47 protein-coding genes and 3 tRNA genes are annotated in these 48,896 nt (G+C 61.1%); 25 read left to right on the top strand and 25 right to left on the bottom strand.

Features of this window, described 5'->3' with window-relative positions:
* Positions 1-456: 456 nt before the first annotated feature.
* The 3 genes from L7A20_RS01880 to L7A20_RS01870 are packed head-to-tail and all read left to right on the top strand — an operon-like array spanning position 457 to position 2,711.
* Positions 457-882, top strand: coding sequence for a hypothetical protein (locus L7A20_RS01880; RefSeq protein ID WP_237222199.1), 426 nt, complete (start codon positions 457-459; stop codon positions 880-882).
* 23 nt (positions 883-905) lie between these two features.
* Positions 906-2,264 carry an RHS repeat-associated core domain-containing protein gene (locus tag L7A20_RS01875; protein WP_237222198.1) on the top strand — a complete coding sequence of 453 codons (1,359 nt, stop codon included), beginning with the start codon at positions 906-908 and terminating at the stop codon, positions 2,262-2,264.
* A 3-nt stretch (positions 2,265-2,267) separates the two neighbouring features.
* On the top strand, positions 2,268-2,711 hold the full coding sequence (locus L7A20_RS01870) for a hypothetical protein (RefSeq protein WP_237222197.1): 444 nt from the start codon (positions 2,268-2,270) through the stop codon (positions 2,709-2,711).
* 105 nt (positions 2,712-2,816) lie between these two features.
* On the opposite strand, the gene L7A20_RS11965 is transcribed toward L7A20_RS01870, so the two are convergent.
* Entirely contained in the window at positions 2,817-2,948 is a 132-nt protein-coding gene (locus L7A20_RS11965) for a hypothetical protein (RefSeq protein ID WP_272879201.1), read from the bottom strand.
* 656 nt (positions 2,949-3,604) lie between these two features.
* Between L7A20_RS11965 and L7A20_RS01860 the strand changes: the two genes are divergently transcribed.
* The 3 genes from L7A20_RS01860 to L7A20_RS01850 all read left to right on the top strand — a co-directional run bounded on the left by L7A20_RS01860 (position 3,605) and on the right by L7A20_RS01850 (position 5,829).
* Positions 3,605-4,051 (top strand): hypothetical protein, encoded by a 447-nt coding sequence (locus L7A20_RS01860; RefSeq protein WP_237199578.1) that lies wholly within the window; start codon positions 3,605-3,607, stop codon positions 4,049-4,051.
* 425 nt (positions 4,052-4,476) lie between these two features.
* Entirely contained in the window at positions 4,477-5,217 is a 741-nt protein-coding gene (locus tag L7A20_RS01855; protein ID WP_237222196.1) for an HAD family hydrolase, read from the top strand.
* A gap of 27 nt (positions 5,218-5,244) precedes the next feature.
* On the top strand, positions 5,245-5,829 hold the full coding sequence (locus L7A20_RS01850; RefSeq protein WP_237222195.1) for a hypothetical protein: 585 nt from the start codon (positions 5,245-5,247) through the stop codon (positions 5,827-5,829).
* Positions 5,830-6,217: 388 nt separating this feature from the next.
* On the opposite strand, the gene L7A20_RS01845 is transcribed toward L7A20_RS01850, so the two are convergent.
* The 4 genes from L7A20_RS01845 to L7A20_RS01830 form a co-directional block, all read right to left on the bottom strand.
* Complete coding sequence (locus L7A20_RS01845) at positions 6,218-6,817, bottom strand: methionine ABC transporter permease (RefSeq protein ID WP_185174719.1); 600 nt, start codon at positions 6,815-6,817, stop codon at positions 6,218-6,220.
* A 59-nt stretch (positions 6,818-6,876) separates the two neighbouring features.
* Positions 6,877-7,929 carry a methionine ABC transporter ATP-binding protein gene (locus L7A20_RS01840; RefSeq protein ID WP_237222194.1) on the bottom strand — a complete coding sequence of 351 codons (1,053 nt, stop codon included), beginning with the start codon at positions 7,927-7,929 and terminating at the stop codon, positions 6,877-6,879.
* Between the two features lie 191 nt (positions 7,930-8,120).
* A complete protein-coding gene (locus L7A20_RS01835; RefSeq protein ID WP_237222193.1) occupies positions 8,121-8,975 on the bottom strand; it encodes a MetQ/NlpA family ABC transporter substrate-binding protein in 855 nt (284 codons plus the stop codon).
* A gap of 232 nt (positions 8,976-9,207) precedes the next feature.
* On the bottom strand, positions 9,208-10,014 hold the full coding sequence (locus tag L7A20_RS01830) for a FadR/GntR family transcriptional regulator (protein ID WP_237222192.1): 807 nt from the start codon (positions 10,012-10,014) through the stop codon (positions 9,208-9,210).
* A 145-nt stretch (positions 10,015-10,159) separates the two neighbouring features.
* Here L7A20_RS01830 and L7A20_RS01825 point away from each other — a divergent pair, with 145 nt between their 5' ends.
* The 7 genes from L7A20_RS01825 to L7A20_RS01795 all read left to right on the top strand — a co-directional run bounded on the left by L7A20_RS01825 (position 10,160) and on the right by L7A20_RS01795 (position 18,562).
* Positions 10,160-11,770 (top strand): ABC transporter substrate-binding protein, encoded by a 1,611-nt coding sequence (locus L7A20_RS01825; RefSeq protein WP_237222191.1) that lies wholly within the window; start codon positions 10,160-10,162, stop codon positions 11,768-11,770.
* Between the two features lie 223 nt (positions 11,771-11,993).
* Positions 11,994-12,947, top strand: coding sequence for an ABC transporter permease (locus L7A20_RS01820; protein ID WP_237222190.1), 954 nt, complete (start codon positions 11,994-11,996; stop codon positions 12,945-12,947).
* Between the two features lie 2 nt (positions 12,948-12,949).
* Positions 12,950-15,043 carry a dipeptide/oligopeptide/nickel ABC transporter permease/ATP-binding protein gene (locus L7A20_RS01815; RefSeq protein ID WP_237222189.1) on the top strand — a complete coding sequence of 698 codons (2,094 nt, stop codon included), beginning with the start codon at positions 12,950-12,952 and terminating at the stop codon, positions 15,041-15,043.
* The gene (locus L7A20_RS01810) at positions 15,040-15,906 is read left to right on the top strand and encodes an ATP-binding cassette domain-containing protein (protein ID WP_237222188.1); all 867 of its coding nucleotides are present in this window, start codon (positions 15,040-15,042) and stop codon (positions 15,904-15,906) included. Before L7A20_RS01815 ends, L7A20_RS01810 begins: the two co-directional genes overlap by 4 nt.
* A 75-nt stretch (positions 15,907-15,981) precedes the next feature.
* The gene (locus L7A20_RS01805) at positions 15,982-16,902 is read left to right on the top strand and encodes a dihydrodipicolinate synthase family protein (protein WP_237222187.1); all 921 of its coding nucleotides are present in this window, start codon (positions 15,982-15,984) and stop codon (positions 16,900-16,902) included.
* Positions 16,903-16,930: 28 nt separating this feature from the next.
* On the top strand, positions 16,931-17,866 hold the full coding sequence (locus L7A20_RS01800) for an ROK family protein (protein WP_237222186.1): 936 nt from the start codon (positions 16,931-16,933) through the stop codon (positions 17,864-17,866).
* Between the two features lie 9 nt (positions 17,867-17,875).
* Positions 17,876-18,562, top strand: a complete 687-nt coding sequence (locus tag L7A20_RS01795) for an N-acetylmannosamine-6-phosphate 2-epimerase (protein ID WP_237222185.1) — start codon at positions 17,876-17,878, stop codon at positions 18,560-18,562.
* A gap of 49 nt (positions 18,563-18,611) precedes the next feature.
* On the opposite strand, the gene nagB is transcribed toward L7A20_RS01795, so the two are convergent.
* Positions 18,612-19,421, bottom strand: a complete 810-nt coding sequence (nagB, locus tag L7A20_RS01790; RefSeq protein ID WP_237222184.1) for a glucosamine-6-phosphate deaminase — start codon at positions 19,419-19,421, stop codon at positions 18,612-18,614.
* 73 nt (positions 19,422-19,494) lie between these two features.
* Here nagB and L7A20_RS01785 point away from each other — a divergent pair, with 73 nt between their 5' ends.
* Complete coding sequence (locus tag L7A20_RS01785) at positions 19,495-20,625, top strand: N-acetylglucosamine-6-phosphate deacetylase (RefSeq protein WP_237222183.1); 1,131 nt, start codon at positions 19,495-19,497, stop codon at positions 20,623-20,625.
* Between the two features lie 210 nt (positions 20,626-20,835).
* Here L7A20_RS01785 and L7A20_RS01780 read toward each other — a convergent pair whose 3' ends face one another.
* Positions 20,836-22,554, bottom strand: a complete 1,719-nt coding sequence (locus L7A20_RS01780) for a long-chain-fatty-acid--CoA ligase (RefSeq protein ID WP_237222182.1) — start codon at positions 22,552-22,554, stop codon at positions 20,836-20,838.
* Between the two features lie 47 nt (positions 22,555-22,601).
* On the opposite strand from L7A20_RS01780, the gene L7A20_RS01775 reads away from it, so the two are divergent.
* The 6 genes from L7A20_RS01775 (at position 22,602) to L7A20_RS01750 (ending at position 27,550) form a co-directional block, all read left to right on the top strand.
* Entirely contained in the window at positions 22,602-22,751 is a 150-nt protein-coding gene (locus tag L7A20_RS01775; RefSeq protein ID WP_237222181.1) for a hypothetical protein, read from the top strand.
* Position 22,752: 1 nt separating this feature from the next.
* On the top strand, positions 22,753-23,394 hold the full coding sequence (locus tag L7A20_RS01770; protein WP_237222180.1) for a sugar O-acetyltransferase: 642 nt from the start codon (positions 22,753-22,755) through the stop codon (positions 23,392-23,394).
* 27 nt (positions 23,395-23,421) lie between these two features.
* Positions 23,422-24,285: a hypothetical protein gene (locus L7A20_RS01765; RefSeq protein WP_237222179.1), complete on the top strand. Its 864-nt coding sequence runs from the start codon at positions 23,422-23,424 to the stop codon at positions 24,283-24,285.
* A 174-nt stretch (positions 24,286-24,459) separates the two neighbouring features.
* On the top strand, positions 24,460-25,173 hold the full coding sequence (locus L7A20_RS01760) for a response regulator transcription factor (RefSeq protein ID WP_237185161.1): 714 nt from the start codon (positions 24,460-24,462) through the stop codon (positions 25,171-25,173).
* Positions 25,174-25,320: 147 nt separating this feature from the next.
* Entirely contained in the window at positions 25,321-26,544 is a 1,224-nt protein-coding gene (locus tag L7A20_RS01755; protein ID WP_237222178.1) for an ATP-binding protein, read from the top strand.
* A complete protein-coding gene (locus L7A20_RS01750; RefSeq protein ID WP_237222177.1) occupies positions 26,522-27,550 on the top strand; it encodes a hypothetical protein in 1,029 nt (342 codons plus the stop codon). The genes L7A20_RS01755 and L7A20_RS01750 overlap by 23 nt, the downstream gene beginning before the upstream one ends.
* Positions 27,551-28,065: 515 nt before the next feature.
* On the opposite strand, the gene L7A20_RS01745 is transcribed toward L7A20_RS01750, so the two are convergent.
* The 4 genes from L7A20_RS01745 to L7A20_RS01730 form a co-directional block, all read right to left on the bottom strand.
* Positions 28,066-29,589 (bottom strand): dihydrolipoamide acetyltransferase family protein, encoded by a 1,524-nt coding sequence (locus L7A20_RS01745; RefSeq protein WP_237222176.1) that lies wholly within the window; start codon positions 29,587-29,589, stop codon positions 28,066-28,068.
* A gap of 17 nt (positions 29,590-29,606) precedes the next feature.
* Positions 29,607-30,608 (bottom strand): alpha-ketoacid dehydrogenase subunit beta, encoded by a 1,002-nt coding sequence (locus tag L7A20_RS01740; RefSeq protein ID WP_237222175.1) that lies wholly within the window; start codon positions 30,606-30,608, stop codon positions 29,607-29,609.
* A gap of 3 nt (positions 30,609-30,611) precedes the next feature.
* A complete protein-coding gene (locus L7A20_RS01735; protein ID WP_237222174.1) occupies positions 30,612-31,787 on the bottom strand; it encodes a thiamine pyrophosphate-dependent enzyme in 1,176 nt (391 codons plus the stop codon).
* 152 nt (positions 31,788-31,939) lie between these two features.
* The gene (locus L7A20_RS01730) at positions 31,940-33,076 is read right to left on the bottom strand and encodes a histidinol-phosphate transaminase (protein WP_237222173.1); all 1,137 of its coding nucleotides are present in this window, start codon (positions 33,074-33,076) and stop codon (positions 31,940-31,942) included.
* 145 nt (positions 33,077-33,221) lie between these two features.
* On the opposite strand from L7A20_RS01730, the gene L7A20_RS01725 reads away from it, so the two are divergent.
* Positions 33,222-33,296, top strand: a tRNA-Thr gene (locus tag L7A20_RS01725).
* Between the two features lie 123 nt (positions 33,297-33,419).
* Here L7A20_RS01725 and L7A20_RS01720 read toward each other — a convergent pair.
* From L7A20_RS01720 to L7A20_RS01705, 4 genes are all read right to left on the bottom strand, one after another.
* A complete protein-coding gene (locus tag L7A20_RS01720; RefSeq protein WP_237199563.1) occupies positions 33,420-33,656 on the bottom strand; it encodes a hypothetical protein in 237 nt (78 codons plus the stop codon).
* A 35-nt stretch (positions 33,657-33,691) separates the two neighbouring features.
* Complete coding sequence (locus tag L7A20_RS01715) at positions 33,692-34,543, bottom strand: HpcH/HpaI aldolase/citrate lyase family protein (RefSeq protein WP_423817412.1); 852 nt, start codon at positions 34,541-34,543, stop codon at positions 33,692-33,694.
* A gap of 98 nt (positions 34,544-34,641) precedes the next feature.
* Positions 34,642-35,388, bottom strand: coding sequence for an ABC transporter ATP-binding protein (locus tag L7A20_RS01710; RefSeq protein WP_237222172.1), 747 nt, complete (start codon positions 35,386-35,388; stop codon positions 34,642-34,644).
* Between the two features lie 19 nt (positions 35,389-35,407).
* Positions 35,408-36,499: an ABC transporter permease gene (locus tag L7A20_RS01705; RefSeq protein ID WP_237222171.1), complete on the bottom strand. Its 1,092-nt coding sequence runs from the start codon at positions 36,497-36,499 to the stop codon at positions 35,408-35,410.
* 215 nt (positions 36,500-36,714) lie between these two features.
* Between L7A20_RS01705 and L7A20_RS01700 the strand changes: the two genes are divergently transcribed.
* Entirely contained in the window at positions 36,715-38,109 is a 1,395-nt protein-coding gene (locus L7A20_RS01700) for a sensor histidine kinase (RefSeq protein WP_237222170.1), read from the top strand.
* The gene (locus L7A20_RS01695; protein WP_272879200.1) at positions 38,106-38,723 is read left to right on the top strand and encodes a response regulator; all 618 of its coding nucleotides are present in this window, start codon (positions 38,106-38,108) and stop codon (positions 38,721-38,723) included. The genes L7A20_RS01700 and L7A20_RS01695 overlap by 4 nt, the downstream gene beginning before the upstream one ends.
* A gap of 7 nt (positions 38,724-38,730) precedes the next feature.
* On the opposite strand, the gene L7A20_RS01690 is transcribed toward L7A20_RS01695, so the two are convergent.
* The 5 genes from L7A20_RS01690 to L7A20_RS01670 all read right to left on the bottom strand — a co-directional run bounded on the left by L7A20_RS01690 (position 38,731) and on the right by L7A20_RS01670 (position 44,290).
* On the bottom strand, positions 38,731-39,897 hold the full coding sequence (locus tag L7A20_RS01690; RefSeq protein WP_237222169.1) for an acyltransferase family protein: 1,167 nt from the start codon (positions 39,895-39,897) through the stop codon (positions 38,731-38,733).
* 147 nt (positions 39,898-40,044) lie between these two features.
* Positions 40,045-40,530, bottom strand: a complete 486-nt coding sequence (locus tag L7A20_RS01685; RefSeq protein WP_237222211.1) for a dehydrogenase — start codon at positions 40,528-40,530, stop codon at positions 40,045-40,047.
* Positions 40,531-40,665: 135 nt separating this feature from the next.
* Positions 40,666-40,854, bottom strand: a complete 189-nt coding sequence (locus L7A20_RS01680) for a YbdD/YjiX family protein (protein WP_185174047.1) — start codon at positions 40,852-40,854, stop codon at positions 40,666-40,668.
* Between the two features lie 9 nt (positions 40,855-40,863).
* Positions 40,864-43,134, bottom strand: a complete 2,271-nt coding sequence (locus L7A20_RS01675) for a carbon starvation CstA family protein (protein ID WP_237207280.1) — start codon at positions 43,132-43,134, stop codon at positions 40,864-40,866.
* 163 nt (positions 43,135-43,297) lie between these two features.
* Positions 43,298-44,290: an NAD(P)H-quinone oxidoreductase gene (locus L7A20_RS01670; protein ID WP_237222168.1), complete on the bottom strand. Its 993-nt coding sequence runs from the start codon at positions 44,288-44,290 to the stop codon at positions 43,298-43,300.
* 169 nt (positions 44,291-44,459) lie between these two features.
* Between L7A20_RS01670 and L7A20_RS01665 the strand changes: the two genes are divergently transcribed.
* Positions 44,460-44,550: transfer RNA gene (locus tag L7A20_RS01665), tRNA-Ser, on the top strand.
* A 108-nt stretch (positions 44,551-44,658) separates the two neighbouring features.
* Here the strand turns inward: L7A20_RS01665 and L7A20_RS01660 are convergent.
* Positions 44,659-45,045 (bottom strand): DUF4190 domain-containing protein, encoded by a 387-nt coding sequence (locus L7A20_RS01660; RefSeq protein WP_237222167.1) that lies wholly within the window; start codon positions 45,043-45,045, stop codon positions 44,659-44,661.
* A 177-nt stretch (positions 45,046-45,222) separates the two neighbouring features.
* Here L7A20_RS01660 and L7A20_RS01655 point away from each other — a divergent pair.
* Positions 45,223-45,314: transfer RNA gene (locus L7A20_RS01655), tRNA-Ser, on the top strand.
* 151 nt (positions 45,315-45,465) lie between these two features.
* Here the strand turns inward: L7A20_RS01655 and L7A20_RS01650 are convergent.
* From L7A20_RS01650 to upp, 4 genes are all read right to left on the bottom strand, one after another.
* The gene (locus L7A20_RS01650; RefSeq protein WP_237222166.1) at positions 45,466-45,993 is read right to left on the bottom strand and encodes a SixA phosphatase family protein; all 528 of its coding nucleotides are present in this window, start codon (positions 45,991-45,993) and stop codon (positions 45,466-45,468) included.
* Between the two features lie 9 nt (positions 45,994-46,002).
* Positions 46,003-46,785 carry an alpha/beta fold hydrolase gene (locus L7A20_RS01645; RefSeq protein ID WP_237222165.1) on the bottom strand — a complete coding sequence of 261 codons (783 nt, stop codon included), beginning with the start codon at positions 46,783-46,785 and terminating at the stop codon, positions 46,003-46,005.
* Between the two features lie 127 nt (positions 46,786-46,912).
* Positions 46,913-47,686: a winged helix-turn-helix domain-containing protein gene (locus L7A20_RS01640; protein WP_237185177.1), complete on the bottom strand. Its 774-nt coding sequence runs from the start codon at positions 47,684-47,686 to the stop codon at positions 46,913-46,915.
* Positions 47,687-48,147: 461 nt separating this feature from the next.
* On the bottom strand, positions 48,148-48,786 hold the full coding sequence (gene upp / locus L7A20_RS01635; protein ID WP_237207283.1) for a uracil phosphoribosyltransferase: 639 nt from the start codon (positions 48,784-48,786) through the stop codon (positions 48,148-48,150).
* Positions 48,787-48,896 lie beyond the last annotated feature (110 nt).

The following is a 48,896-nucleotide window of genomic DNA, read 5'->3' as shown; positions in this document are numbered from 1 at the left end:
CAGCGGCGGTTGCATGCTGGCCTTGGTTATCGGACTCCGCAGGAGGTGGTTGATGATGTTTTAGTTGATATTGTGTGATGTGTTAGTTTTTTGGGTGGTGGGTGTGACCGAAACCCAGTACATATCATTTCAGGAGCATACTGTGGGTGGTTATGTTCGGGCGACGGTTTCTGGTTTGGGGGTTGGGGTGTTGTCGCCGAGGGTAACGCCGTTGAGGCAGAACTACCTATCGGGATCCGCCGTGGAAAATATAGCTGGTTACGGTATTGATAGAGGTGCCGACTATGCTCTAGGTGTATTCAATTATGTCGCTACTCCCCAGGAGAATTCCTTGAATATCACAGATGCCAATAAGGAGGGCCTTAAGAGCATGCTCAGTGGCGTCTCAGGCGGAATTTCTTCTTCGTCTGCGGACGCAATTCGACCCGTCACACCGTTACCTTAATGAGTAGAAAAATGAATATATTTTTTACTGATGAATTAAGCAAAAAAGGAAACAAAAAGCCTAGAAAATGGGTTACTTTTTTCCTACTGATTATTGTTTTCCTCAGTTTTTTATCTATGATTGGCGTTCCTTTGTATAACGCATATAGTCAAAAGAATCCTATTGATAAGCAGTGCACCATCATCTCTGCAGAAGTCTCCAATAACCGCAGTGGTACCGGCGGGTTATCAACTTCCAGTACTAAGTTGAAGATCCGTACGCAGGAGTGCGGAACTGTCTATGTGTCTAAGGTTTTGTCTCCTTCTCCTGCTGGGTCTTGGGATGAGATGGCTGCTGAGTTAGATGGGTATCGGGGTCAGCAGGTGGTGTTGGTGTTTCCTCCTTTTCAGTTACCTGCTGAGGGGGATTATGCACTGGGGTATGGGTATCGTTTGTAGGTTTGTGGGGTGCTGGTGTCTTGTTGGGTACCATTACCCCTTCCTTTTATCCTCATAGCCAGGGACGGCGTCGTCCTGATTGTTTACTAGAACCTTTCTTTGGGGTGACGGTTGCTGGATCTTTGCAGGTTGCTGGTCTGGAGATCCTGGGTGCGCGTGTCTATGACCCGGTAGCTCGTGGGTTTATCTCGGTTGATCCTCTTGCCTCCCCAGCTGGTGCTGGTTGGGGTGCGAATGTGTATGCGTTTGTGGGGAATGCTCCGGTGGGTTTGGTGGATCCGTGGGGTTTGTCTCCGATGACGGCTGGGGAGTTTCGGGAGTACCGGGCTGATGTCCGAGGCCGGGCAGGAGAACGCCTATACCGCCATGCCGAACAATTCCTCAACGACCATGCAGGACTCATCGCAGCAGCAACCATCGTGGCAGGTATAGCCATCATGGCAACCGGCCCCCTCGGATGGCTGGGCATGGCAGCAGTCGGCGGACTATTATCTTTCGGCGCATCAGTTGCAACCCAAAAAATCTTCGGCGGAAAAGTAAGCCTCAAAAAATCTCTGGTTGACGGTGCAGTAGGTTTCGTTAGTGGAGGGCTAGGAAAACTAGCAAGCATGGGAACCTCAGCGCTAGCGTCCTCCAGATTCGCCAGCACCTTCACCAACAGTGCTGCTGTTACTAAAATCGGTTCAGCACTATCGAGCACACGGTCTGGAATCTCAAGTGCATTCGGGGCAGCACGATCTTGGACAGCGCCTGCGGCATCAAGACTTGCGTCCTTTGCCTCACCGGTAACTTCTCGTATCTCATCAGCTGCTGCTCCAGTGCTCTCTAAAGCGCAGCCTGCTGTGCAGGTTGCTGGCCAGTGGGGGAAGAATATAGCTGGGCAGTACACTAGTGCTGGTGTGGTGAGTGAGGCAGTGGAGGGTGCTGTTTCTGGGGCAGTGAATAATGCTGGTGGTTATTGGTTCAATGCTGAAAATGGGTATAAGCCTACGGTTTCTGGTGTTGTGCATGCTGCGGGGACTGGTTTTGGGCTTGGTATGTTAACGCCAGGCGTTGCCGAAGGTACTGTTGTGCTTCGAGGAGCACAAGGTATAGAGAAGGTGGCGATTGACCGGATAACTGATTTTGCAGCTGGTGGTACCAACTATTTGTTATCGCCGAACAATGACAATCAAGAGAAAACTCCATTGAAATTTATTGAAGAGGGATTTAAAAACTCTTTGACGGGTGGTTCTACATCTTCTGGAAAGTATATTGATGCAAGGACAAGTCAAATAATTGATGACACAGTTCCTAACCACCTGGACAGTGTGAGCTTGAGTCGTCGCGATCTTCTAAAAGGAGACATTCCAGGAGTGCCAATAGATCAAGAGAGCCAGTAATCTATGAAAAAAAATAATGAAGAAAATAAAATAATCACTAACCAGCGTCACATCGTGAAGCAGGAGGCTAATCATAGACCTGGCGGTAAATTGTTCACTTTTATTCTTGTTGGGTTTTTGATTATTACAGGCGGGTATTATCTGATTAATTTAAACTTCGATCGCCCTATTGACTGCACTGTCATCAGTGCCACTGGAAGTAATGGCGGGGGAGGTGTAAAAACCTCTGCTTCAACCCCAAGTGTGACAGTTAAGACACAAGAGTGTGGAACTATTGTTTTTGTACGAATGTACAACGATGGTTTTGATACAGCGCAGGATCTAGCCGATGAATTGAATAAGAAAAAGAACGAGAGAGTTCGTTTTTATGTTGGGCCAATCCGCTTGTTCACATGGCCTTATGAAGCTAAAGCTGCTGATCTCGAAGGGTATCCTATCCGGAAGTAAAGGATCCTATCTAGGCTATCTAATGGCATCAGTTACCTAATACAACCCGGCAGCGGCAATGAAGCAAAAGACTCCCGTTAATTCGTAGAGGAAGGCTTAAAGCTATTATTCGATAGACTGAGTAGACGTAATACCTTGTGCGCCTAATGCATCTGGGAATTGAATAAAATCCGTAACAAATTCAAACTTCTCCCCTTGATGATCTTGCAAAAATTCCACAAGTGCAGCCTCATTCATATCTGTATCCCCTGAGTACCGCACGGAGGTAATGACGATAAGGCCGCAATCGCTACTTTCAATGCGGACTGATCTTGATGCGGTCGCCCCTCCATTGCCTCCTGAGCTGTTACGTAGTCGCACTGAGTCTACGGTGCAGACTTAGGTGCCGGGGAAGAATAGATCTAATACGTAGGAGGCACCAAGACCGATGAAGAGAAGTACAGAGCAAGGTGCTAGTACAATGACTGCGACTTTGCGCCATAGCGGAGCGTCCGCCCAAGATATTCGCTGTTGTGACATTGAGTTTCCTACGGCTGAATTAAATATTTTAGGTTGCTTCTTTAAGCGCTTGTACTGGTGAACCGTAAATTTACCCGCCATTGCACCGGATCACCTGTATGGCGCAGTCTTTACTTATGTCCGTACAGATAGCGGGTTCTGCTACACAGCTTTCATTACTGATGTCTTCAGTCGGAAAACTGTAGGCTGGGGTGTTTCCTCGATTTTACATACTCTCGATATGCTTCTGATGGCTCTGAAGCAGGCTCTTTGTGATACTCGGAAGAACAGGTCTAATGTAACCGAGATTGTGTATCACACGGTTCTTGGTGCTGCTGGTGGTATGACGTCGGTGGGGAAGGTTATTGTGGATGAGAGTGTAAGGAGTAATGAAAGTGAATGAGACATCAAAGATGAACGACTCAGGTGCTGAAGAATCCTCGGTGGGTACTGGCAGGGCTAAGACTCTTCGAGGGAGGATTTTTGCTGGTTTTCTTTTCTTATTGCTTGTTGGGCCTATGGTATTTAGTGTCACTTCACTATTATTTGCCACCCCCTTCAACAAAATCTTCAACTACGAAAAAGAATGCACCATTTCAGGGGCAGCTGCGGGATCATCTGGTTCCAAGTCCTCCTCTAGTAGTTATTATATTTATGTTAAAAGCCTTGACTGCGAGGGCATGAGATATTACGGCCCCCGCAATGGACTGAACCATGACGAAGTTGCTGATCGTATTGATCTTTTAGAGGGTCAGACGGTGACAGTGGATGTTGGTTATTGGCAATTCCCTTTTTCAGATACTGACATTGTTGGCATTGAAGGCCTGGATTTGAGTCGTTAAACCTCTACTTGTTCCACTTCTGGCAAGACAATAGGGCGCTGGGGTCTGTGCTTGTTTGTGCGGGCGGGCTCCAGCGTCCTTATTACTTTATACTTAGCTCATACGACAGGAACTTGATTTAGGGCAGAACCCGCAAATCAGCCGAATAAGCGCCGGTAGCACATGGGCTGAATTTAGCGCCCACGAACTCACTAAGAAATTCTTTAATAACAAAAAGATAGCTGAGTCGGTATCCTCTCCAGACGGCCCAGCATTTATCGCAAATGTAGATTGGGACCCAAAGCTGTTCACGCAGCTTTTTCGCCACAAAAATTTGAGGAATTCTTAGAACAGATCCACTCCGAATCCTCCTAGAAAGAGGGGTGCCCCACTCATAATCCACGCCGCAGGTGCTCCCGCCCACCCCGGTATGAGAGCATAGAACCATGTTTGAACTTCACTCAGCCCCCGCGAACTTTGCCCCCGCCTGCGCCGTCTTCGACTGCGACGGCGTCCTGCTCGACTCCGAAACCCTCTGGGGCGAAATCCAGGCCGAAATGTTCAAACACTACCGGGTAGAGCTCACCCCCGAACTCGAAGCCTCCCTCGTCGGCATCTCAGCCGGGGATCTTGCCGACCGTCTCTCGGCCCTCACCCCGCTGGCGTCCGAATTCAACGGCTCCCCCGAAGCCTTCCGCGACAGCGTCTACACCACCATCACCACCACCGAATTCGACATCATCGACCGCGGCGTCACCGCCATCGACGGTGCTCTCAGAGCCATTCAGCTGCTCTCAGCCAAAATTCCCATGGCAGTGGCGTCCAACTCCGGCGGCAAACTGCTGACCAAAAAACTCACCCACTTCGGCTACGCCCCCTACCTGGATACCTGGGTCTCCTTCCACGACGTCAAAGAAGGCAAACCCGCCCCCGACATCTACCTCGAAGCAACCCGCCGCCTGGGCTTTGCCCCCGAGCAGGCCCTCACCGTGGAAGACTCCGTCACCGGCATGACCGCCGCAACCGCAGCTGGCACCAACTGCCTGATTTACCAAGTAGAGCCGGACGCTACCACCCCCACTCCCCTACTGACAGCAGGTATCGGGCGGTTTAGCTCCTTCACCGACCCAGCCTTCCTCGCCCAGCTCGACGCCTGGGTAGGGCACCTGCCCGACCGCGACCGCTAACCCTCACCACCTTCTCAAGGACGAGCAGTGACAGACCCCGAGCAGAACCCGCGCCCCTCCCGCTACGGCCGCCGCCTCGAAGACCTCAGCGACGACGAACGCGCCTACTACCGCGACTTCCTCCCGCCCCAGGCCTTTACCGGGGAGCAGGTGGCGGGGCAGGCGTCCGCCCCGCTAGAGTCAGAGGACGCCGCCCGCCCGGCGCGGACGGGCCCCGACACCCAGCAGGGCAAACGGCCCCGCAGCCGCTGGTACTGGCTACCACACTCCCTCACTATCGTGGCAGTGATTCTGGCAGTGGCTTCTTTTCTGGTGGTGCCTGCCATCTACAGCGACGCAACCCCGGAGCTACGCCGTAACTACGTGATTATGTGGGCTGAGCTTGCCTTCTTCTTCCTGCTTTTTGCGGCCCTGCTGTACGGCATCTTTGCGCTCTCGCGGTTCACCGACCACGATGATGAGGATGACGAGCGGCTCATGCGCCCCACCGATTTTGCTGAGCGTCTCTACGAGCAGGAGCTTGAGCGCGGCTCTGGCCGAAACGGCGGGAACGGGCCGGGGGTGGGAGGGCTCTACGACTCGTCCTGGATTAGCGGCAAGAAAAACGACTAGAGAGCAAAAGGGCCGGCTCCCAGGGGAACCGGCCCTTAGCTACCCCGGTTTTTATGCAAGTACCCCCGTTTTTACCCGGGGTATCTGCACCGAAACTGGGGTATCTAGCAGAAAGAGGGGCTGGCAGGCTGAAGAGGACGCGCGGATGCGCTGGGGGCCGGCTGGCTGGGGCTGGCAGGCATGCGCGGCGTCTACTGGCTCGGGGCTGGCTGTCAGAAGAGGACACACGGATGCGCTGGGAGCCGGCTGGCTGGGGCTGGCAGGCATGCGCGGCGTCTGCTGGCACGGGGCTGGCGTGAATCATGACGAGCCCCCAGGCGAGGAATGAGAGGGTCGCAGACGCAAGCGTGCCTGCCAGCCCCGCTCTCCGCACGTCCTCCGAGCTACCTTATCGGCGCATGACCTTGCGGGCCAGCATGTTGCCCACCAGCTGGATGAGCTGCACCAGAATAATAATGACGGCGACAACCGACCAGGTGATGACTTCGTTGAAGCGCTGGTAGCCGTCCACCAGGGCGACCTTACCCAGGCCGCCACCGCCGATGTAACCGGCCATAGCTGACATGTCGACTACGCCGATGACCAGGAAGGTGTAGCCCAGGATCAGCGGGCCGAGGGCTTCGGGGATCATGACGGTGAAGAGAATACGCATCTTGGAGGCGCCCATGGCACGAGCTGCTTCAATGACGCCGGGGTCGATGGAGACCATGTTCTGCTCGACGATGCGGGCGATGGCGAAGGTTGCGCCGAAGACCATGGCGAAGATTGCGGCGTTGACGCCCAGGCGGGTGCCGACCACCATCTGGGTTAGGGGGCCCAGGGCTGCGAGCAGGATGATGAAGGGGATGGGGCGTACCACGTTGACCACGACGTTCAGCAGGATGTTGACGAAGCGGTTAGCCAGGATGTTGCCCTGGCGGGTGGTGTAGAGCAGCAGACCGAAGATCATGCCTAGGGCACCGGCGACCAGCATGGTCAGTGAGACCATGTAGAGGGTGTCGCCGAGGGCGGGGATAAGTTTGTCGGTGACGAAGGTTGAGTCCACGGTTAGCGTACCTCCTGCACGCGGGTGACGGTCTTGAGCTCAGCGACCACGGCGTCGAGGCTGGTGACATCACCGAGCAGTTCGAGGGTGAGGTTGCCGTAGCTCTTGCCCTGCAGGGTTTCGAGGCCGCCCTGCACGATGTTGAAGGAGACGTTGCGGGAGCCAAGGTAGGAGAGTACCTTGCCGATGCCGTTGTTGCCTTCGGTGATTTCGATGTTGATGAGGTAGCCCTTGTGGCGGGCTTTGAGGTCGGCGGCTTCGTCGCCTACGGGTAGGGACTTGACGGTGGTGCCGACGAAGCGGCGGGCGACCTCGGTTTGGGGGTTGGAGAAGACGTCGTAGACGTTGCCTGATTCGACCACACGGCCATTTTCCATGACGGCGACGCGGTCGGCGATGGTGGAGACGACGTCCATTTCGTGGGTAATGACGATGACGGTGATGCCCAGCTCGGCGTTGACCTTTTTGAGCAGGTCGAGCACTTCAGCGGTGGTTTCGGGGTCCAGGGCGCTGGTGGACTCGTCAGCCAGCAGCAGGGAGGGTGAGGTGGCAAGGGCGCGGGCAATGCCGACGCGCTGTTTCTGACCGCCGGAGAGCTGGTCGGGGTAGTTTTTGGCCTTGTCGGCCAGGCCTACGAAGTCCAGCAGCTCTGCTACGCGTTCGGCGCGCTTGGCCTTGTCCCAGCCTGCGATGATGAGGGGGAATTCGACGTTGCCGGCAACGGTGCGGGAGTTCATGAGGTTGAACTGCTGGAAGATCATGCCGATGTTGGTGCGCACCTGGCGCAGCTGGGATTCGCGTTTACCTGCGATTTCAAAGCCGTCGACGGTGAGTGAGCCGGAGGTGATGGCTTCTAGGCCGTTGATCAGGCGTACCAGGGTTGATTTACCGGCACCGGAGTAGCCGATGATAGCGAAGATTTCACCCTTGTTGATGGTGAGGTCTACGCCGTTGACGGCGGTGACGGTTTTTTTGCCGACCTTAAACTCTTTGGTCACGTTGTTCAGCACGACCATGGGCTGGGGCCCGGTTGGCTGTAGTCGCTGTTCGGTCATGTCTTCTTCTTCGGTTGGGGGCTTGCTGTGGCTGCGGGCGGACGCACCTGCTGGGGTGGGTGCACAAAGCGGCAGCCGCTGCGGGGCTAGAGCTGGGCACCGGACGGGGCCGAAGTGTCTAGCCTACCGCAGGTTGGCTGCCGCTTATGGGGTGCGTGAGCTAGCTCAAGGGTGAGCTTTCACCTAGTGTTTTAGCCGTTGCGCTTCTGCTCTTCGAGGGTTGCCAGGGTGGAGCGCAGTTCGGAGACCTCGGTGGTTACTTCTACTGCGGTGCCCTGGGTGTCTTCCTGTACCACGGCCTGTACTTCTTCGGTGTGGTAGAGCTCTACGATCTTCTTGTAGGTCTCGTTGTCGGCGTTATCGGCGGTGGAGACGAAGAGGTTGACGTAGGGGCGGGCTGACTCGTTAGCGGGGTCGTCCTGGGCCAGGGCGTCCTTGGGGTTCAGGCCGGCGTCCTTGAGGAAGTCGTTGTTGATGACGGAGCCGTCAACGGATTCGAGGGCCAGCACGGTCTGGGCTGCGTCGACGGGGGTGACGGTGACCTTGGAGGCAGCGGTGTCGATGTCGTCAACGGTGGGGCTGGTGGTTTCTGAGGTGAAGGAGACCAGGCCGTTAGCTTCGAGCAGCAGTAGGGCGCGTGCTTCGTTGACGGTGTCGTTGGGGATGGCGATTTCAGCGCCCTGGGGCAGTGCTGAGATGGAGTCGTGCTTGTTGGAGAACAGCGCCATGGGGTAGATAACGGTGGGGCCTACGATCTGCAGGTCGTCGTTAGCTTCTACGTTGTAGTTGGAGAGGTAGGCGATGTGCTGGAACCAGTTGAGGTCGATTTCGCCGGAGCTCAGGGCGGGGTTGGGCTGGGTGTAGTCGGAGAATTCAACGATTTCGATGTTGATTCCCTCTGCCTTTGCGACCTCGACGAGCTTGTCGTTGGAGGGGTCGGTGCCTACTACGCCGATTTTGACGACGTCGTCGCTGGAGGATGAGCCGCAAGCTGCAAGACCGAATGCGAGGGGTACGAGAGCCAGAGTGGCAACAAATTTCTTCACGGCTATGAATCTTTCTGTTGAGAAATAGTGGTGTGTGCGGCCACGGTTCAGCGGCACCGTCTCTAGCGTTGTGTGCTGATGTGGTTTCGGGCGCCCAGGCTAGACGCCTCTTCTATTAGAACACTGTGGCGCCACCGCTCCCCAATGCGGCTTCTTTTTGGGTCATATGTCACGTGTGTGACCGCAACAAAAAGTTACGGCGTCATAAAACGTCATAAAAGGACGGCCGGGTTCAGCTTTCTTTTTCTGCAAGCCAGTTGGCCTGCCAGGAGGTGAGGCGGGCGCGAATACCCACAAAATGTTCACTCATAAGCCGGGTGGCGGCGTCCGCGTCCTTATCTCGAATGGCCTCGTAGAGCTTGCGGTGGGCATCGAGCAGGGTGCAGGTTTGCCCCTCGTCGAGGGGGGCTACCGTATCGAGCACGCCAGAGATGTTGTTGTAGACCTGCCAGAAGACATCGAGCATGCGGGAGAGCAGCTCGTTGCCCAGAGGCTCGAAGATAGCGGCGTGGAAGCGCTGGTCGCATTCGGCCAGCCAGATGCCGTTGTGCACGCTGGCTTCCATATCGTCATAGGCGGCTTTGATTTTGGCCAGCTCGTCGGGGGTAATGACTGGGATGACCGCGCGTAACAAACCGACTTCGAGGGCTTCGCGCACCTCAACCAGCTCCAGGGCCTCCTGGCCGCCGTGGTAGAGGGCTAGTTGGCCCCGGAAACTCAGGGCCCGCGCCATGGAGGTCAGGGCGTTACCGCCCACGAAGGTGCCAAAGCCGTGGCGCACCTCAACGATGCCGAGGGCCTCAAGCACTTTGAGGGCTTCTCGCACGGAATTTCGGCCCACCCCGAGCTCGTCAATGAGCTCTTGTTCGGTGGGCAGGGGGTCGCCCTGGCCCAGCTGGCGCCGGAAGATGAGGGCGATGATGTCGTTTTGCAGCTGCTGCTGGCGTTTTTGGGCCGCGCTCAGTGAGGACGCCGGGGGCGGGAAGGTGGGCAGGGCGGCTTCTGCCGGGGTGCTGGTGAATGAGTCGTGGTGGTTCATACTACTGATTCTTACATCTTCTGCTTGACCAAGTTAGACGTCCGTCACTACTATACAGGATATAGGTAGGACGTCCTACCTCCACTTTAGTTAGACAACCTCCCGCTCCTTCCCGGAGCGCAGCCCCTAAAGGAGTGAGACATCGATGTCACAGCTCACCCGAGTCAAGGAATTTGACACCTCACGTCGCGGCTTCTTCAAGATTGCCGGCGGTATCAGCGCAGCCACCGCCTTTGCCGCCTCCATCGCAGCCTGCGGTAACTCATCAACCACCACCGACTCGTCCGCTAGCGGCAACGCCGCAGGTGCCAACAACGACGGCACCATCACCGCCGCTATCGCCTACGACGTCTCCACCACCTTCGACCCCTCGCAGGCATCAGGCGCAGCCCCCTTCGCCGCCAACATGCACATCTTCGAGGGTCTCTACGGCCTCGACCCCGCTACCCGCGCGCGCTACAACGCCCTGGCAACCGGCGACCCCGAGGTCGTTGACGAGACCACCTACCGCGTCTCCCTGCGCGAAGGCGCTAAGTTCCACGACGGCGCAGCGGTTACTGCCGCAGACGTTGTCTCCACCTTCGAGCTCTACACCTCAGAAGAATCCCTCTTCAGCCAGTTCCTCTACTTCATCGACACCGTCACCGCTGTAGATGACGCCACCGTAGAGTTCAAGCTCAATCAGCCCTTCCCCCTCTTTGCTGACCGCATCGCCCTGGTCAACATCATGCCCGCTTCGGCAACCGATGACATCGAGGCCTTCGGTGCCCACCCCATCGGCTCCGGCCCCTACAAGTTCGTCTCTGCCACCAAGGGCGACCACATCGCCTTCGAGCGTTTCGACGACTACAACGGCCCCCGCCCCGCTCTCGCTAAGAACATGAAGTGGCTGATCCTGGTAGAGTCCTCAGCCCGTGTTACCGCTATGAGCTCCCAGCGCGTCCAGGCCATCGAGTCCGTGCCCTACGACAGCATCCCCGTACTGGAGAACACCAACGGCGTCACCGTTGAATCGGTGCAGTCTTTCGGCCTGCTCTTCATGATGTTCAACTGCGCCAAGGCCCCCTTCGACAAGAAGGAAGTACGCCAGGCCCTCTTCTACGCCATCGACATCGAGAAGGTCATCTCCACCGGCCTGCTGGGCAACGCCACCGCAGCCACCTCCTTCTTGCACAAGGAACACCCCGACTACGCCGAGGCCTCCACCGTCTACACCTACGACAAGGCCAAGGCCCAGCAGCTGCTCAAGGACGCCGGGGTTGAGAACCTCTCCATCACCCTGCGCACCACCGACCATGACTGGGTCAAGCAGTGCTCCCAGCTGGTTCAGGAATCCCTGAAGGACGCCGGTATCGAGGTCAATCTGCAGGACTCCCAGAGCTCCTCCCTCTACTCCGACTACGTCGACACCGGTGACTTCGATGTCGTCTTGGCCCCCGGCGATCCCTCCGTCTTCGGCAACGACCCCGACTTGCTGCTCTCCTGGTGGTACCGCGGTGCCACCTGGCCCGAGAAGCGCTTCCGCTGGTCCACCACCGCCGAATACACCCAGCTGCAGGAGGCCATGGCTGAGGCTGTCTCATCTGAAAGCCCCGATTGGAAGGGCATCTTCGACATCGTGGCAGAGAACGTCCCCCTCTACCCCCTCTTCCACCGCAAGCTGCCTACCGCCTGGTCGGCTGATACCCTCACCGACTTCGCCCCCATTCCCACCACCGGCCTGTCCTTCCAGAACGTAGGCACCACTCAGGCCTAGGTGGTTCCACCGGCCCAGCCTCCCCCAGCTGGATCAGCCGGTAACCCGTGAAAAGGTAACCCCATTTCCACACATCACACCCCCTTTTCACACCCCGCTCGGCACCTGCCCGCCCTCTACTGGGCAGGTGCCGGGCCCCACACAAGACCTCTAACCCCACCGGGGCGCCCATCCACCCCCAAGCTGCCCCGGCCCCGTCCTAAAACTTCAGGGAGCCAGACCCGTGTCAAACTTTCTCAGACTGCTCGGCAGGCGCCTTATCGCCCTGCCCATCATGATTCTGGGCGTCACCATCTTGGTCTTCGTCATCCTGCAATTCACCCCCGGCGACCCAGCAACCATCGCCCTGGGTGAAGGCGCCTCAGAAGAAGCCAAAGAAGCCTACCGAGAATCACGGGGCCTCAACGACCCGCTCATCGTCCAGTACTTCGCCTTCCTCTCCCGGCTTATCCGATTCGACCTGGGCATGACCACTCCGCCGGCTCAGCCCGTTATCGACCAGATCAAGGTAGCCTTCCCCACCACCTTGCAGCTGACCTTCCTGGGCGTGCTCATTGCTGCGGTAGCCTCCTTGATTCTCGGCGTCATCGCCGCCCTCTACCGCGACCGCTGGCCTGATCAGATTATCCGTGTGCTCTCCATGGCCTCCATCGCTACCCCCTCCTTCTGGCTGGGTATTCTGATGATCCAGTACTTCGCCCTCGCCCTGGGCTGGTTCCCCACCGGCGGTTCAGCCCCTCCCGGCAGCGGTTTTGGCACCTGGCTCTCCCACATGTTCCTGCCCGCCGTGGCCCTCGCTATCCCGGTGAGCGCCTCCCTGACCCGCACCGTCCGCACCTCCATGGTTGAAGAACTCGACAAGGACTACGTGCGCACCGCCATCGGCAACGGCGTACCCCGCCGCGAGGTCATCACCAAGAATGTGCTCCGCAACGCCCTCATCACCCCGGTCACCGTGCTCGGCCTGCGTATTGGCTACCTGCTCGGCGGTGCTGTGGTTATCGAAATGATTTTCTCCCTCAACGGCATGGGCAACCTCATCTTCATCGGCATCACCGGTAACGACATCAACCTGGTTCAGGGCGTCGTCCTCACCATCGCCGTCACCTTCGTGCTCGTCAACATCATCGTTGACCTGCTCTACCTACTCATCAACCCCCGTATCAGGAGCGTCTAACCATGCGTAGCGGACTAGCAGAACGCCTCTCAGCGCCAGGCATCCGATTCAGGGCGCTCCCCACCGGCTCCAAAATCGCCCTCAGCTTCCTCGCCATCATCGCCCTGGTCGCGATTTTCGCCCCCTGGCTGGCTCCCCATGACCCGCTGGCCTCCACCGGTGCCCCCATCGGCGCACCCAACTCCGAGTACCTCTTCGGTACCGACCGCCAGGGCCGCGACATCCTCTCCCGTCTGATGTACGGTGCCCGTGCCTCCCTGCAGGTCGGCTTGGGCGCTGTTGCCCTGGCCCTCATCATGGGCGGTATTCTTGGTGCCCTGGCAGCGACCAGCTCCAAGTTCGTCTCCGAGCTGATCATGCGCGTCATGGACGTGCTCATGGCCTTCCCCGGCATTGCCCTAGCAGCCGTCCTGCTGGCTTCCCTGGGTAACTCGGTAGGCACCATTATCTTCACCATCGCCGTGGTCTACACCCCGCAGCTGGCCCGTGTGGTCCGCGCCCAGGTGCTGGCCGCCTGGGACGAAGACTACGTTCGCGCCGAGCGCGTTATGGGAGCCCCCCGCTTCTACATCCTGCTCAAGCACGTTGTACGCAACACCATCGCCCCCGTGCTGGTCTTCGCCACCGTCATGGTCGCCGACGCCATTATCCTCGAAGCATCCCTAAGCTTCCTCTCAGCCGGTGTGCGCCCGCCCAACCCCTCCTGGGGTAACGTCATCGCCGACGGCCGCGCCCTGGTACTGGCAGGCGGCTGGTGGGCTACCACCTTCGCAGGTGCCGTCATTCTGCTGACCGTGCTGGCCCTCAACGTGCTCTCTGAGGGCATGACCGACGCCATGGTCAACCCCAAGCTGCGCCGCAAGGTCAAAATCGATGACTCCTCCGTTATCGCTGGCACCACCGCCGGTGCCCTGACCGCAGCGCCCTCCACCGCCGACGATAAGTCCATCGCGGCCACCTCCCCCGATGCACAGGGGCAGGACGCCACCCCCTGGGGCGGGCCCGTCAAGCACGCTGGCTCCCGCTCGGCAGCCGAAAGGGACGCCGTCGCCGCAGCTAACCTGGCAGGTGTGCTCGAAGAGCTCAAGGGGGCAGAAGCCCGCCGTACCGACCGGCTGCAGGCGGACGCGTCCGCCCGCGTCATCTTGGAAGTCAAGGACCTCTCCATCTACTTCCCCGAACGCTTCGGTGACACCCCGGTCGTCGACCGTGTCTCCTTCACCGTCACCGAGGGCCAGACCATGGGCCTGGTGGGTGAGTCAGGCTCGGGTAAATCCATCACCTCCCTGGCGATCATCGGCCTGCTCGATAAGAAGGCCAAGATTACCGGCTCCGTGCTCTTTGAAGGCCAGGAACTGGTAGGGGCTTCAGAAGCCGAGTTCCAGAAGCTGCGTGGATCCGTGATTTCCATGGTCTACCAGGATGCCCTCAGCTCCCTGAACCCCTCCATGCTCATCAAGGACCAGATGAAGCAGCTGACCCGCCGTGGCGGTCGCAAGAGCCCCGAAGAGCTCCTGCGCCTGGTCAAGCTCGACCCCGAGCGTACCCTGGCCTCCTACCCCCACGAGCTCTCCGGTGGTCAGCGTCAGCGCGTCCTGATCGCCATGGCTCTTTCCCGCTCCCCCAAGCTGGTTATTGCCGATGAGCCCACCACCGCCCTGGACGTTACCGTGCAGGCCGAAGTTATCAAGCTCCTCAACGAACTGCGGGAACAGCTGGGCTTCGCCATGATCTTCGTATCGCACGACCTGGCCCTGGTAGCCCAGGTGGCCCACCGTATCTCGGTCATGTACGCCGGTCAGATTGTAGAGGCAGGCTCCACCAGCCAGCTTCTGACCAACCCCATGCACGAATACACCCGAGGCCTACTCGGCTCCGTGCTCTCCATCGAGTCCGGCTCCGAGCGTCTCTACCAGATTCCCGGCACCGTGCCCTCCCCCTCCGACTTCGCCACCGGCGACCGCTTCGCCCCCCGCTCCCAGCGCCCCGATGCTGACCCCGAGCAGAAGCTGGTCTTCACCCCCGTCCCCGGCGATACCGACCACCACTGGGCCTCCCACCTGGCCCCCGCCACTACTTCACAGGAGACAGCATGAACACCCAGCCTGTGACCCCCGCAGCAGAAAACCTGCTCAACACCACCGGCCGCGCCGCCGTCCGCCGCGTCAGCGAACCCATCATCGAGCTCAAAGACGTGCAGGTACACTACCGGGCCCGCACCGGCGGTATCTTCAAACCCAACATTGTCAAAGCTGTGGACGGGGTGAACCTGGCCATCCGCCGCGGCGAAACCATCGGCCTGGTCGGCGAATCGGGCTGTGGCAAGTCCACCTTGGCCTCCATCATCGTGGGGCTACAAAAGCCCACCGGGGGCGACGTGCTCTTCAAGGGTAAGAGCGCCCTCAAGCGCAACGCCGCCCTGCGCAAGGAGTTCGGTTCGGACGTCTCCATCGTCTTCCAGGACCCCTCCACCGCCCTCAACCCCCGCATGACCGTGCAAGACATCCTCAAGGACCCCCTGGACGTGCACGGCATCGGCGACAAGGCCGGGCGCGACCGCCGCGTCCGCGAGCTCCTGCACCTGGTGGGCCTGCCCGCCTCAGCAGCGGACGCCCTGCCCTCCCAGATCTCTGGCGGCCAGCGCCAGCGCGTCGCCATCGCCCGCGCCCTAGCCCTAGAACCCAAGGTTATTGTGGCGGACGAGCCCACCAGCGCCCTCGACGTCTCGGTGCGCGCCCAGGTGCTCAACCTGCTCTCAGACCTCAAGGAAGAGCTCTTCCTCGGCATGGTCTTCATTTCCCACGACATTCAGACCGTCCGCTACGTCTCTGACCGTATCTGCGTGATGAATAAGGGAAAGATCGTCGAAGAAGGCAGCGCCGAACAGGTCTTCGATACCCCCAGCCAGGATTACACCCGCACCCTGCTCGGGGCAGCTCCCACCCTGCTCCACGTCTAAACCACCCACCCGGGCGGCGCGGCCCCTCACAGTCGAGCCACCGCGCCGCCCCCACCCAACCAAGGAGAACACCCCATGACCGCACCCGCTTTCTCCGGCGTCATCCCGCCCCTGCTCACCCCCCGCACCGCTGACGGTGCCCTCGATATTCCCTCCCTGCGCCGCCTCATCGACCACCTCATCGACGGCGGAGTAGACGGCATCTTCGCCCTGGGCTCCTCATCCGAGGTCCTCTACCTGACCAACGAAGAACGCGAAACCGTGCTCACAACCTGCGTGGACGCCATCGCCGGCCGGGTCCCCCTCATCGTCGGTATCAACGACATGACCACCGCCCGCGTCATCGACGAAGCCAAGCGCCTGCTGGCCATCGGCGGTGAGGCCATCGTCGTTACCAGCCAGTTCTACGCCATCGACAATGCCTTCGAAGAAGAACGCCACTTCCGCGCTATCGCCGACGCTGTCGACGTCCCCGTTTTCGCCTACGACGTACCGGTCCGCACCAAGCAGAAGCTCCCCCTGCCCCTGCTCACCAAGCTAGCCCGCGAGGGCGTCATTGCGGGCGTTAAAGACTCATCCGGTGACGACGTCTCCTTCCGCCAGCTCACCCTCGCTACCCGCGACCTCGACGGCTTCGCCGCTTTCACCGGCCACGAAGTTGTCTGCGACGGCGCCATGCTCTCAGGCGCCGCAGGCCTCGTACCCGGCCTCGGCAACGTCGACCCCGCAGGCTACAAGCGCCTCTACGAGGCAGCCCGCGCAGGCGACTGGGAAACCGCCCGCACCGAACAGGACCGCTTGGCCCGCCTCTTCGACATCGTCTTTGTCGAAACCCCCAGCGTCTCCGGCGGCGCCGCAGGCCTCGGCGCCTTCAAAACCGCCCTGCAGGTCATGGGAGTACTCGACTCCAACACCATGTCCCAGCCCATGGAAACCCTCGGCGACACCGAAACCCAGCGTATCCGCTCTATCGTCGAATCAGTCGGGCTCATCTAGCCCCTCCACCTGAGAAAGGGACGCCCTCATGACCCACCAGCCCGTAGCACTCACCGCAGATCTCGGCGGCACCAAAACCGCCCTCGGCATCATCTCCCCCACCGGCGGCGTCCTGCACCGGGATAAAATCCCCACCCAGGCCCAGGCCGGAGGAACCAAACTCGCCGAGCACACCGCGTCTGCCTTAGCCGACCTCGCCGATCTGGCCCGCAGCCGCGGCTACCAGCCCGTCGGCATCGGTATCGGATCCGCAGGCGTCATCGGTGAAGAAGGGCAGGTCATTACCGCGGCCAACCTCATCCACGACTGGAGTGGCACCCCGCTGGCAGCCATCGTCACCGACCGCACCGGCCTGCAGGCCTATGCCGTCAATGACGTCCACGCCCACGCCCTGGGCGAAGCCTGGCAGGGTGCCACCTCCACCGCCGAAACCAGCCTCATGGTAGCCTTCGGTACCGGCGTTGGCGGCTCCTACATCAGCGGAGGTACCCAGATGAGAGGAGCCCATTCCCTAGCCGGGCACGTGGGCCACTTCTCCTCCCCCTGGGCAGTCGGCATCACCTGCACCTGCGGCGGAACAGGCCATGTAGAAGCCGTTGCCTCCGGCACCGGCATCGTCTCCAGCTACCACCGCCTCGGCGGCGAAAGCCCCGCCGCCAACCTCTTCGACCTCGAACACCTGGCCGATGCAGGTGACCCTATCGCCTGTGACGCCATCGCCCTTGGAGCCCGCACCGCCGGTATCGCCCTCGGGGACCTGGCCACCATCCTCGACCCCCACCTCATCGTCGTCTCCGGGGGTGTCGTTAACCTCGGCAAACGCTGGTGGAACGACATGGCTGCCGCCTACCTCGGCGCCGCCCTGGGGCAGGCTGCCGAAACCACCATCGTCCGCGCCACCCTCGGCTCCGACGCGCCCCTGCTCGGGGCCGCCACCCTCATCCCCGACTTCGTCACCCGCTAGGAAAACACCGTGTTCACTCCCGACCAGCTCACCGACCTCCTCGCAGGCCAGCTCATCGTCTCCGCCCAGGCCTACCCTGGCGAACCCATGCGCGACCCACGAACTACTGGCCAGGTCGCCGCCTCCGCCGTCCTCGGTGGAGCCGCCGCCGTACGCGTGCAAGGCCTAGCAGATATCCAGTTCACCCGCACTGCCGTGGAGGTACCCGTCATCGGGCTCTGGAAGGACGGCCACGACGGCATCTTCATCACCCCCACCCTGCACCACGCCCTCGCCGTTGCCCAGGCAGGAGCCCACATCGTCGCCCTCGACGGTACCCTGCGCGACCGGCCTGATGGTCTGAGCCTGGCTGAGGTTGTGCGCGGGGTTCATGAGGGGTCAAATGCCCTGGTCATGGCAGACTGCGACTCCCTCGATTCTGCTCTTGCCGCGGCAGAGGCCGGTGCCGACTTCATCGGAACCACCCTGGCAGGCTACACCGGTGCCCGCCCCAAAACCAACGGCCCCGACCTCGAACTCCTCGAAGCCATCGCCGCCCGTAACCTGGGCCGCCCCCTCATCGCAGAAGGACGCGTGCACACTCCCGCCCAGGCCCGAGCTGCTCTCGATGCTGGCGCCCACGCCGTCGTCGTCGGCACCGCCATCACCCACCCGATTTCTATTACGGGTTGGTTTAAAGAGGCAATGACTCAATAAATAAAAAAGGCCGGGGCAACATTTACGCCCCGGCCCTTTTTATATATTTTTATGCCCCGATATTTTCTGGCTTTTGGAAAAAGGGAATATTGTTTTGGGCAAAACGGTAATATTCTGCATTTTTAAGCTGGGAGGCCGCTGCCTCGTCGATAACCACGGTGACGTCAGGGTGCAGCTGCAAAATCGAACCGGGGCAAGAGGCAGTCACCGGGCCCTCGGCCATACCAGCAATAGCGGCCGCCTTGTTCTCACCGTCAGCAACCAGCACGATTTTGCGGGCCTCCATGATGGTACCGATGCCCTGAGTAAGGCAGTGAACCGGCACCTTTGAGGTATCACCGTTGAAGAAGCGGGCATTATCTGCCACGGTCTTGGGAGCCAGAGTCTTGATGCGGGTACGAGATGCTAGGGAGGAGCCAGGCTCATTAAAGCCTATATGCCCATTGGCGCCTATACCAAGGATCTGCACGTCAACTCCGCCTTCGTCCTTTATGGCGGCCTCGTAGGCGGCGCACTCAGCCGGAATATCTTCGGCCATACCATTGAGCACATGCACGCGTTCGGAACTCAGACCTACCTTCTGCACCACCTGGTCATCAATGACACTGTGGTAGGACTCCGGGTGGGCAGGGTCAAGCCCCACATACTCATCGAGAGCAAAAGCGCTCACTGCGCTCACATCGAGACCAGCTTGAACCCGGGCAGCAAGATGCTCATAGGTGCTCTCAGGCGATGAACCGGTTGCCACACCCCACACGGTTGAGGTGCCCCGCTGATTATTTCGCTCGGTCACCATAGCAATAAGGGAGGCAGCATAAGCTCCCGCTTGGTCCTTTGAATCACATATAATTATTTCCATAAGAATATAGTACGAAAATATATGTATAAATACCCACCAGCACAAAAATATGACGTATTGATAAGGGGCCCCTATGTCGCGCACTATTCTTTTTCACTCTCTGACCCGACTCACCTCACCGGCCAGCCCCACCGGCTGGGCCCTAGTAGAAGGCGAGCGCCTGCTGGCTGCCGGTGAGGGTGAAACCTGGAAGCAGCAGCTAAGTGCCGACCAGCTAGCCCAGGCTGAGGTGCGCGATGCGGGAGGCTGGCTTCTAGCCCCGGGGTTCACCGATATTCATTGCCACGGCGGGGGCGGCATAGCTTTTGAGGATGCCCCCGATGTAGCTGCCGCCCTGCGCGTGCACGGGCAGGCGGGTACGTCCGCCCTGGTAGCGTCTCTGGTCTCTAACCCCCTGGAGCAGATGCAGGCCACGATGAAGGCCCTGCTCCCCTTGATGGGTCAGCAGGTGCCGGGGCAGGCCACCTTGCACGGGTTTCACGCTGAGGGGCCCTTTATCTCCCCCGCCCACAAGGGTGCCCACGCCCCCGAGACTCTCCGGGTGCCCACGCCCGACGCCCTTGAACAGCTCTGGGAGGCCTCTGAAGGTAGGCTCCTACAGATTACCCTGGCTCCCGAGACCGACCCCGGTCTAGCTACTCTGCGGCGCTGTGTGGAGCTGGGCATCCGGGTTGCTGTAGGGCATACGGACGCCACCTATGAACAAGCCAAGGCCGCTTTCGATGAGGGTGCCTCCCTGCTGACCCACACCTACAACGCCATGCGCCCTCTACACCATCGTCAGCCTGGCCCGGTTGCCGCCGCAGCTGATAGCCCGCACGTGACCCTGGAGCTTATTTGCGATGGGGTTCATGTGTACGGGCCTATGGTGCGGGCAGCCTTCTCGCTTGCCCCCGGTCGGGTAGCCCTGGTGACGGACGCGATGGCTGCCGCCGGGTGCGCAGACGGCCCCTACCGGCTGGGTTCTTTAGCGGTAGAGGTGCAGGATTCCGTTGCCCGAATCAAGGGCACCGAGACAATTGCCGGTAGTACGCTCACCCTGGCGCGGGCAGTGGAGCAGGCTGTTGCTTTCGGGGTTCCCCTAGCAGAAGCAGCCCGGGCTGCCACCAGCGTCCCCGCTGCTGCCCTTGGCCTAGCGCAGACCGCAGACAGCTACGCCCTGCTGGGGCCGGACGGCTCCCTGCAGGGCGTGCTGCGAGGTTAGCTCTTATTATCAGGATAGGCGGAGCAGGCTCGCAGCGCAGCTGCTGGCTGGGATGAAGTGAGCGGGTGCGAGCGCGCGAGCACGCAAGAGCGAACGAAATCCGCCGTCAGGCGGGGCGTGAGGGTCAGGCTTGCGCCTATTCCGCCCGCAGATTTATTTCCTCGCGCGCTCGGAATCTGCTGGGCTCCATCCAGCGCGAGCCTGCATAGCCTAGCTGTATTTGGCTTCGAGACTTTCGCGTACCTTACGGCGCAGGGTCTTGCCCAGCATGGAGCGAGGCAGCTCCTCGACCTCGTAGTAGTTCTTGGGCACCTTGTAGCGGGTCAGGCGCTCGTAGCAGTGCTGTTTGAGCTCTTCGGGGTCGATGGCGTGGCCCTCGGCAGGGATGATTGCTGCGGTAACCTTTTCACCGCCTGAGCCATCGGGCAGGCCGACAACGGCGCAGTCCGCTACCGAGTCGTGCTGCTTGAGCACGTTTTCAACCTCAGTGGGTGAGACGTTGAAGCCGCCGGTGATAATGACTTCCTTGATGCGGTCAACGATTTCGATGAAGTAGTCGTGATCCAAGCGCACAATGTCGCCGGTGCGTAGCCAGCCTCCGGGCAGCAGGGTCTTGCTGGTGTCTTCGCCGCGCTTCCAGTAGCCGCGCATGACCTGGGGGCCGCGTACCAGCAGTTCCCCCTCAGCCCCGTCGGGGACGTCCTGGAGGGTTTCGGGATCAACGACGCGGATATCGGTTGAGGGGAAGGGCACGCCAATAGAACCGGCTCGGCGGGTGGAGTTGAGCGGGTTGCAGGAGACCAGGGGTGAGCATTCAGAGAGGCCGTAGCCCTCTACGAGCAGGCCCCCGGTGGCTTCTTCCCATTCTGCGACGAGTTCGGTGGGCAGGTGCATAGCACCAGAGACCGCATAACGGATACCTTGCAAAGAGACGTTACGCTTCTTAGCTTCTTCAAGCATGCGGCGGTAGACAGGGGGAACTGCGGGCAGAATCGTGGGTGTTGTTTTTTTCATGGCCCGGAAGATCAGGTCCATGTCTACGGTGGGGAAGAGCACCAGGCGTGCCTTACACACTGCCGCGATGGTCTGCCCCAGGGTCATGCCGTAGGCGTGGAAGAGGGGCAGGACGGCGTAGATGACCTCATCGTTGCCGGGCTGGATCCACTCTTCACCCATGCGGCCGTTTGATTCGAGGTTGCGGTGGGTGAGCATGACGCCCTTGGGCAGGCCGGTGGTGCCCGAGGTGTATTGCAGTAGCGCCAGGTCGTAGGCGGTAGGACGGTGGTGGTCGGCGGCCAGGGGCTGGTTCTTCATGAACTGGCGCCAGGGGGTGGTGCCGCGGGCGGTGCCTTCGAGTTTTTCGCGGGATTCCTTGAGCTTGCCGATGGGCAGCTTGAGGGCGGTGCGCATGGTGAAGGGCATTTCTTCAATCATGTTGACCGCGTAGATGTTCTTGGGGCGGATGTCGGCGGGCAGGGAGGTGATGTTGTCGGCGATTTTGTCCCAGACGATGGCGGCCTTTGCCCCGTGGTCTTCGAACATGTGGCGCAGTTCAGCTGAGGTGTAGAGGGGGTTGTGTTCTACAACGACGGCGCCCAGGCGCAGGATCGCGTAGAAGGCCACAATGTGCTGAGGGCAGTTGGGCAGGACGAGGGCAACGCGGTCCCCGTGCTGGATACCGGCCTTGCGGAGGCCTTCAGCGACGCGCAGGATCTGGTCGCCCAGTTCGCCGTAGGTGGTGGTGGCACCGAAGAACTCGAGGGCGATTTTGTGGGGAACGGTGCGGACGGCCTCTGCCATGAGGTGGGAGAGGGAGGTCTCCGGCAGGTCTACGTCGCGTCCTGTGCCTTCGCGGTAGTTCTTGACCCAGGGGCGGTGGGCTAAGGGGAAGTCGGTGTCGGTCTGGGGTGAATTTTCGGCTGACTGCATACACACGATTGTGCCACAGGGGCGGTGGAGCTGACATACTTAGGGGTATGGCTCGACGTAGAAATGACGATATTAGCCCCGAGGAATTCCGGGAGCTCATGCGAGAGATTAACAAGCGCATGATTATTGCCGGTCTCATTGCAATCGGGGTTGGTCTGGCGATTATTGCTCTAATGACCCTGATGTATGGGAGCTAGCATGACGAACTGGGATGAACTGCGCGCCGGTAAGAGCGTCTTTGAACAGATGACGGCGGGCTTTGCCTACCGCCCCGACCAGGAGTGCGCCGATACCCATTACCGGGTGGTGGAGCTGGTTGAGGAGTACACCCGTCTGTACCGGGCCCGCGATAAGCGCAAACAGGAAGTGCTGGCCCAGATTGTGGGGTCGCTTGGTGAGGGGTCGATGATTCGCCCTTCGGTGGCCTTCGATTACGGGGTCAACACCCATATCGGGGCGGGCTGTTTCTTTAACTTTGGTTGCGTTTTTCTGGACGTTGCCCCCATTACCTTTGGCGATGCCGTCCTGGTGGGCCCCAATGTACAGTTCTTGACCCCCACCCACCCGTTGAATCCGGTAGACCGCGAGGCCCTGTGGGAAGGTGGCCTGCCGATTACGGTGGGTCGCAACGTCTGGATTGGCGGCGGGGCTATCCTCTGCCCCGGCGTCACGGTGGGCGAGAATGCCGTGATTGGGGCCGGGGCCGTGGTGACCAAGGATGTTCCGGCCAATGCTGTGGCTGTCGGCAACCCCGCACGGGTCATTAAGTATGTGAATGCCGATGAGCGCCCCGCCGACCCGGCCCACCAGTACAGCCCCCAGGCTCTGGGGCTAGCCTAAGTATTTCCACTACAGAAAGGGGTACCGGTGACCGAGCCGTCCCAGAACCGCCGCGACTTTGATGAGTGGGACGCGGTCTTTGAGGACTCCGACCCCACCCGGGTGCTCGACCCGCGTACCTTCGGGCAGGACGCTGGCAGCAGCCAGGCGCCCACCCCTGCGGACGCCGGGGTCTCGGCTACCCGCTACCAGCGCAGCCCGCAGGCGGGCCAGGAGTACCAGCAGACCGCACCGCCCCAGGCGCAGCCCCAGCCCACGCAGCAGGTTTATTCTGCTGAACCGGCAACTCCTGCCCAGCCCCTGCAGGCGGTACCGGCGTCCGCCCGCCCGGCAGCGAATCTGGGCGCGACGATGCCCGCTGCTGCCCTCAAACGGGTGCAGTTCATCCCGGCTTTCTGCGGTGCGCTGGTTGCCTACGGTTTGGCCACCGGGGGCCTGGCCCTAGCTCGAACTCTCATGGGGCTGCTGGGAGTATCTACCTACAGCGGCCTCACCGAAACGGTTCTGGCGGTCACTGCACCCGCTAGCCGCGCCCAGGCCTTACCCTGGCTCATCACGGTTGCGCTTGTTCTCTCCCTTGCCTTCGGGCTTGGCGGCTACACCGCCTCGCGCATGACGGCCCTAGCCCCCAGCAAGCAGGCTGTGGGCGTCCTGGCTGTTAGCACCCTGGGCGTTCTGCTTGCCACCCTGCTCACCTGGGCAACTGCCCAGCTCACACACCCCCTAGCACCCGCCTACGCCCTCCAGCCGCTCTTGGCCCCCGATTTACCTATCGGTGCCCTGACCGTCCTGGCCACCGGCGTCCTAGCTCTTCTTGCCGCCCTCGCAGGAGCCGGGTTGGGCCTGCGCTACCACCGTGCCCTGACTACCGCGGACGCCCACAGCCGCTAAAACAGTAAGAGCGCGTCACCGCGCCCACAGTTCAGCCCACGAACCACACTTTGCCTGTAAAATATTTTCGTAAGAAAAACACCCCAGTCTGCTCACCGCACCACACCCAGCAACCGCTGAGCAGCCACCGCCCACAGGTGAAGGTTGCGCCAGCACACGAGGTAAGTAGGGATCATGAGCGTAGTACGCGTAGGCATTGTCGATGACCACGAAGTCGTCCGCGAAGGTATGCGAGCAGTCGCAGCAGGCGCCAGCGAAATCGAACTGGTCGCCGCAGCCCCCACCGCAGCCGACCTGCTCGTTGCTCTGGGCCGCAGCCTCTCCGACCCCTCGTCCGCTGACCTGGGCAAGCTCAAGCGCGACTGCGACGTCGTGCTGCTCGACCTCTCCCTGCAAGATAAGTCCCGCCCCTCAGAAAACGTCGATATTCTGCAGCGCGCCGGCATCAAGGTGCTCATCTTCAGCATCGGCGAGAACCCCGGCCTGATTCGTGAAGCCCTCAAAGCGGGGGCCCTGGGCCTGGTGCGCAAGTCAGAACCCCTGGAACACGCCCTGGCAGAAGCCAAGAACATCGCCGAAGGCAAGGCCGTTGTCACCAAGGAACTGGCAGCAGCAATCGACGGTGACCACGAGTTCTCCCGCGCCAACCTCTCACCCCGCGAGCAGGAAACCCTGCGCCTCTACGCATCAGGTTTCGCGCAGGTGCAGGTAGCCCGCCGTATGGGCATCAAGCAGTCCGCTGTTAAGACCAACATCGACCGCATCCGCGAAAAGTACGCCCGCGTCGGCCGCCCCGCCCCCACCAAGATTGACCTGCGTATTCGCGCCATCGAAGACGGCCTGGTCGACTCCATGGAAGACACCTCCACCGCAGACCGCAACCTCTAAGAAGCGAAGACCTAAGGACGCACCCTGTCTACCACCACCGGCGGCGCCTCCCGGGACCTAGCCCACGCGCTACAACCGTCGCGGGCGGACCGCATCCGTTCCTTCTCCTTCAAGTCGCTCTCCCTCACCACCGGGCAGCAGCGACTGATGGGCCCGAGCTCCTTCGGCCTCTACTGCACCCTGGAAATCATCTACTCCCTGGTTGCGGTAGGCCTGCTCTGCCAGTCACTTGCCAATATCTCCGAGATTCGTGGCGGCGATTCCTACTGGTATCTGGCGGTTATCCCCCTGCTGGTGGCCCACGCAGCCCTGCTCATGTTCAACGGCATCCGCAAGGAAGTCTCTGCCAAGGTGGTCAGCTTTATGCTGGTCATCGCCTACGGCTCCTACATCCTGTGGCCCTTCACCGAGGGGGCTGAGAATTCGGCTATCCCCTGGTCCTGGCTCTTTGGCATCTACGCCATGCTGGTACCGGTCTTTGAAGAAAGCCCTCGTGAAAGCATTATTCACAGCGTGGTCTTCCCGGTCCTACTGGTGGCTAGCTCCGTAACAGCCCACCTGCTCACAGGAGCCCCGCTCGATGGCACAGAGCTCCTTATTCGAGTTACCTATTTAGGCTTCTGTTGCGCCCTGCTAGCTGGTCTGGCCCGCTTTGCCCTGAACGCCGTCCGCGAATCAGATAAAACCTACTACGAGACCCTCTCTGCCCAGCTACTGCTCAACCGCTCCCGTGACTACGCCAAGGAGCTGCAGGACTTCGACAAGCTGGTGCACGATAACGTCATGGCAGCCCTGCTCGATGCCAGCCGCAACCCCGGCGAGCTACCCCAGCGTACCCGTCTGCTGGCCCGCCGCGCCATCGGCGTGCTCGAAGAAGAAGCCCTCAAGTCCCAACCCCAGCGTCCCATCACCTTCCAGGCCCTCACCGAGCAGATCGCAGAAGGTGTAGAACCCTGGAACCAGCGCCTGCGGTTTGTCTCAGACTCCATCGAAAAGCACCCCCTGGCCAGCCCGGATTCAACCCTGCCCTACACCGCAGCCCGAGCTTTCACCCACGCTGTGACCGAGGCGGTGTCTAACTCGGCCCGTCACTCGGGCACCCGTACCACCCAGATTTCGATTCGCACCGAAATGCGACGCCCCTTTAACTCCACCCGCGCCGACGAGGTACGCCCCTACATTCTGTGTACCATCTCAGATAAGGGCCAGGGCTTCTCCATGAGCGACATCGACTTCCGCCGCCTGGGCGTGCGCGTATCGATGATTCGATCGATGGAGGACGCCGGTGGTATGGTCACCATTACCTCGGCACCCGAGAAGGGTACCCGCGTCGTCGTCCAGTGGCCCCATGAGGAACCCAATGCTGGCTAAGTACTACCGCTCCCGCATCCTCACCCTCATTCTAGGCACCGTCACCCTGCTGATTCTGGGGTCTTTCTTCTTCTGGTACGACCACTACACCGTCACCCGCGCCCCCCACTGGGCAATTCTGCTGAGTCTCTACGCTCTAGCCGCCCTGCCGGTCTTCCTGCCCACCAAGCGTCTGGCTCTGCCCGACGTCATGATGCCCGTCATCATGGTGCTGGCTCTGAACTCGGTCGATACCACGCTGAGCGCCATCAGCCACTCGATTACCTTCTCTAACCTATCCTGGCCTCTGATGGCCTACACCCTGCTCGCTGCGGGGCTGGTGCTGCGCCGCCATACCTTCTTTGGCTGGCTTTTCTTCTTGGGGTTCATGGCCCTGGTGCTCAGCTGGCACACCAACTATTTCGATACTCGCCTGACCCTCTCTACCGAGTTCGCGATCCCCTTCCTGCTCATGCTGGTGAGCATGATTGTGCCCAAACAGATTGAGCAAGCAGTCTCAAAGACCCGGCAGGCCCGCGGTATGCGCATTATCGCGGACGCCGGGCGAGCCGAAGAGACCGATATGGGCGTTATTGCCACCCAGCGTGTGCAGGAGGTCCGGGCCCTGACCGAGGATATGCTGCACCGTATCGCCTACAACGAGTCGCCGGTGACCCGCACCGAGATGGACGAATTCCGTTTCACCGAGGCCCAGCTGCGCGATACGATTCGCGGCCGCTACATCGTCAATAAGGAGATTCTGGACGCCGCCTGGCTGGCTCGCCAGCGCGGGGTCAAGGTAGATATTCTGGACGAGCGCGGTTCGGCTCTGCCGTCGCGGGTCTCCTTAGCGCTGACCCAGTGCGCGGTTGATCTTTTTGATAACGCCTCTGGCGGTACTATCACAGTGCGTGCCTTCCCGGCCGATGACCAGACCGCCGTGATGCTGGTACACGATGGTAATTCAGAGGATGAAGAACCTAGCGCTATCGAGATTTCGCAGACCGGTGTGATTGAGCGTTTCTAGAGCTTATATAGTCTGGAGATTCCACCTTTGGTGGGGCAGTCTTGTGGGCATTTTGAGGGAAGTAGTCAGGCTACTGCCCACAGCTTACGCCCTAGTGTCGCCCTATATGAGGACATACAACCCCCGATGGGCTCAGCTAAAATTTAAGTAACTTGAGTGCTTCTTGCATCGAGTCGGGGGACTCGGTGTTCTGGCGACGTTGGGGGACTGACCCAGAGATTATCAAGGGAGGTACTTCAAGGGCATAAGGTAACCTACGAGACCTGAACCCATGTGGGCTCAGTGCCCATAGATTCGGATTTCTTGGGGGAGATAATTCGGATTATGCTCCAGGTTTCGTACCTTGGCGTTGTGAGGCTCCCGCCCTAACCGGCGGGAGCCTCACTATGTTCACACTTGTTCCGTTGGTTTTTAACCATCAGGTTGAACTTCCAGCGGGACCAGCGAGGTTACCGTGTGCGGCAAGGCCCGGGCACTCTTTTACAGTGCCCGGGCCTTGTGCTTTCCCAGCGTTTTTACATATCCAGAAGCAGGGCAGGCTCTTCTAGGATCGAAGCCACATCGGCTAAGAACTTAGCGGAGAGATCGCCATCAAGTACCCGGTGATCAAAGGAGCCACCCAGGGTAGTGACCCAGCGGGGAATCACTTCACCGTCTACAACCCAGGGCTTCTGCTTGATAGTGCCAAAGGCGATGATGGCGGCCTCACCGGGGTTGATAATCGGGGTGCCGGTATCAATACCCAGAGAACCAATGTTGGTGATGGTCATGGTTCCCTGCTGCATCTCAGCGGGCTGGGTTTTGCCTTCGCGGGCTCGGGTGGTTAGGTCGTTGAGGGCGAGCGCCAGCTCCCGCAGGTTCATGGTCTGGGCGTCCTTGATGTTGGGGACCATCAGGCCGCGCGGGGTGGCAGCTGCTATCCCCAGATTCATGAAGTGCTTAATCTGAATCTCAGAGTCGGTCCAGGTGGCGTTAACCTGAGGGGTTCGGGCGGTAGCCCAAATGACGGCCTTGGCCAGAATCAGCAGCGGGGTAACTTTGACGCCCTCGAACTGGGGGGACTTTTTGAGTCGCTTGACGAACTCCATGGTGCGGGTGGCGTCCACGTCCACGAAGATCGAGACGTGCGGGGCCTTGAAAGCGGATTCGACCATGGCCTTAGCCGTAGCCTTCCGCACGCCCTTGACCTTGATACGTTCTATGCGGTCGCCGCCAGCGCCAGCCGGGATCCAGAAGCTGGTGGGGTCGGTGGTTTCGGTGACGTTGGCCTGCTCACTCAGGCTCAGGTGGGCTGCGTAGTTGAGTAGGTCTCGCTTGGTCACCTGCCCCTGGTCGCCGGTGGGGGTCACCTGGGCTAGGTCGATGCCCATGTCTTGGGCGGCCTTACGCACGGGGGGCTTGGCCAGGGGCTGGCGGCGGGGCACCTCACTGGTGCCGGTTTCTGCGGGCAGCTCATGGCTTCCCAGGCGGCGGAGCATTCCCTTGCCACCTTCGCCCAGGAGCTTGCCCGCGCGGGCGGGCAGACCGGTCAGCAGCTGGCGGCGGCTGTCGGTGCCCAGCGGTGCAGAGGCGGGTACCTGAGCGGACGCAGCAGCGCCGGCAGGTACCGCAGGCGGCTGGGCTGATGCAACAGCGGGCGGACTAGCTTTCTTGCGGGCCCGGCGCTTGACGGGGTCGGCCTTGGGGCCTGAGCCTACCAGGGCGTTGCCACCGCCCTGCTCCCCTGCCGGTGCGGCAGCCTGCTGGGGGGCGGCGTCCGGACGCTCTGGCGCAGGCCTACTCCCCCCGCCTTCTTCGGCGCCCTCCCCGGCAATAGCGATGATAGGGGTGCCGACCTCTACCGTCTCGCCCTCGGCGACCAGGAGCTCCTGCACGGTGCCCTCGTAGGGGGAGGGTAGCTCAACGACCGACTTGGCGGTCTCGATTTCAACGAGTACGTCGTTGACCTCGACGGTGTCGCCGGGGGCTACCTTCCAGCTGAGGATTTCTGCCTCGGTGAGGCCTTCGCCCACATCGGGCAGGTTAAAGATCTGTGACATGGTGTGCCTTTCGGGCTTTAGTAGGCCAGGGAACGGTCGACGGCTTCGAGCAGGCGGTCTATGCCGGGCACGTACTCTTCTTCGACGCGGGAGACGGGGTAGGGCATGTGGTAGCCGCCCACGCGGATCACGGGGGCCTCGAGGTGGTAGAAGCAGCGCTCGGTGATGGCGGCTGCGATATCTGAGCCGATACCGCCGAAGGTGGGGGCCTCGTGGGCCACGACCAGGCGCCCGGTTTTTTGTACCGAAGCTTCGATGGTGGGGATATCAAGCGGTGAGAGGGAGCGCAGGTCGATGACCTCGATGGAGTGGCCGTCCTCAACCGCGGCCTGGGCGGCAGCCAGAGCCACCGGAACCAGCGGGCCGTAGGTGGCGATGGTCAAATCATCGCCCTCACGCACCACCTGGGCGGTAAAGGGGTCGAAGTTGGTATCTGCGAAGTTGACCTCGCCCTTCATCCAGTAGCGGCGCTTGGGCTCGAAGTAGATGACCGGGTCGGGGTGGGCGATGGCTTTGCGGAGCATCCAGTAGGCGTCGTGGGGGGACGAGGGAGTCACCACGCGCAGGCCCGGGGTGTGGGTGAAGAGGGCCTCGGGGGACTCTGAGTGATGCTCTACCGAGCCAATCATGCCGCCGTAGGGAATACGGACGGTAACGGGCACCTCGTACTGGCCGTGGGTGCGGCCGTGCATTTTAGAGAGCTGCGAGGTGATCTGGTTGAAGCCGGGGAAGACGAAACCGTCGAACTGGATTTCGGGTACGGGCCGGTAGCCGCGCAGGGCCATGCCGATGGAGGTGCCGATAATGCCGGATTCGCCCAGGGGGGTGTCCATGACGCGGGTGGGGCCAAAGGTTTTTTGCAGGCCGTCGGTTACGCGGTAGACGCCACCGAGCTTGCCAATGTCTTCGCCCAGGGCCAGAACCTTGCGGTTGGCGGTCATTTCATCGTGTAGGGCGCGGGTAATAGCCTTAGCCAGGGTGAGGGTTTCGGTGCCCTGCTGAGGGGTCTGGTCTGACATGGTTTAGTCCTCCTCGAAGCCGTCGTTGTAGGCGCGGTAGAAGGCGCGGTCGTCCTCCACCTGCTGGTGGGGGGCCGCGTAGGCGCGGTCCAGGTAGGTTTCGAAGGTGTCCGGTTCGCTGGCAAGAACGTAGGAGCGGACGCCCTTCACCTGCTCTTTGGTGTAGTTGGTGACCTCGTCAAAGAAGGCGTCATCGGCCTGGCCGGTGGAGCGCAGGTAGGCTTCGAGGCGCACCATGGGGTCGAGCGGCTCGTAGGTGGCGCCGTGGTCTTCGGGGCGGTACTTGGTGGGGTCGTCGGCCGTGGTGTGGGGGCCGAGCCGGTAGGTTTCTGCCTCAATCAACACGGGCCCCTCCCCCGCCCTGATTTTGTCCATAGCGTAGCGGGTGGCGGCGTAGACGGCTAGCACGTCGTTGCCGTCCACGCGCAGGCCCTCGAAGCCGTAACCGGCGGCTCGGGTTGAGATGGGCACGCGGGACTGCACGCTAAAGGGCACAGAGATGGCCCAGTGGTTATTTTGCACAAAGAAAAGGACGGGCGCGTTGTAGCTGGCCGCAAAGACCATAGATTCGTGTACGTCGCCTTCGGTTGTTGACCCGTCGCCAAAGTAGACCACTACGGCGGGCTTCTCGGCGTCCTGTTCGGGGTCGGTCGCCTGACCCTGGCCGGTCTGGGCCTGACCTGTTTCTGCCTGGATCTCGGCGTCGAGGTTCAGCCCCATGGCGTAGCCAGTGGCGTGGAGCACCTGGGCGGCCAGCACCAGGGTGTAGGAGTGCACGTTGTGTTTTTTAGCGTCCCAGCCCAGGGTGCCTGAGCCCCGGAAGAGGGGGGTGATTTCTTCGGGGGTGATACCGCGTTCAAGGAGCACCCCGTGGTCACGGTAGGAGGGGAAGATGTAGTCGTTGGCGGCAAGGGCACGGGCGGACGCCACCTGGGCAGCTTCCTGCCCGCGGGAGGGAACCCAGAGGGCCAGCTGCCCCTGGCGCTGAAGCGCTGTCATTTCATCATCGAAACGCCGGGTCAGGGCCATGGTGCGGTACATGTCTTTGAGGTCTTCGCCGCTGAGTTCGTCGGCGTAGGCTGAGAAGCTGGTGTGGGGGGTGGTCTCACCCGCTTCGTTCATGAGCTGGATACGCTCTGGTATTCCCCAGGAGTTACCTGGGGTTTGTGTCTGTGACATGGGGTCTCCGGTCTTGCTCTGTTACTACCTTTTCTTAACCCTACGCCTGCTCAGGGGCAGAGAGGGCCTATTTTTAGAATTTTGAGGGATTAATTGCAAATAAGTTGGGGGTAGGCGGGCGGACAGCCCTGCCCGCCTACCGTCCGCCTGCCCTAGAGGGGCTTATCAGTGCGTTCTTCGAACTCTGCTGCGATTTTGAGCAGGCGGGCATTGGCCTCGTCCTCGCCAATGCTCACGCGCACGCCCTCGCCGGCGAAAGCGCGCACGGACAGGGCGTTGGCTTCTGCCAGGGCAGCGAAGGCTGCCGAGTGCTCGCCCAGGGGGAGCCAGACGAAGTTGGCTCGGGTTTCGGGTACCCAGTAGCCCAGATCTTTGAGACCGGCGACGACCTTTTCACGCTCAGCCACCAGGTGCTCCACTCGTTCCATAACCTCATCGTTATGGTCAAGGGAGGCCACGGCGGCTTTTTCGGCCAGGGCGCTGACCGCAAAGGGGGTGGCACCCACGCGCAGGTGAGCGGTGACCTCGGGATGGGTGATGGAGTAGCCCACGCGCAAACCAGCCAGGCCCTGGGCCTTGGAGAAGGTGCGCAGAATAGCAACGTTGGGGTAGTCGGGGTAGACGTCCAGGCCGTTGACGGGAGGCTCTTGCCCCTCAGGAATCTCGGAGGCCGCGCAGAACTCGAAGTAGGCCTCGTCAATCACCACGAGTACGTCACTGGGTACCTTGGCCAGGAAGTTGCGCACCTGTGACTCGGTGACGGCAGGGCCGGTGGGGTTGTTGGGGGTGCAGATAAGGATGACGCGGGTCTGGCCGGTCACGGCAGCAGCCATGGCATCTAGGTCATGGGCACCGTTGGGCAGGTTGGGCACCTGCACGCTCTTAGCACCGGCCAGGCCAACGCAGATGGGGTAGGCCTCGAAGGAGCGCCAGGCGTAGATAACTTCGTCCTGCACACCGTCGGCGTGGGTACCTGCAAAGGTGGTCAGAATCTGGGTCAGGGCGCCCAGGCTTCCTGCACCGGTAACGATATCCTCGGGGTCAACCTCCAGGTGCTCCCCCAGGGCAGTGCGCAGGGCAGTGGAGAGCGGGTCGGGGTAGCGGTGGACGGTATCAAACTCAGCCAGAATCTGAGCGACCGAGGCTACCGGGCCGAAGGGGTTCTCGTTGGATGAGAGCTTGTACTGGGTAAGCCCCTCAACCGGTGCCGGAGGTTTACCTGCGGCGTACTTGGGGAGCTGATTGAAAACCGGGCGGGGGTGCAGCCCGGAACGCTGTGAACTTGTCATGCCATCCATTCTAGTGTCGCAGGCCACAAAATCTAGGGTTGGGGGTACCGCTCTTTTGGTCAGCGGTGCAGGCAACCGGTGGTTGAGGCCCTCTCTTTCTGGTAAAGTTTTCTTTCGTTCGCCCCTGTTGAAGGGGTGGGAGCATGCCTCCATAGCTCAGGGGTAGAGCATTTCCCTCGTAAAGAAAAGGTCGTCGGTTCAAATCCGACTGGGGGCTCCATCAGTAAAAATCTCGCGGCCCGCACCGGTTCAGGTGCGGGCCGCGAGATTTTTTGTTGTCTATAGACCGCCCGTGCGGACGCGTCCGCCCGCTTCCGGCGACACCCGAGCCTGCGCGGGTGGGCTAGTCGTTGTCCATGTGGTTTTCGGCCCCGTAGCCAATTAGATAGGCCCAAATCCAGGCGGTGATAACCGCCAAGAAAGGTACCACCAGCAGGTGGGTGTCGTTGGCAAAGAGCCAGCGGTAGAAACCCCAGAGGGCCAGTGAGGGCACGAGGAGCAGGGCAAAGAGCAGCAGGAACCCGCGGGAGAAGCCGCCGCTGGGCGTCCTGCGCGTTTGAAAACCAAGATATTTCTTCACGCTGCCTATCCTACCGCTGCCACCTGGGAGTTCTTCTAGCTACGCCACAGGCCGTAGGTCTTGGCCAGCGATGAGACCTTGCGGGCGCGGGCAAGACGGGGCAGGTAGGAGCCATCCTGGGGTACTGAATCCCCTTCGCTCTTTTGCAGGAGTTCTCGGGCCCACTTAATCTCGTCGGCGCTGGGGGCTAGCCCGACGTTGATGGTTTCTGCCTGGGCGGGGTCGAGGGTGAGTTTGCCGGTCATACCGTGGCTGGTGGTAATAGCGCAGTCCTGGAGGAGGTCGCCACCGTACTTGCCCACCGAGGGCCCGTCGATGGGGCCTGCCAGGCCGCCCACGCGGGAGGCTAGCACCAGCTGGGAGCGGGCAAAGGCCAGCGCGATGCGGTCATCTGATACGCCGGTGTCACGGCGGTAATCGCCCACGCCGAAGGCTAGGCGGAAGGTGCCGGGGGCCTTGGCAATACGCACAACGTTCACCATGCCCAGGGCGGTTTCGATGAGCGCGATGACGGGGGTACCTGCCGGGAGCATCATGGCGGTGCGGGTGACGTGGTCGGGGTGCTCGGTCATGGCCAGCATGACGCCCTTGAGCCCGCTCGCCCGGTTGAGGGCTTCAAGGTCTTTGGCCCAGTGGTCACTTTCAATACCGTTAATGCGAACCCAGGCTGAAGCGCCGCTGTTGAGCATAGTTTTGAGGTGCTCGCGGGCTTCGTCCTTCTGCTCTTCGGGGCAGCCGTCTTCGATGTCGATGATGACCGAGTCGGCCTCTGATTCGAGGGCTGCGGCGATGGTTTCTTCGCCTGCGGCGGCAGAGACCAGTAGCCAGGAGCGGGAGAGACGGGCGGGCAGGGAGGCTGCGCGTTCGTTACGGTGAAAGTTAATCACGGGTGTGTCCTTGTAAAGGTTATTTTGACCTCTTCAAGTTTACCCTGCCCGCTGGGGCCCGGGAGGGCTGTCTCTCTGGGTAAAACCTAGGCTCCCGGTCAGGCCTGGAGTCGGCCGTCAACCATGTGTTCTACCCGGTGGGTGAGCTGAACCTGATCGAGGTCGTGGGTGATCATGAGGGTTGCGGTCTTGAACTCGGCGGTGATGTTGGCCAGGAGCTCGACGATGGCGGCGGAGCGTTCAGCGTCAAGGGCGCTGGTGGGCTCGTCAGCCAGGAGCAGGGAAGGCGAGCCCATGAGGGCTCGGGCGATATTGACGCGCTGGCGCTGGCCGCCGGAGAGCTGGTGTACGCGGCGGTTAGCAGCTTCGCCCAGCCCTACCATGTCGAGCAGGTCGGCAGCGGTGGAGCGGGCAGCTTTGAGTTCTGCCCCGCGAGCGCCGCTGATGCGGGCGGTGAGTTCTAGCTGTTCGGCGGCGGTGAGGGAGGCAATGAGATTGGGCTGCTGGAAGATAATTCCGATGTCGGTGCGGCGCAGGGCCGCAAGGTCGGCGTCCCTATAGGCGGTGGTGTCGGTGCCGTTGATCAGGCGGGCCCCGGCTGTGGGGGTGATGAGCCCGGCGGCAACCGATAGCAGGGAGGACTTACCCGAGCCAGAGGCACCGGTCAGGGCGATGAACTCTCCGCGGCTCGCGGTGAGGTTCACCTGATCTAGGGCGCGCATGGTACGCGGGGTACCGTCGGCGTCTACGCCGTCGGGGTAGTCGAGCACGATGTCGCGCAGTTCAAGGACGCTGGGAGCAGCTAAGGTTTCGTCGGCCAGGGGGCGGGTGAGCAGGTCAGTCATGGTGAGGCTCTTTTCTGTTCTAGTTGCCGCCGAGGGCAATCATGGGGTCTACGGTGGCGACGCGGCGCAGGGCGATGAGGGCGCCGCCCATGCCCAGGGTCCAGATGCCGGCGGCGGGGCCGGCGATGGTGAGGGTAGAGAGCTGGAAGGGTACGGCTCCTGCGGCCAGGGTGCCGAGGCCCCAGCCCACCAGGGCACCGAGGGCGGCACCGACGGCGAGAATCACGGCTGCCTGGGCGAGGGCGTCCTTGGTGAGGAAGGTGCGGGAGGCGCCCAGGGCGCGCATGACGGCGATGTCGCGGGCGCGTTGAATGGTCCAGACGGTCAAGAAGGAGATAATCACCAGGGCGGAGATGCCGTAGAGGAAGCCCTGCATGGTTTTGAGGGAACCGTTCTCGGAGGAGTAGGCGGGCAGGGCTGCGAATGATTCGCGGGTGGTCAGGGCCTGGGTTCCGGTGGCATCTGCGGTGGCGGTGTAGTCTGCGCTACCGGTTACGGCCAGGACGGTGCCGAGCACGGCGTCCTGCCCTTCGGTTTCACGCTGGTGGGTGATGTTCTGCCAGGTGGCGGTGGTTGCCCAGCCTGCGTTGGTGTGGGAGTAGAAGGTGTCTTCGGTGATACCTGAGACGGTCACATCGGTGCCCGAGAAGGTAACGGTATCGCCTACGGTCGCGCCGATCTCTTCAGCGACGCTGGTGGGCAGGGCGATTTGGCCGTCACCGGGCTCGGTGCCCTGGAGCAGGGGCGCAGTGTGTTCAGCCAGGTCAGAACCGGCGGGGGTAGCGATCAGGCTCATCGAAGCGGCTCCGTTGCCCTCAACCTTGCCGGTGAGGAAACCGACCGGGGTGGCGTCCGCCCCGGCTGCCTGCCACTCCTCCTGCAGTCCGGCAGTGACAGCGGAATCGGTGAAGGACGCCTTACCCCCGCTCTCAGACGGGGCGAATACGAAGCGGTCAGCCCCCATCTTTTCAAGGGCATCGGTGTTCTGGTTACCCAGCCCGCCGGTCAGGCCGGTCAGCATGACCAGCAGCAGGGTAATCAGGGCTACGGTCGCCCCAATCAGGGTGAAACGGCCCTTAGCAAAGAGGATGTCACGCCAACCGACAAACATGACTGCACTACCTTTCAAACACAGGAAAACTTGATACTTCTATTCAAGCTCCCACCGGGGGTTGCCCACATCGGGGTAAGGGTTGAACCTGGAATCAACCATTTGGTTGATGCGGCCCCGCCCGCTGTGCAGACTTCTTGGGCTGGGTGCAGGGTTTTCTCTGCACGCAGCCCAAAAACCCTGCACAGCCTCAGCTAAAGGTAAAGTGAGTTTGTATGACGACCGCACCCAGCCCCCTCCCCGCTACTTCCTCACAGCAAACCCTGCTGGTGCTCAAGATTCTGCGAGTGAGCCTGCACGTGATGTTCGCTTTTTTGCTGTGCTTCGGTGCGGTGCTAGCCCTGATCGGTAGCGTCTACCAGGTACGTCATGCCGCGCTCGGGGTACTCTCACTGGTACTCGGGGGCATCTACCTTGCCGGAACGGTCTACGAGAACCGGCGGGGACTACCGGCTACCTTCCCCGACCTCTTCCCCCGGCCAGGTGCGTCCGCCCGCTACCGGCAGGCAGCCCGCTTTACCCCTGCCCACCTGTGGCTACTGATCATCACCCTGCTGTGGCTGGGGCTTATGGCGCTCGATAGCTCCTTCACCTGGGTGGTCTTCCCCATCATGTTCCTCTACCTGCACCTGCTCGCCCCCATAGCGGGGGTAGCTGCCACCCTCGTCCTCTGCGCCCTGGCCATTGCCCTGCCCCTGGTGGGGCCTGCCGGGTTTGGCCTCGACTACCTTCACTCAGAAGGTATAGCCCCCGGCTACCTCATCGGCCCCACCCTGGGGGCCCTGCTCGCCATCGTCATCTCCTTCACCTACCGCGCCCTGCGCGCCGACGCCGCCCGCCAGTACCAGCTTGCCCAGCAGCTTCGCGCGGTGCAGGCCGAGCTCGTCCAGCAGCAGTACAGCGCCGGTAAGCTCGAAGAACGCGAGCGCCTGGCCCGCGAAATCCACGACACTCTGGCGCAGGGGCTTTCGTCTATTGTGCTGGTTTCCCGGGCAGCGGCGTCCTCGCTTCAGGAAGGAAAGGCGGACGCCGCAGCCGCCCAGGTGCGCGTTATCCAGGACTCTGCCGCCGCCAACCTGGCTGAGGCCCGCCGCTTTATTCGGGATCTCTCATCCCCGGCCCTCGACGACTCCCTAGTCTCTGCACTCAGGGCACTTGCCACCTCCACCGAAACCGCCCAGAGGGCCGCAGGTAAACCCCTCACCTGTGCCTTCATTCTTGAAGGTGACGAAGAAACCGCCAAGGCCCTGCCCGAGGAGGTTTCAGCGACCCTCGTGCGCATAGCCCAGGGCGCCCTCGCCAACGTCGCAGCCCACGCCGAGGCAAGCCGCGCTGCCCTCACCCTCAGCATCTGGCCGAACGACATCACCCTCGACATCTTCGACAACGGCCGGGGATTCACCCCTCATCCCTTGGGGTCTAGCACCCTCAAAACCAGCCCCCTCAGCGAAACCGGAACCGGCTACGGGCTCACCTCCCTCAGCGAGCGCGTTGCCCACCTCGACGGTAGCCTAGACGTTGAAAGCACCCCCGGTGAAGGCACCGTCCTCACAGCCCGTATCCCCCTCAATCAGACCAACCAGCACCGACCCGACCAGGAGGCCCAGTGACCGTCCGCGCCCTACTCGTTGATGACCACCCCGTTGTGCGCGCCGGCCTGCGCGCCATGTTCGAAAGCTTTGAAGGCATCGATGTGGTTGCCGAAGCAGCTGACGGGTCGACGGCGCTCGCCGTAGCCGCGGAGCAGGCCCGGGCTGGGGCGGCGCTGGATGTGGTGGTCATGGACATTCAGATGAAGCCCATGGACGGCATCGAGGCAACCCGCGCTTTCAAGGCTGCGGGCGGGCCGCCGGTGCTGATTTTGACGACCTTTGACACCCAGGGCGATATCGTTGCGGCTATTGAGGCAGGGGCCCTGGGCTATCTGCTGAAGGACGCCCCGCCCGAGCAGGTGCAGGCGACGGCGCGGGGTGAGCGGACGCTGTCGCCCGAGATCACGGCGGCCTTGATGGAGCGTATGCAGCGGCCCGCTATTTCTCTGTCGGCCCGCGAGATGGAGCTGCTCAAGCTACTGGCTACCGGGGCTACCAATAAGGAGCTGGCTGAGGCCCTCTTTATTTCTCAGGCCACGGTGAAGACCCACCTGGTGCATATCTACACCAAGCTGGGCGTCGATAACCGCACGGCAGCAATTGCGGCAGCCCGGAGTGAGGGGCTGCTCTAGCCCTTCTCTAGCTCTTAGTTCCCATGGGGCCGGGAGTATCGGCCGCTGCCGCCTGCTTCTTCCAGCTTGCCCCAAAGTAGCGGTCTTTAAAGCGCATCACCGGCACTTCAATCACCAGGTACATCGCCACACCGGCGGCAATACCCAGCGGGGCCAGCAGGGCAACCTGGGTCAGCGTCGGAAGCCCGTGCAGGTGGGGTTCCAGGGCCTTGAAAAGCACATCGTGCACCAGGTAAATGCTGTAGCTCGACAGGCCAATCAGCTGTAGGGGTCGCCAGGCCAAGAAGCGGTGCACAGTAGCGCCCAGGGGCTGGCGCGAAGCAACCAGGCCCCAGAGCATCACGGCGGATGCCGCCCATGCCTGAAGCGAATAGCGCACCGTATCGCGGAAGGTCTCATCACGGATGACCAGGGTCAGCAGGTAAACCCCCAGGGCGACGAAAAGCACCCAGTTGCGCCCTAGAAGTGGGATGGTGCGTCCGTCCTGAATCAGGGCCCCCGACCGGTAGCGTCGGCCGGCGACTTCCCGCCCCAGCACCATCTCGTCCGCTGCGTAGCGGTGGTACCAGAGGGCGGTGAGCATACCGATGGCGATAGCTTCCATGCGGGTATCGGTGCCGAAGTAGATGCGATCGGTGCTAGCGCCGGCGTCATGCAGAACCCAGCGAGACAGCGACGAGTAGAGCACCACAGCTACACCCAGTACCGTCAGGGCCCGCCGGTAGACGGTCCAGCGCACCAGCACCAGCCAGATTAGGGCAAAGACCAGGTAAAACTGCTCTTCAATCGACAGGGACCACATCACGTGCGTACCCGGCAGTACCGTAATCTGCGAGTCCAGGTAGCGCAGGTTAAAGAAGAAGAAGACCTGCCCCAGGAAGTCCAGGGTATCGACGGCCCCACCCATCGACCGATAGACCAGCGTGGGTATCACAATCGCCAGAATCAGGGGCGGAGCGATTTTGAGCAGGCGTCGGATATAGAAGCCCGGCACATCAAACCCGCCGGTCTTATCGCGCTCCCGCAGCAGCAGGTAGGTGATGATGAAGCCCGAGATAGCAAAGAAAATCGTTACGCCCGACCCACCCGGCACAAAGGTCAGCCCGGCGTGGGAAAACACCACCAGCAGCACCGCAAAAGCGCGCATTGCGTCAATGTGGGCATAGCGGTTCATGGCGTAGAAGTCCCCTCTGATTCAGGTGCGGTGTGTGGCGGTGCCCTGAGAAAGCGCGAACGGGCACCCACCTACCTTACCGGCTAGCAGTGCAGGTGGGCAGGCACTTTTTAGGGGATAGCTACGCGATATGGGTGACAGAACCGGTTAGGACGCCGGGGCCAGCACCTCCTGCCGGGCGGCAGCCAGGCGGGCTTCGGCGTCCGCAACGTGCTGCTGCACCGTTTCAACCCGGCGGGCGATGGTGGCGGTGCGGGTGCAGTCGGTGCCGCAATCACCGGCGCAACGGGTCATAGCCAGGGCTTCAGCGCAAAGGGCTAGGGAGTTACCCGCCTTGGAAAGCGCCCGGTGCAGGTCGGAGTACACCCCGGTGGGAGAAGCGGGGATATCGTTTGATTCGCTGGGGGCCAGGCGCTGGGCCTCAGCGGCAACAGTGCGGACGCGCGGCAGCAGGTCAGCCAGGTCATTGGCCAGGGGGACGAGCTCTTCAAGAGTGGGCCCGGCAGGCACGCGTTCGAGAATCTGGTGGAAGCGGTCGAGTCCACGGACGAAGCGGTCGTGGGCCCGACGCCAGAGGCCTTTGCCGAGTTCGGCGTCGTCCCTGCGGCTCTGCAGGAAGTCTTTGATACCCACGGTTACTCCTTTCACGAGGTCTACATACTTAGGTTACCCTAATATCGCTGTTCCCCAGAGAAGGTACCATCGTAGTCAGAAATACCCAGCTAGTTCGTGGGTTTTTCTCACTGCGATGGTACCTACCGTGGTCAGCTAGCAGCACCGAGCTCCCGGGTTCTTATCGAGGGAGTCAGTGTAGTCTTTCCAGAACTCCCGCTCGGTCATAGGAGCGTGGGCGCAGCCGCTGGCGCGGTGGTGGGCCAGGTACTTCTGGTACTTATCTGCGCCCATAACTCCGTTAGCGAACCAGCGGACGCGGGCGAGGAAAGAACGGATGCTCATGCTCCCCTCCTAGTGGCCACTGTGCCCGGCAGAACCGCTAATCTGGTCGGGGTGCTTGCGGTAGAACTCCTGCCACTGGGCCTCTAGCTCCCGCTCGGCGGGGGTGGCAATCATGCCAGCCGGGGCGTAGAGCTTCGACTCGATGTAGGGGTTTTCCTTGCTTTCCTTCGCGTGGCCGTTCTTAGCCTTGACGACCTCAATCAGGGCGGTAACAACGACCACCAGGGTCAGCACCACGAAGAGGATTGAAAGCGAGCCCTGCACGAAGGTGTTGCGTACAACCGCCTCCATGGCAGCGACGTCCTTCGCCGCACCCAGCGAGGTTTCACCGGCCGCCAGGGCGTCCTTGTAGCGGAAGTGGTTCGCCCAGTAGCCCACAGCGGGGTTGGACGAGAAAATCTTCTGGTAGGAGCCCACCACCGTAACGACCAGGTCGAAGACCAGGGGCAGGGCGATAATCCAGAGGTACTTGAAGCGGCCCTTGTTCGCGGCAATCGCCAGGCAGACAGCCAGCGCAACAGCAGCCAGCAGCTGGTTGGCGATACCGAAGAGGGGGTAGAAGGTGTTGATGCCGCCGAGCGGGTCGGTGACACCCAGAATCAGAATCGAACCCCAGCCTGCCACCATGACGGCGGTGGTCAGCCAGGCGCCCAGTCGCCAGTTATGGTCGCGGAACTTGGGGAAGAAGTTGCCCAGGGTATCTGAGAGCATGAAGCGGGCTACGCGGGTACCGGCGTCCACCGCGGTGAGGATGAAGAGGGCCTCAAACATGATGGCGAAGTGGTACCAGAAGCTGGTGAGTTCGAACCAGGGCAGCATCTGGTTGAGAATCAGCGCCATACCCACAGCCAGGGTGGGGGCGCCACCGGTGCGGGAGACGATGGAGTGCTCGCCGACGGCGTCCGCAGTGCCCTGCAGCAGTTCGGGGGTGACGTGCACGCCAGTCAGGCCCAGGGAGTTAACGAAAACGGCCGCTGATTCGACGGTACCGCCGGTTGCCCCGGCTGCTGAGTTCATGGCGAAGTAGATGCCGCGGTCGATGGTGACAGCAGCGACCAGGGCCATGATGGCGACGAAGGATTCCATGAGCATGCCGCCATAGCCAATGAAACGAGTCTGGCGTTCCTTTTCAACCATCTTGGGAGTGGTACCCGATGCAATCAGGGCGTGGAAGCCAGACAGCGCACCACAGGCGATGGTGACAAAGAGGAAGGGGAAGAGGGAACCTGACCAGACGGGGCCGTCGGCGCGGCCGGCGAACTCACTGATGGCGGGGACGGTGATTTCGGGGCGGACGACGATAATGCCGACAGCCAGCAGCACGATGGTGCCCACCTTCATGAAGGTTGAAAGGTAGTCGCGCGGGGCGAGCAGCAACCAGACGGGCAGGACGGCGGCGATAAAGCCGTAGATAATGACGCACCAGGCCAGGGTGACGCGGTCAAGCAGCAGGTACTCCATACCCCAGGCGGTGTTGGAGACCCAGCCGCCGCCCACGATAGCGGCCATGAGCAGGACGAAGCCAATCAGCGATACTTCGCCCACCTTACCTGGGCGCAGGTAGCGCAGGTAAACGCCCATAAAGAGGGCGATGGGGATAGTCATACCTACCGAGAAAACACCCCAGGGGGATTCACCCAGGGCGTTGACCACGACCAGGGCAAGGATAGCGGTAATGATGATCATGATGGCCAGGGTTGCCAGAATGGCGGCGTAGCCACCTACGGTTCCTAGCTCTTCCTTGGCCATCTGGCCCAGGGAGCGTCCGCCCCGGCGCATGGAGAAGAAGAGCACCAGGTAGTCCTGCACGGCGCCGGCAAAGATAACGCCGACGATAATCCAGATGGTGCCGGGCAAGAAGCCCATCTGGGCTGCCAGGACGGGGCCTACCAGGGGGCCAGCGCCCGCGATAGCGGCGAAGTGGTGGCCGTAGAGTACGCGGCGGTCGGTGGCGGCGTAGTCCTTGCCGTCAGCGTCGTATTCGGCGGGGGTCGCGCGGCGGTCATCGGGCTGGGTGAGCTTGGCTTCGATGAAGCGGGCGTAGAAACGGTAGGCAATCAGGTAGCTACAGACGGCGGCGAAGACGAACCAGATGGCGTTGACGGTTTCGCCGCGGAAGATAGCGATCATGGACCAGGAAACCGCTCCGACCAGGGCGATGAGGGCCCAGATGGCGATAGTTTTGGGCTTCCAGGTACGGTGTTCGGCATCGAGCACGTCGGGGTCGACGTAGGGCTTCGGCCGCTCCTGCTCTAGGGTTGAAGAGCTCTGTGGTGACATGGTGAGGCTCCAATGTGACTGTGATGTCCCACAACCGTGTGGGTGTGTGCACTCACACAATACTCCCCTATGGGCACCAGGTCACATATTACGGCGCTTGTGACGCCGCTTTTCGTTCACCGGCCGGCAGGGCGCCCGCCGCAGATGCGCGGACGCCCGCGGTTTAGGGGGTCAGCAGGATTTTGCCGCGATGCTCCCCGGCTTCTAAATGGGCATGGGCTTCTGATGCCCGCTCAAGCGGGAAGACGGCGCTGGTATGGTTTGAGATCTCCCCGCTTTCAATCAGGGGCCACACAAGCTGCCCCACACCGTCGACGATGCGGGCCTTATCAGCAGCCGACCGCGAGCGCAGGGAAGTGGCGTGCACGCTCAAGCGGCGCGGGAGCATATAGCCCAGGTTGAGCTGCCCCTTGGGCCCGCCCTGCAGGCCGATGACGGCCATAGAGCCATCTACCGCCAGGGTCTTAATGTTCTCTTCTAGGTAGGCTCCACCCACAACGTCCAGGATGTAGTTAACCCCGCGCCCGTCCGTCAGCTGGCGGACGGTTTCGCGAAAGTCCTGGGTGCGGTAATTGATAGCCTCAGCACCCAGGGCTCGAATGAAGTCGCACTTTTTGTCACTACCGCCGGTGGCAAAGACCTGCAGCCCCAGGGCTCGAGCCAGTTCGATAGCGTGGGTACCAATGCCGCCGGTACCACCGTGAATGAGCAGGGTTTTGCCGTCGTTGCCCTCGGGGCGGGGTGCAACCCCCAGGGTAAGAACCAGGTTGGAGTAGACCGTTGCAGCCACCTCAATGAGGCCGGCGGCGTCTTCGAGGCTGACGCCTTCGGGCACCGGCAGGGTGTGGTTCAAATCCACCGCCACGTACTCGGCATACCCACCGCCAGCGAGCAGGGCGACCCGCTCCAGGTTCAGGTAGCCCTCGTCGACACCCTCCCCCACGGCTTCCACCGTGCCCGAGACCTCCAGGCCGTAGATGGAACTAGCCCCAGGGGGAGGAGGGTAAAAGCCCTGCCGCTGGGAGACGTCCGCCCGGTTGACCCCGCTGGCCGCCACCCGTAGCAGCACCTGGCCGGGGCCAGGTGTCGGCGTCGGCTGCTCGCTCACGACCAGCACCTCGGGGCCGCCGTGTTCTTCTTCGAGGATGGCGCGCATGGGGAACTCCTTCTCACACAGGTTTTTCCGCCCCTTACCGGGGCAGCTAGGCGGACGGACGCTTACCACCCACCTCTATCCCCAGCCTAACGAGAGCAAGGGCACAAAGGCCACTATTTTGCTTTAGGGCGGCAACTGTGTACCATAGTAGAAGTGCTCAGCACAGTTTGGATGGTTGTCCGAGCGGCCGAAGGAGCTGGTCTTGAAAACCAGTAGGCGGCAACCCCGTCTCGTGGGTTCAAATCCCACACCATCCGCCAAGAAGCCCGCTTCCGTAAGGGAGCGGGTTTTTTCATACCCGGATTCAGAGACAAAAGCGGGGGCAGGTCTCAGCCTGCCCCCGCTCTCTAGGTAAAAGACTTCTAGCGCTAGTAGGTAGAAGAAGTACCGGCGGTGCCGATCAAAATAACGACAAAGGCAATGTAGGCGATGATGAAGAGCAGGGAGAGGATGCCCAGCACCAGACCAATCCAGCCGGTGACCTTACCGACGGTTGCCTCAGCTCCGTAGGATTCAGCCTTGCGGACCTGGGAGAGGGCAAGGGGACCGAAAACTACGCCGAGGCCCGCAATCACGATGGACAGAATGCCGAAAATCATGGCGTTCTGGGCGTGCTTCTGCCCCTCAGGGTTTACAGCAACCTGGCCGTAGGGCTGGTTGTAGTTCTGGGCGTAGGGCTGCTCGCTGGGCGCACTGTAGGAGCCGTAGTTCTGACCTGAATTCTGGGGATTCTGCTGGTTGTACGATTCTGACATGCCGATTTCCTTACCGTTGGGCGCTGAGTGTTACCTGTGCCATTTTATCAAGTGGTCCACAGCAAGCTCCAGGGTTAGCGTCTGCATCTCACGGGGTTTTGACCGCCGCTACTTTTGTCGCTAGTATGGGTAGAGCTGTGTTGCTAGGCCACGTTGACGAGCCTCTACACAGACTATGGAGACGTGCCAGAGCGGCCGAATGGACTTCACTGCTAATGAAGGGTCGGGGTTAAACTCGACCGGGGGTTCAAATCCCCCCGTCTCCGCCACAAAACCCCGGTTGACCTTGGTCGACCGGGGTTTTTCTGTACCTTCACGGCACTCTGCTGGCAGGTGTGCTACTAACCGCCAAATGTGGCGATGCCGCCGCCACATTTGGCGGTTAGCGCCACAGGTACGGACGCCCGCCGTCAGCGCCCGCTAAAAGGTTGCGAAATGGGTCAGGCGGGCCTCGCCCTCAATCAGCTGGTCCCAGTCACCGCTTACCTCAAAAACGGTCAGGGACGAGGGGGCATACCCGTAGGAGGCATCCATCAGCGCCTCGTACTCTGAATCGGGGCGGGCCAGCTGCAGGGCGGCGTCCTGAACTCCGGGCAGGTGGGCAATCAGCATCAGGGACTGCACCCCGGCGGGGGTGCGATTGATAGCTGTGAGCAGGGCTGAGGCCGGTGCATTGTAGAGGCGTTCATCCAGGCTGGCGGTAGGGGCCTTTTCTCCCAGGGCATCTGAAACCCAGGTTGTGGTCTGCCTGGTGCGTAGTGCCGCTGAGCTGACCAGCATCTCGGGTATCAGCCCCTTCTCCTTCAACCACTCCCCGGCCCGCTGGGCCTGCTCGCTCCCATGACGGGTCAGCGGGCGGTTGAAATCGTCAAGCCCCCAGTCAGCTTCAGCATGGCGCATGATAATGAGGGTGCGGGCATCGTGACGTGGCAGGACGAAATCGGTCATACACCCATCCTAACCGTCGAGGCCGATAAAGCGCTTGAGCAGGTAAATGGTCTCTTCGGGCTTCTCAGAGTGCACCCAGTGCCCGGCCCCCTTCAGCACCACACGGCGCACCAGGGGGAAGAGCTTCTTCATGGGCTCAAGGTCAGCGTCTGTGATGTAGGGGGAGTCCCCGCCTGCAACCCACAGCACAGGCTTCTCAAAAACTCCGTCACCCCCCGGCCAGCCCATAATCTCAGGCAGGTGGCGACGGAGCATCTGTAGGTTGGGTTCCCAGGAGTTACCGGCCTTTGACATGGTCAGATTCTGTAGCAGGAAGGCTCGGGTGCCAGCAGCTGGCACATTGAGGGCAAGGTCAGCATCGGCCTGGGAACGGGTGGTGTAGGTTTCGATGGGCAGGTTCAGCATGGAGTCCATAAGAATTTCAAAGCTCCCCTTGGACTCCCCCGGGGCAATATCAATAACCACCAGCTTGCTCACCAGGTGGGGGTGGCGCAGGGCCAGCAGCATAGCGATTTTGCCGCCCATAGAGTGCCCCATGAGCACGATGGGCTCACCGGCGCTATATTCTTCAACGGCCTCAGCCGCTAGGTCTGCCATCTGCCGATAGTCGAAGCTCTCTGTCCAGTAGCTAGCGCCGTGGTTAGGCAGGTCAACCAGCAGGGTCTGCACGTCTTCCCCCAGCCCCTTAGCGATTCGGGTGAAGTTCTTACCCCGCCCCAGCAGACCGTGTAAAAAGACAGTTTTAATGGGCCCAGAGCCAACAAGCGAAGTTTTCAGAGAGGGAACAGTCATGCCCTCTACTCTACTACCGCCCACCTGCCCAGCCGCGGGCAAGCGGGCTGGGGCGTCCGCACAGACACAAGGGGCGCCGCCACCAGCCTGCTAGCCGGTCACGACGCCCCTGCACACGCAATTGAGATTAGATGGAGTATTCCGGTGCCGCCCAGACAACAACCTCGGGGTGCTCGTAGAAGCGGTAGCCCTGGCCGCGCACGGTACGCACGGTATTCGACAGGCGACCCAGCTTAGAGCGCAGACGACGGATATGCACGTCAATGGTGCGCTCATTGGGGATTTCTTCCGCATCACGCCACAGGCTGGTGAGTAGCTCTTCGCGGGCTACGGTTCGCTGGCCGTTCTCAACCAGGTAGTTGAGGAGCTCAAACTCCTTGTAGGTGAGGTTGAGCAGTTCGCCGTCCAGGTAAACCTCGCGGCGGGAAAGATCAATCAGCACGCCCACTGAGTGGGTGGGCTTGGCGTCCTCGCCACCGTGATGAGCGGACGCCGGTACCGCCTCAGGCTGGTAATGCACGGCAGTGGGGTCACCCAGCGCATTGCGGACAACCTCAAGGTCGCTACCCTGCGCATCGGCAGGGGCCAGCGCCACAGCTGCGTAGGACTCGGCGCCAGGCACCTGGTTCTGCACATAGGCGCGGGTATCTTGGACGATTCGCACCAAAGAGGTTCCATGGTTAGCGGCAGCTTCTTCGCTAAGGCCAACATAAATGACGAAGCCGCGAGCTTCGTTCTCCTGCGCAGCTGCGCGCGGAGGCTCAGGCTTGTAGGTCATAGGGCGAAGATTAGCGGGCTGCTGCTTTGCAATACCACGGCTATGACCGGCTACACCCTGCTGGCGCTGAGCGGCAGAACGGTTGCGCTGCGAGATGTGAACATACCCCGGTGCACCTGACATTTTGCCTACCTTCTCCCTGTATGAGTCGAGCATTAGTGTGTGGTTCCGCTAGAAAGCAAACCCCGTGTGCGGGTGGGCCTGCTGTCTACTTTTAATCGTTGTCCGAATTTGTATTTAAAGCAAGTAATATTCGCGTATTTTTTCAACTTATCTGAGTCTAGCCCCCGAGCGAGGGTCAGCAAAGATGAAAATCCTTACACCCCACGGCATACTTTTACACCCTAGATTCTAAATAAAGCCTTGACACCCCCGGTTTTCTGCATATTTTTACCTAGCGAAAAAACCAGACAGCTAGAACGCCTGAAACTCAAATGTCAATACCTTTTTGTGGCCAAATCTCACCATGCAATATATTTGCCATCACGTACCGGGCCCGCAGCAGGCGTCCGCCCCTACAAAAACAGGGGCAGCCCGCCACCTGGCGAGCTACCCCTAGGCTAAAGGCAGTGAGCTAAAAATCCCTACTCAGCGACCCCGTAGAGGCGGTCACCGGCATCGCCCAGACCGGGCACAATGTAGGCCTTCTCATTGAGGCGCTCGTCCTGGGCGGCCAGGAAAAGGTCGACGTTCTCAAGGCCGTCAACGCCCTTCTCAAGGGCCTCAATACCCTCAGGGGCACCCAGTACGCATACGCAGGTGATGTGCTCAGCGCCGCGAGCGCGCAGGAACTTGATGGACTCAATCAGGGTGCCGCCAGTGGCCAGCATGGGGTCCAGCACATAGACCTGACGGCCGGTGAGATCCTCGGGGAGACGCTCGGCATAGGTGACGATATCCAGGGTTTCCTCGTTGCGAGCCATACCCAGGAAGCCCACCTCAGCGGTAGGAATAAGGCGGGTCATGCCCTCTAGCATGCCCAGACCGGCGCGCAGGATCGGCACGATCAGGGGGCGGGGGTTGGCAATGTGCGAGCCGACGGTGGTAGCAACCGGGGTTTCAACTTCGCGGGGCTCAACGCGAATCTCGCGGGTAGCCTCGTAGGCCAGCAGAGTGACGAGCTCGTCAACAAGCTGGCGGAAAATCGGGGAGGGGGTGTTCTTATCGCGAAGAACGGTAATTTTGTGGTCAACCAGGGGGTGGTCCAGAACTTTAATACGCATAGTTAAAAGCTACCATTGGGCGCCAGTCCGTAAAGAGTTGCCAGCCAACACTGTGTTCACGAGCGCTACATGTTGCGGTGACTCCCAAATGTGGCGGTGGCACTGCCACA

The organism is Rothia nasimurium (genome assembly GCF_928381415.1).
GTDB lineage: Bacteria > Actinomycetota > Actinomycetes > Actinomycetales > Micrococcaceae > Rothia > Rothia nasimurium_H.
This window is presented reverse-complemented; position numbering and strand designations above follow the sequence as displayed.

Bases quoted from the DNA above. Each gene is read 5' to 3' on its own strand.
- L7A20_RS01735 (WP_237222174.1), bottom strand. From the start codon at position 31,787: ATGTCACAGACACAAACCCCAGGTAACTCCTGGGGAATACCAGAGCGT.
- L7A20_RS01710 (WP_237222172.1), bottom strand. From the start codon at position 35,388: ATGACTGACCTGCTCACCCGCCCCCTGGCCGACGAAACCTTAGCTGCT.
- L7A20_RS01740 (WP_237222175.1), bottom strand. From the start codon at position 30,608: ATGTCAGACCAGACCCCTCAGCAGGGCACCGAAACCCTCACCCTGGCT.
- L7A20_RS01870 (WP_237222197.1), top strand. From the start codon at position 2,268: ATGAAAAAAAATAATGAAGAAAATAAAATAATCACTAACCAGCGTCAC.
- L7A20_RS01780 (WP_237222182.1), bottom strand. From the start codon at position 22,554: ATGCAGTCAGCCGAAAATTCACCCCAGACCGACACCGACTTCCCCTTA.
- L7A20_RS01730 (WP_237222173.1), bottom strand. From the start codon at position 33,076: ATGACAAGTTCACAGCGTTCCGGGCTGCACCCCCGCCCGGTTTTCAAT.
- L7A20_RS01825 (WP_237222191.1), top strand. From the start codon at position 10,160: ATGTCACAGCTCACCCGAGTCAAGGAATTTGACACCTCACGTCGCGGC.
- L7A20_RS01815 (WP_237222189.1), top strand. From the start codon at position 12,950: ATGCGTAGCGGACTAGCAGAACGCCTCTCAGCGCCAGGCATCCGATTC.
- L7A20_RS01770 (WP_237222180.1), top strand. From the start codon at position 22,753: ATGACGAACTGGGATGAACTGCGCGCCGGTAAGAGCGTCTTTGAACAG.
- L7A20_RS01660 (WP_237222167.1), bottom strand. From the start codon at position 45,045: ATGTCAGAATCGTACAACCAGCAGAATCCCCAGAATTCAGGTCAGAAC.
- nagB (WP_237222184.1), bottom strand. From the start codon at position 19,421: ATGGAAATAATTATATGTGATTCAAAGGACCAAGCGGGAGCTTATGCT.
- L7A20_RS11965 (WP_272879201.1), bottom strand. From the start codon at position 2,948: ATGAATGAGGCTGCACTTGTGGAATTTTTGCAAGATCATCAAGGGGAG.
- L7A20_RS01745 (WP_237222176.1), bottom strand. From the start codon at position 29,589: ATGTCACAGATCTTTAACCTGCCCGATGTGGGCGAAGGCCTCACCGAG.
- L7A20_RS01705 (WP_237222171.1), bottom strand. From the start codon at position 36,499: ATGTTTGTCGGTTGGCGTGACATCCTCTTTGCTAAGGGCCGTTTCACC.
- L7A20_RS01810 (WP_237222188.1), top strand. From the start codon at position 15,040: ATGAACACCCAGCCTGTGACCCCCGCAGCAGAAAACCTGCTCAACACC.
- upp (WP_237207283.1), bottom strand. From the start codon at position 48,786: ATGCGTATTAAAGTTCTGGACCACCCCCTGGTTGACCACAAAATTACC.
- L7A20_RS01760 (WP_237185161.1), top strand. From the start codon at position 24,460: ATGAGCGTAGTACGCGTAGGCATTGTCGATGACCACGAAGTCGTCCGC.
- L7A20_RS01755 (WP_237222178.1), top strand. From the start codon at position 25,321: ATGGGCCCGAGCTCCTTCGGCCTCTACTGCACCCTGGAAATCATCTAC.
- L7A20_RS01680 (WP_185174047.1), bottom strand. From the start codon at position 40,854: ATGAGCATCCGTTCTTTCCTCGCCCGCGTCCGCTGGTTCGCTAACGGA.
- L7A20_RS01700 (WP_237222170.1), top strand. From the start codon at position 36,715: ATGACGACCGCACCCAGCCCCCTCCCCGCTACTTCCTCACAGCAAACC.
- L7A20_RS01830 (WP_237222192.1), bottom strand. From the start codon at position 10,014: ATGAACCACCACGACTCATTCACCAGCACCCCGGCAGAAGCCGCCCTG.
- L7A20_RS01690 (WP_237222169.1), bottom strand. From the start codon at position 39,897: ATGAACCGCTATGCCCACATTGACGCAATGCGCGCTTTTGCGGTGCTG.
- L7A20_RS01650 (WP_237222166.1), bottom strand. From the start codon at position 45,993: ATGACCGATTTCGTCCTGCCACGTCACGATGCCCGCACCCTCATTATC.
- L7A20_RS01855 (WP_237222196.1), top strand. From the start codon at position 4,477: ATGTTTGAACTTCACTCAGCCCCCGCGAACTTTGCCCCCGCCTGCGCC.
- L7A20_RS01750 (WP_237222177.1), top strand. From the start codon at position 26,522: ATGAGGAACCCAATGCTGGCTAAGTACTACCGCTCCCGCATCCTCACC.
- L7A20_RS01675 (WP_237207280.1), bottom strand. From the start codon at position 43,134: ATGTCACCACAGAGCTCTTCAACCCTAGAGCAGGAGCGGCCGAAGCCC.
- L7A20_RS01785 (WP_237222183.1), top strand. From the start codon at position 19,495: ATGTCGCGCACTATTCTTTTTCACTCTCTGACCCGACTCACCTCACCG.
- L7A20_RS01840 (WP_237222194.1), bottom strand. From the start codon at position 7,929: ATGACCGAACAGCGACTACAGCCAACCGGGCCCCAGCCCATGGTCGTG.
- L7A20_RS01645 (WP_237222165.1), bottom strand. From the start codon at position 46,785: ATGACTGTTCCCTCTCTGAAAACTTCGCTTGTTGGCTCTGGGCCCATT.
- L7A20_RS01640 (WP_237185177.1), bottom strand. From the start codon at position 47,686: ATGTCAGGTGCACCGGGGTATGTTCACATCTCGCAGCGCAACCGTTCT.
- L7A20_RS01800 (WP_237222186.1), top strand. From the start codon at position 16,931: ATGACCCACCAGCCCGTAGCACTCACCGCAGATCTCGGCGGCACCAAA.
- L7A20_RS01805 (WP_237222187.1), top strand. From the start codon at position 15,982: ATGACCGCACCCGCTTTCTCCGGCGTCATCCCGCCCCTGCTCACCCCC.
- L7A20_RS01845 (WP_185174719.1), bottom strand. From the start codon at position 6,817: ATGGTCTCACTGACCATGCTGGTCGCCGGTGCCCTAGGCATGATCTTC.
- L7A20_RS01775 (WP_237222181.1), top strand. From the start codon at position 22,602: ATGGCTCGACGTAGAAATGACGATATTAGCCCCGAGGAATTCCGGGAG.
- L7A20_RS01880 (WP_237222199.1), top strand. From the start codon at position 457: ATGAATATATTTTTTACTGATGAATTAAGCAAAAAAGGAAACAAAAAG.
- L7A20_RS01670 (WP_237222168.1), bottom strand. From the start codon at position 44,290: ATGCGCGCCATCCTCGAAGAAGAACACGGCGGCCCCGAGGTGCTGGTC.